This window comes from Collinsella aerofaciens (assembly GCF_005845035.1).
GTDB classification, from domain to species: domain Bacteria; phylum Actinomycetota; class Coriobacteriia; order Coriobacteriales; family Coriobacteriaceae; genus Collinsella; species Collinsella aerofaciens_I.
In genome coordinates this window covers 1-57,671 of sequence record NZ_SPFO01000007.1, presented here as the reverse complement: position 1 = coordinate 57,671, position 57,671 = coordinate 1, and the positions used below count along the sequence as shown (strand labels likewise).

The 57,671-nt window shown below is 61.0% G+C and carries 44 protein-coding genes and 2 tRNA genes (1 of these 46 running past the window's edge); 8 read left to right on the top strand and 38 right to left on the bottom strand.

Annotated features, from left to right (window positions below; genetic code table 11):
• The 10 genes from FGQ67_RS05025 to FGQ67_RS04980 all read right to left on the bottom strand — a co-directional run.
• Nucleotides 1–721 carry the 5' portion of an ATP-binding cassette domain-containing protein gene (locus tag FGQ67_RS05025; RefSeq protein ID WP_171025204.1) on the bottom strand. The gene continues 626 nt to the left of window position 1, outside the view, so the window shows 721 of its 1,347 coding nt (coding positions 1–721); its start codon is at nucleotides 719–721; its stop codon lies beyond the left edge, outside the window.
• A 36-nt stretch (nucleotides 722–757) separates the two neighbouring features.
• Nucleotides 758–1,813 carry an ABC transporter substrate-binding protein gene (locus FGQ67_RS05020; protein ID WP_138340428.1) on the bottom strand — a complete coding sequence of 352 codons (1,056 nt, stop codon included), beginning with the start codon at nucleotides 1,811–1,813 and terminating at the stop codon, nucleotides 758–760.
• A gap of 2 nt (nucleotides 1,814–1,815) precedes the next feature.
• Entirely contained in the window at nucleotides 1,816–3,612 is a 1,797-nt protein-coding gene (locus FGQ67_RS05015; protein ID WP_138340427.1) for an NADH-dependent [FeFe] hydrogenase, group A6, read from the bottom strand.
• On the bottom strand, nucleotides 3,606–5,438 hold the full coding sequence (locus tag FGQ67_RS05010; protein ID WP_138340426.1) for an NAD(P)-binding protein: 1,833 nt from the start codon (nucleotides 5,436–5,438) through the stop codon (nucleotides 3,606–3,608). Before FGQ67_RS05010 ends, FGQ67_RS05015 begins: the two co-directional genes overlap by 7 nt.
• 256 nt (nucleotides 5,439–5,694) lie before the next feature.
• Nucleotides 5,695–7,077: a 6-phospho-alpha-glucosidase gene (locus FGQ67_RS05005; protein WP_055252559.1), complete on the bottom strand. Its 1,383-nt coding sequence runs from the start codon at nucleotides 7,075–7,077 to the stop codon at nucleotides 5,695–5,697.
• 3 nt (nucleotides 7,078–7,080) lie between these two features.
• Nucleotides 7,081–8,697 (bottom strand): PTS transporter subunit EIIC, encoded by a 1,617-nt coding sequence (locus FGQ67_RS05000; RefSeq protein WP_138340425.1) that lies wholly within the window; start codon nucleotides 8,695–8,697, stop codon nucleotides 7,081–7,083.
• Between the two features lie 99 nt (nucleotides 8,698–8,796).
• Nucleotides 8,797–9,651, bottom strand: a complete 855-nt coding sequence (locus FGQ67_RS04995) for a PRD domain-containing protein (RefSeq protein ID WP_138340424.1) — start codon at nucleotides 9,649–9,651, stop codon at nucleotides 8,797–8,799.
• 18 nt (nucleotides 9,652–9,669) lie between these two features.
• Nucleotides 9,670–10,182 (bottom strand): PTS sugar transporter subunit IIA, encoded by a 513-nt coding sequence (locus FGQ67_RS04990; protein WP_171025203.1) that lies wholly within the window; start codon nucleotides 10,180–10,182, stop codon nucleotides 9,670–9,672.
• A gap of 280 nt (nucleotides 10,183–10,462) precedes the next feature.
• Entirely contained in the window at nucleotides 10,463–11,224 is a 762-nt protein-coding gene (locus FGQ67_RS04985; protein ID WP_138340422.1) for an EFR1 family ferrodoxin, read from the bottom strand.
• 621 nt (nucleotides 11,225–11,845) lie between these two features.
• A complete protein-coding gene (locus FGQ67_RS04980; RefSeq protein ID WP_138340421.1) occupies nucleotides 11,846–14,107 on the bottom strand; it encodes a DEAD/DEAH box helicase in 2,262 nt (753 codons plus the stop codon).
• Between the two features lie 507 nt (nucleotides 14,108–14,614).
• Here FGQ67_RS04980 and FGQ67_RS04975 point away from each other — a divergent pair.
• From FGQ67_RS04975 to FGQ67_RS04950, 6 genes are all read left to right on the top strand, one after another.
• Nucleotides 14,615–15,577 (top strand): FHA domain-containing protein, encoded by a 963-nt coding sequence (locus tag FGQ67_RS04975; RefSeq protein ID WP_138340420.1) that lies wholly within the window; start codon nucleotides 14,615–14,617, stop codon nucleotides 15,575–15,577.
• Nucleotides 15,578–15,748: 171 nt separating this feature from the next.
• Nucleotides 15,749–17,833, top strand: a complete 2,085-nt coding sequence (locus FGQ67_RS04970) for a protein kinase domain-containing protein (protein WP_138340419.1) — start codon at nucleotides 15,749–15,751, stop codon at nucleotides 17,831–17,833.
• Between the two features lie 331 nt (nucleotides 17,834–18,164).
• Entirely contained in the window at nucleotides 18,165–20,504 is a 2,340-nt protein-coding gene (locus tag FGQ67_RS04965; RefSeq protein WP_138340418.1) for a heavy metal translocating P-type ATPase, read from the top strand.
• Nucleotides 20,505–20,651: 147 nt separating this feature from the next.
• Complete coding sequence (locus FGQ67_RS04960; RefSeq protein ID WP_055251893.1) at nucleotides 20,652–20,873, top strand: heavy-metal-associated domain-containing protein; 222 nt, start codon at nucleotides 20,652–20,654, stop codon at nucleotides 20,871–20,873.
• Between the two features lie 134 nt (nucleotides 20,874–21,007).
• Nucleotides 21,008–21,280: a metal-sensing transcriptional repressor gene (locus FGQ67_RS04955; RefSeq protein WP_138340417.1), complete on the top strand. Its 273-nt coding sequence runs from the start codon at nucleotides 21,008–21,010 to the stop codon at nucleotides 21,278–21,280.
• Between the two features lie 146 nt (nucleotides 21,281–21,426).
• Complete coding sequence (locus FGQ67_RS04950) at nucleotides 21,427–21,900, top strand: hypothetical protein (RefSeq protein ID WP_055310332.1); 474 nt, start codon at nucleotides 21,427–21,429, stop codon at nucleotides 21,898–21,900.
• A gap of 107 nt (nucleotides 21,901–22,007) precedes the next feature.
• On the opposite strand, the gene FGQ67_RS04945 is transcribed toward FGQ67_RS04950, so the two are convergent.
• The 5 genes from FGQ67_RS04945 to gltB form a co-directional block, all read right to left on the bottom strand.
• Nucleotides 22,008–23,378 carry an amidohydrolase family protein gene (locus tag FGQ67_RS04945; protein WP_249934393.1) on the bottom strand — a complete coding sequence of 457 codons (1,371 nt, stop codon included), beginning with the start codon at nucleotides 23,376–23,378 and terminating at the stop codon, nucleotides 22,008–22,010.
• A gap of 491 nt (nucleotides 23,379–23,869) precedes the next feature.
• Entirely contained in the window at nucleotides 23,870–24,931 is a 1,062-nt protein-coding gene (locus FGQ67_RS04940) for a hypothetical protein (RefSeq protein WP_138340415.1), read from the bottom strand.
• A gap of 372 nt (nucleotides 24,932–25,303) precedes the next feature.
• Nucleotides 25,304–26,011, bottom strand: coding sequence for a hypothetical protein (locus FGQ67_RS04935; protein ID WP_138340414.1), 708 nt, complete (start codon nucleotides 26,009–26,011; stop codon nucleotides 25,304–25,306).
• 353 nt (nucleotides 26,012–26,364) lie between these two features.
• Nucleotides 26,365–27,846 (bottom strand): glutamate synthase subunit beta, encoded by a 1,482-nt coding sequence (locus tag FGQ67_RS04930; RefSeq protein WP_138340413.1) that lies wholly within the window; start codon nucleotides 27,844–27,846, stop codon nucleotides 26,365–26,367.
• Between the two features lie 5 nt (nucleotides 27,847–27,851).
• Nucleotides 27,852–32,558, bottom strand: coding sequence for a glutamate synthase large subunit (gene gltB / locus FGQ67_RS04925; RefSeq protein WP_138340412.1), 4,707 nt, complete (start codon nucleotides 32,556–32,558; stop codon nucleotides 27,852–27,854).
• Between the two features lie 361 nt (nucleotides 32,559–32,919).
• Between gltB and FGQ67_RS04920 the strand changes: the two genes are divergently transcribed.
• On the top strand, nucleotides 32,920–34,176 hold the full coding sequence (locus FGQ67_RS04920) for an Nramp family divalent metal transporter (RefSeq protein WP_117769471.1): 1,257 nt from the start codon (nucleotides 32,920–32,922) through the stop codon (nucleotides 34,174–34,176).
• 153 nt (nucleotides 34,177–34,329) lie between these two features.
• Here FGQ67_RS04920 and FGQ67_RS04915 read toward each other — a convergent pair whose 3' ends face one another.
• The 6 genes from FGQ67_RS04915 to FGQ67_RS04890 all read right to left on the bottom strand — a co-directional run bounded on the left by FGQ67_RS04915 (nucleotide 34,330) and on the right by FGQ67_RS04890 (nucleotide 36,910).
• Entirely contained in the window at nucleotides 34,330–34,473 is a 144-nt protein-coding gene (locus tag FGQ67_RS04915; RefSeq protein ID WP_006235327.1) for a rubredoxin-like domain-containing protein, read from the bottom strand.
• Nucleotides 34,474–34,561: 88 nt separating this feature from the next.
• On the bottom strand, nucleotides 34,562–35,065 hold the full coding sequence (locus FGQ67_RS04910) for a flavin reductase family protein (protein WP_117769469.1): 504 nt from the start codon (nucleotides 35,063–35,065) through the stop codon (nucleotides 34,562–34,564).
• A gap of 205 nt (nucleotides 35,066–35,270) precedes the next feature.
• Complete coding sequence (gene smpB / locus FGQ67_RS04905; protein ID WP_006235325.1) at nucleotides 35,271–35,741, bottom strand: SsrA-binding protein SmpB; 471 nt, start codon at nucleotides 35,739–35,741, stop codon at nucleotides 35,271–35,273.
• A complete protein-coding gene (locus tag FGQ67_RS04900) occupies nucleotides 35,731–36,648 on the bottom strand; it encodes a tetratricopeptide repeat protein (RefSeq protein ID WP_117769467.1) in 918 nt (305 codons plus the stop codon). Before FGQ67_RS04900 ends, smpB begins: the two co-directional genes overlap by 11 nt.
• A gap of 94 nt (nucleotides 36,649–36,742) precedes the next feature.
• Nucleotides 36,743–36,819 (bottom strand) — tRNA-Glu (locus FGQ67_RS04895).
• 17 nt (nucleotides 36,820–36,836) lie between these two features.
• Nucleotides 36,837–36,910: transfer RNA gene (locus FGQ67_RS04890), tRNA-Gln, on the bottom strand.
• A gap of 276 nt (nucleotides 36,911–37,186) precedes the next feature.
• Between FGQ67_RS04890 and FGQ67_RS04885 the strand changes: the two genes are divergently transcribed.
• Nucleotides 37,187–37,597, top strand: coding sequence for a hypothetical protein (locus tag FGQ67_RS04885; protein WP_138340411.1), 411 nt, complete (start codon nucleotides 37,187–37,189; stop codon nucleotides 37,595–37,597).
• 196 nt (nucleotides 37,598–37,793) lie between these two features.
• Here FGQ67_RS04885 and FGQ67_RS04880 read toward each other — a convergent pair whose 3' ends face one another.
• The 17 genes from FGQ67_RS04880 to FGQ67_RS04800 all read right to left on the bottom strand — a co-directional run bounded on the left by FGQ67_RS04880 (nucleotide 37,794) and on the right by FGQ67_RS04800 (nucleotide 57,598).
• Entirely contained in the window at nucleotides 37,794–38,153 is a 360-nt protein-coding gene (locus tag FGQ67_RS04880; RefSeq protein WP_138340410.1) for an arsenate reductase family protein, read from the bottom strand.
• A gap of 92 nt (nucleotides 38,154–38,245) precedes the next feature.
• Nucleotides 38,246–39,298, bottom strand: a complete 1,053-nt coding sequence (locus tag FGQ67_RS04875; RefSeq protein ID WP_138340409.1) for a MupG family TIM beta-alpha barrel fold protein — start codon at nucleotides 39,296–39,298, stop codon at nucleotides 38,246–38,248.
• A gap of 117 nt (nucleotides 39,299–39,415) precedes the next feature.
• Nucleotides 39,416–40,846 (bottom strand): PTS transporter subunit EIIC, encoded by a 1,431-nt coding sequence (locus FGQ67_RS04870; RefSeq protein ID WP_117757888.1) that lies wholly within the window; start codon nucleotides 40,844–40,846, stop codon nucleotides 39,416–39,418.
• A 57-nt stretch (nucleotides 40,847–40,903) separates the two neighbouring features.
• A complete protein-coding gene (gene murQ / locus FGQ67_RS04865; RefSeq protein WP_138340408.1) occupies nucleotides 40,904–41,827 on the bottom strand; it encodes an N-acetylmuramic acid 6-phosphate etherase in 924 nt (307 codons plus the stop codon).
• A 10-nt stretch (nucleotides 41,828–41,837) separates the two neighbouring features.
• Nucleotides 41,838–42,689: a MurR/RpiR family transcriptional regulator gene (locus tag FGQ67_RS04860; protein ID WP_138340407.1), complete on the bottom strand. Its 852-nt coding sequence runs from the start codon at nucleotides 42,687–42,689 to the stop codon at nucleotides 41,838–41,840.
• Nucleotides 42,690–42,893: 204 nt separating this feature from the next.
• Entirely contained in the window at nucleotides 42,894–43,475 is a 582-nt protein-coding gene (locus tag FGQ67_RS04855; RefSeq protein ID WP_171025202.1) for a VanZ family protein, read from the bottom strand.
• A 104-nt stretch (nucleotides 43,476–43,579) separates the two neighbouring features.
• Nucleotides 43,580–44,185, bottom strand: coding sequence for a recombinase family protein (locus FGQ67_RS04850; protein ID WP_138340470.1), 606 nt, complete (start codon nucleotides 44,183–44,185; stop codon nucleotides 43,580–43,582).
• Nucleotides 44,186–44,361: 176 nt separating this feature from the next.
• Nucleotides 44,362–46,497: a ribonuclease R family protein gene (locus tag FGQ67_RS04845; protein WP_138340405.1), complete on the bottom strand. Its 2,136-nt coding sequence runs from the start codon at nucleotides 46,495–46,497 to the stop codon at nucleotides 44,362–44,364.
• Nucleotides 46,498–46,632: 135 nt separating this feature from the next.
• Entirely contained in the window at nucleotides 46,633–47,553 is a 921-nt protein-coding gene (gene ftsX / locus FGQ67_RS04840) for a permease-like cell division protein FtsX (protein ID WP_138340404.1), read from the bottom strand.
• Nucleotides 47,540–48,760, bottom strand: coding sequence for a cell division ATP-binding protein FtsE (gene ftsE / locus FGQ67_RS04835; protein WP_022094244.1), 1,221 nt, complete (start codon nucleotides 48,758–48,760; stop codon nucleotides 47,540–47,542). The genes ftsX and ftsE overlap by 14 nt, the downstream gene beginning before the upstream one ends.
• Nucleotides 48,761–49,207: 447 nt before the next feature.
• Entirely contained in the window at nucleotides 49,208–50,149 is a 942-nt protein-coding gene (locus tag FGQ67_RS04830; protein ID WP_138340403.1) for a transketolase family protein, read from the bottom strand.
• 1 nt (nucleotide 50,150) lies between these two features.
• A complete protein-coding gene (locus tag FGQ67_RS04825) occupies nucleotides 50,151–50,981 on the bottom strand; it encodes a transketolase (RefSeq protein ID WP_006235308.1) in 831 nt (276 codons plus the stop codon).
• A gap of 208 nt (nucleotides 50,982–51,189) precedes the next feature.
• A complete protein-coding gene (locus tag FGQ67_RS04820) occupies nucleotides 51,190–52,080 on the bottom strand; it encodes a YitT family protein (protein WP_138340402.1) in 891 nt (296 codons plus the stop codon).
• Nucleotides 52,081–52,248: 168 nt separating this feature from the next.
• A complete protein-coding gene (gene prfB, locus FGQ67_RS04815; RefSeq protein WP_055285661.1) occupies nucleotides 52,249–53,397 on the bottom strand; it encodes a peptide chain release factor 2 in 1,149 nt (382 codons plus the stop codon).
• A complete protein-coding gene (gene secA, locus FGQ67_RS04810; RefSeq protein WP_138340401.1) occupies nucleotides 53,397–56,204 on the bottom strand; it encodes a preprotein translocase subunit SecA in 2,808 nt (935 codons plus the stop codon). Before secA ends, prfB begins: the two co-directional genes overlap by 1 nt.
• Before the next feature lie 256 nt (nucleotides 56,205–56,460).
• On the bottom strand, nucleotides 56,461–56,886 hold the full coding sequence (gene rpmE, locus FGQ67_RS04805; RefSeq protein WP_006235303.1) for a 50S ribosomal protein L31: 426 nt from the start codon (nucleotides 56,884–56,886) through the stop codon (nucleotides 56,461–56,463).
• Between the two features lie 490 nt (nucleotides 56,887–57,376).
• On the bottom strand, nucleotides 57,377–57,598 hold the full coding sequence (locus FGQ67_RS04800; protein WP_138340400.1) for a hypothetical protein: 222 nt from the start codon (nucleotides 57,596–57,598) through the stop codon (nucleotides 57,377–57,379).
• Nucleotides 57,599–57,671: the final 73 nt, after the last annotated feature.

The window sequence follows — 57,671 nt, the reverse complement described above, 5'->3', positions numbered from 1 at the left end:
AAACCCGCAGCAGCCACACCAGCACGCGCTCACACGCCCACGAGGCGGCAACGACCAGCACGGTCCACGCCAGCAAATCAGCCGTCTCAATCAAAAGCTTTGCCTGATAGATGCGCTCACCCACGGTGCCCACCGCCATGCCGATCAGCTCGGCTGCCACGCCGGCCTTCCAGCTCATGCCGATCACGGCCCGGGCACACGAAAGCACAAACGGCAGCACCTCGCGCCAGGTATGGGCGCAAAACAGTCGCCAGCCGCGCACGCCATGCAGACGGAACATCTGCTCCAGCGGCTTATCCACTTGTGCCAAGCCCTCGAACAGCGAGAAATATACGCCCGGCAGCGCCATCAAAAAGACCGCCGCGATGCTCACGCGCTCCGATCCCAGCCAAATGAGCAGCAGGACCACCACGCAGGCGACCGGTGTCGCCTTTACAAACGACAGCACCGGAGCCACCAGGTGCGCGAACGCCCGCGACCGTGATGAAATCCCGGCAAGCGCGCCACCACACACCGCGGCAAGCGCCAGCCCGCCCAGTATCCGCGCGCCCGAGCCCACCAAAATCGCCCAGGTACCGCCATCGCACACCAGGCGCAGCAGCGCCAAGGCAACAGCACCCGGCCCCGGCAAGATCAGCGGCTGCGCCACCAGCGCCGCCGCGAAGACCCACGCGGCAAGCCAAAAGGCGGCAACGGCACCTGCTGCCGCCACCGCCTTCATACGCTCTATCATTTGTCGAGCAAACGCACGCACGGGCTACTCCATGTAGTAGAAATCGTTAGCCGGGAGCTTGCCGCCCACGGCGCTCGGGTCCGCATCGGCCAGCACCTGCAGGTACCCACCGAGCGCGGCCTTCATATCCTTCCCCGTCTGACACACGAGCATGCACCCGGGAATCGCCTTTTCGGCAATCGTGGCGTTATCCACGATGCCTGCATCGACCACGGCCTGAGCCCAGTCCGCCGGCGCCGCATTGACGGCCTTCACGCTCGCCGCATGGCAGCTCAAGAACTCCGCCACGGCCTCGGGATGTTCCTCGGCAAACGCGCGGCGCACCACGGTCACGCCCGTCAGCAGGCGCGAACCCGTGTCACCCGCCAGCTCGTCCCACACATCGGTCAGACTTACCGGCGCTGACAGCTTGCCTTCGCTCTTGGCGATGGCAGCGGTCTTGAACGGCTCGGGTAGCACGCCCACGGCAGTCGGGTCGGCAAGCAGGGCCGACAGCACCTCGGTGGGCTCGCTCTTAAACTCGAGCGTCACCTGGCCGGTCAGGCCCGCGCGCTCCAGCAGGAAGTTCATGACGTACTCTGGCGTGGTGCCCTTGCCCGTCATGTAGACGGTGCGACCCGCCAGATCGCCAAACGAGGCCACATTCGCGTCGCCCGTCACAACGTTCAGCACACCCAGCGTGTTGATGTCGATGACCTGCACCGCGCCCTCGGTCTTGTTGTAGAGCACGCTCGCCACGTTGGCGGGCACCAGGGCGATATCGATATCGCCCTGAATCACCTTGGGCACGATCTCGTCGGCAGCGGCGCTGATCGCAAAGTCGAACTCGTTGTCCGTGGCACCTTCGGCCGCCTGGTCCATAAACTGCACCAGACCGATCGATGTCGGGCCCTTGAGCGAGGCGACGTGCACCTCGACCGGCTCCGCAGCAGCACCGGCGCCGTCCGTGGCAGCCGAGCCCGCGGCGGACCCGGCACCGGCAGCTCCGTCGCCACAGCCAGCCAGTGCGAGCGACAACGCGCCCGCGGCGAGCGCCGAGGCAAACCCCCGGCGCGACATCTCAACATCAAATGCGCGCATCGCTAGCACGTCCTTTCGTTGGGCATCGTCCATGCGTGATGGTCGGTATGCAGCAGCTCCTCGGCCAGCGGCGAGAGCGGCGCACCCAAGAACTCGCGGTAGCAAGCCTGGACATCGGGGTTCTCGTGCGAGAACCGAATGTCCGCCTTCGCATCCAGGCCCCACAGCACCTGGCCGCGCTCGGCCGCCAGCTCGCAGCCGTCGTGGATGGGCTGACCGCCGCCACCGACGCAGCCGCCCGGGCAAGCCATGACCTCGACGAAGTCATAGCTCACACGGCCGTCGCGAATCGCGTCGAGCAGGCGGGCGGCGTTGCCCAGCCCGTGCGCCACGGCGACGCGCACCTTGGTGCCATCGATATCGGCGACGGTTTCCTTCCAGCCGTCCAGGCCACGCACGTCGGTAAAGAAATCGGCATCCGGGTTCTTACCCGTCACCAGGTAATATGCCGAGCGCACGGCGGCCTCCATCACGCCGCCCGTGGCGCCAAAGATCACACCCGCGCCCGTGCCGAAGCCCAGCGGCGTATCGAGCGGCTCCTCGGTAAGCGTGTCCACGCTCACGTGGCTCGCGCGGATCATACGCACCATCTCGCGCACCGTCAGCGCAACGTCTACGTCGGGCACGCCGCCCTCGCCCACCATACTCGGCAGCGCGCACTCGGCCTTCTTGGCCGTGCACGGCATCACGGACACCACGAACAGGCGCTCGGGCTCCACACCCAGCACCTTGGCGTAGTACGTCTTGGCAATAGCGCCGAACATCTGCTGCGGCGACTTGGACGTGGACAGGCTGTCGACAAACTCGGGGTAACGCGCCTTCACAAAGCGCACCCAACCCGGGCAGCAGCTCGTGAACATGGGCCAGCCGCGGCTGTCGCCCTTGCCCAGGCGCTCGATCAGCTCGGAGCCCTCCTCCATAATGGTGAGGTCGGCCGAGAAGTCGGTGTCGAACACGTACTCAAAGCCCACACGACGCAGTGCGCAGGCAAGGCGCTCGACGGTAGCTTCCTCGCGCGAAATGCCGAGCTCCTCGCCCCAGGCGCTGCGCACGGCCGGCGCGATCTGCACCAGAACGATCTTGTCGGAATCGGCGATGGCGTCAAACACGGTCTCGGTATCGTCGCGCTCGCGCAGCGCGCCCGTCGGGCAATGCGTGATGCACTGACCGCACGCCACGCAATCGGTCTTGCCGATCGGCGCGCGCCCGCGGGTGCCCACGGCGGTATGCGTGGCGCGGTTGGTCAGGTCCCAAATACCGAGTCCCTGCACGCTTTCGCACACCTTGATGCAGCGCATGCACTTGATGCACTTGTCGTTGTCGCGGATGATGGGGAAATCGAAGTCCCAGCCCTCGCGCGCCAGATGCTGCTTGTACGGCAGATAGAAGATGCCCAGGTCGTTGGCAATGGTCTGCAGGTTGCAGTTGCCGCTGCGCACACAGCTCGTGCAGCGCGAATCGTGCTGCGACAGCAGCAGCTGCACGTTGGTGCGGCGCGCCTCGCGGGCCTTGGGGCTGTTGGTGTGGACCACCATGCCGTCGAGCACGTAGTTGTTGCAGGCGGCAACCAGCTGGTCGCAGCCCTCAACCTCGACCACGCACACGCGGCAGCCGCCGATCTCGTTCAGGTCGCGCAGGTAGCACAGGGTGGGAATCTGGATGCCGGCAGACTTAGCCGCGTCCAGGATCGTGGTGTGCTCGGGTACCACGACTTCGCAATTATCGATCGTGAGCTTGACCATGTTGAGTGCTCCGCTTTCGGTGTTGTCGCTGACAGTGGGGTTGTTGAGCTCTACCATTCCAGGTTCCTCCCTCCGCGGAACGCGCCAAAGCCAAAGTGGTCGCAACGCAGGCAGCGGCTTGCCTCCTGGCGTGCCTCCTCCTCGGTAAGACCTTGCTCGACCAGGTTCCAATCGTGAATGCGCTCGCCGGCCTCGCGCTCGCCCAGCTCGCAGCGGCCGCACTCGTGCTTGCCCTTAAACTGCACGGTCGGCAGCTCCACATCGAGCTTGATCTTGTGGTCGAAGCCCAGGTAGCGGTCGATATTTGCCGAAGCAACGCGGCCGGCGTTGATGGCGCGGATGACGGTGGCGGGGCCAGTCTGGCAGTCGCCGCCGCTAAAGAGACCGTCGAAGTTGGGCACGGCACCGTCCGAATCGGTGACCACGCAGCCCCACTTGCAGGCGATGCCCATATCCTCAAAGGGCTTGGAATCGATGTCCTGACCAATGGCCACAAACACGCGCTCACAGGGGATGACGCGCTCGGGCGTGGCGGCGGCACGCGGGGCCGGACGCCCGCGACGGGGTTCGCCGATAATCTGCGGCTGCACGCGCAGGCCGCTCACGCGACCATCCTCGCCCGTCTCGATGGCGAGCGGGGCCGTCAACTCCAGCACCTCGCAGCCCTCGGCCTGGGCACCGGCAATCTCGGCATCCTGGGCCGTCATATCGCAGATGCGACGGCGGTAGACGATGCTCACCTTTTCGGCACCGCAGCGCACGGCGGAGCGCGCCACGTCCATGGCCACGTTGCCGCCGCCGATGACGCACACGCGCTGGCCGCTCAGGTCGGGCAGTTCGTCATCGCCGATGGCGCGCAGCATCTTGACGGCCGACTCCACGCCGGGCGCCTCTTCGCCCGGAAGGCCGAGCTTCTTGTCACTGTGGGCACCGATGGCCAGGTAGACGGCATCGAACTCGTCGCGCAGGCGGGCGAGCTCCTCGCCGCTCACGGAGTGGTCGAGCTCCACGTCGATGCCGGCGCTCAAGATCCAGTCGATCTCGGCCTGCAGGCGCTCGCGCGGCAGGCGGTAGCTGGGGATGCCGTAGCGCAGCATGCCGCCCAAGTGGTGACGCTGCTCAAAGATGGTCACCTTGTGGCCCATCACGGCTAGGTAGTAGGCACAGGAAAGGCCGGCCGGGCCGCCGCCGATCACGGCGACGCGCTTACCGGTGTTGTCCACTACATGCGGCTTGTGGTCGTTGAGGTCACTGTGCTCAACGGCAAAACGCTTGAGGGCGAGAATGTTCATGGGGTCATCGACCATGCCGCGGCGGCAGTGCATCTCGCAGGGATGCTCGCACACCAGGCCGCAGACGAGCGGCAGCGGGTTGTTCTTGCGGATGACCTTGACGGCGTCGGCATAGCGGCCGGCCTCGACGAGCGAAATGTACCCGGGAATGTCGACGTGCGCCGGGCAGCCCGAGACGCACGGGACGCGGGCCTCGCGGTCAAAGCCACAGGAGTGCTCGCGGATGTGGTGCTCAAAATCGTCGCGGAAACCGCGGATAGCTGTAAGCGCCATAGCGCCGGCCTCGTAACCGATGGCGCAGTCGCTCGAAAGATAGATGGTGCGGGCGGTGCGCTCGATCAAGTTGAGTGTGGACTCGTCGGCGCGGCCCTCGAGCACATCGGTGAGCAGATCGCTCAGCGCGCTCAGGCCCACACGGCAGGGCGTGCACTTGCCGCAGCTCTGGGTGGAGCACAGGTTGACGAGCGCTGCCGTAAACTCAACGGGACACGGGGCGAGCGAACTCACCGCCAGACGGCGTCCAAGCGCATCGTGCAGATCGTCCATGACGGCCTGAGCGTGGCTGCGTTCCATTACGTGCAGTCGTGCCATAAGATCCCCTCTCACATGGCAGCCCGGAGGCGAGGCCGGGCAAAAATGCTTCACGCACAACACTGACCTAAAAAGTTGTTAGGTCTCCACGCAGTTCGGCAGGCGGTATGAAAAGTCACCCTCGGCGGTGAAATAGAACATTACCGCAGATAAATGCCATATTTGATAAAACGCGTTACCAAATGACAATGCCCCGCCCACGCAATCACGTGGACGGGGCATTGCTCCAGGCATGCGGTCAGCGACCCTGTTGCTTTTACTTAAGCTCGGGCCAGTAGCCCTTGTTGGCCTCGATCATGTCGTCGAGAACCTCCTTGGCGACCTTCATCGACGGCACGGTCTTGTTCAGCGTAAAGGCCTTGAGCGCCTTCTCGTACGAACCCTCGATCGTAGCCTCGACCACGAGCTTCTCGGAGTTCAGCTGCTGCATCATGAGGCCCTGCTGGAACAGAGGAATGTTGTCACGGCTGATGACCTCGGGGCCGTTCTTGCCAATATAGGCAGGCAGCTCGACCATAGCGTCGTAGGGCATGTTGGGGATAGCGCCCTTGTTCTCGCAAATGACCAGGAAGCGCTGCTTGGTGTCGTTCTTCAGAGCGATAGCCAGGTCGGCAATCCAGTCGCCGTGGCTGCCCGCATAGAACGTGCTCTCGTCGATCTCGCCCGTCTTCTCGTAGTGGTCGATGCCGTCGAAGAGGTTCTTCTCGCGCGTCTCCTCAACCTCATTCGCACGGGTGCGCTCGGGGTTGGAATGCTCGACGAACTCCTTCTGCTGCAGGTAGTAGTTCAGATACGTGTTAGGCAGGTACTCCGGGAAGCACTCCATGATCTCGTACTCGCCCTTCCAGACGTAGTACCAGCTGCCCTTGGTGTGGCGGTTCTGCTCGGGGTGCTCGTCAGTGGCCTCCTCGGGCTTCTTTGCCATGAGCGAGCCCATGCCCTTGAGGTAGGAGTCGGGCAGCAGGATCTGGTGCTCCTTGATGTACTCGCGCAGCTGCGGGAGCACCTCCTCGCCCTTGTGGCGGATCGAGGTGAACCAACCAAAGTGGTTGAGGCCAAAGTAATCGTACTCGACATCCTTCTTGTCGATATCGAGCGCGGCGCAAACCACGTCGATGATCGCGATCGGCATGTCGCAGATGTTGATGATGCGAGCGTTGGGACGCAGCACACGGCAGCCCTCGGAGACGATGGCGGCAGGGTTGGAGTAGTTGAGAATCCAGTAGTCCTTCTTGGCGTACTTCTCAACGTCATCGATCAGCTCGACCATGGGGAAGATGGTGCGCATGCCGTAGGCAAGGCCGCCGCAACCGCAAGTCTCCTGACCCACGCAGCCGTGACGCAGCGGAATCTTCTCGTCCTGCTCGCGCATGGCATAGCCGCCCACGCGCATCTGGGCAAACACGAAGCTGGCATCCGTAAAGGCAGTCTCCTTGTCGGTGGTCACCGTGAGCTTGATGTCCAGGCCGAGGTCCTCGTGCAAAATCCAGTCCACGAGCACGCCGATCTTGCGCTGGCGCTCCTCGTTGATGTCGTACAGACGAATCTCGTCAACATCGAGCTCGTCCTTGCGCAGGGCGATGGACTTGACGATGCCGGGGGTAAAGGTGGATCCGCCACCACACAGAGTAATGATCATTGTTTACTGCTCCTTCTCAATTGCGTTTTCGACCTTGTCGCGCATCTCGGCGACCTTCATGCCAAAGATGATCTGGATATTGTTGCCGTTGCGGTTGATGCCGCTGTTGGGCACGTGGTTGATGAGGTCCTCATTGATGAGGTCCGGGTTCTTAACGTTCACGCGGAGACGCGTAAAGCAGTTCTCGAGCTCCTCGATGTTGTCCTTTCCACCAAGACCTGCAACCAGGTCGGCAACGCCCGCATCGACGCCCTCTGCGGGAGCCGCGGCAACAGCGCCCTGCTTCACCGCGACAGACGCGGCGGCCTCGCCCTCGGCAACGGACTCGGCGAGCTCGGACTCCTCCTCGCGACCAGGCGTGTGGAGGTTGAGCTTCTTAATAAGGAAGGTGAAGAGGAAGAAGTACAGAGCGGCGTTGACGACTCCAAGCACCAGCATAACCGGCCAGTTGGTCTTGTCGACACCAAGAACCAGGTTGGAAACCACGATGTTGATGATGCCGCCTGCAGTCGAAGCGGGCACGGAGAGAACCTTAAGCAGGACCAGGAAGATGCCGGAAAGAACCGAGTGAACGACAAAGAGCACGGGAGCGGCAAAGACAAAGAGGAAGTCCATGGGCTCGGTCACGCAGGAGAGCACGGCGGTGATGATCAGCGGGATAATGACAGCCTTGGTCTTGTCCTTGTTCCCCTTGTAAGCAGTGAAGATAAAGGCGAGACCGATACCGATGTAGGGCCACAGGTTGTTGAAGGTGTAGCTGTTGAAGTAGGTGCTATCGGAGAAGGGCTGGCCCGTCATTGCCATCTCGGCAACACGGATGGGATAGGCGCCGGCGATAACCTGATCACCCAGCGTAAGGGTGCCGCCCACATCGGAGAACTGGAACGGGGTGTAGATGAGGTGGTGCAGACCGGTGGGAACGAGCAGCTTGTTGAGCATGCCGTAGATAAAGAGGCCGATGTTGCCCGACTCCTTAATGATGCCGGCAACGGAGGAGATGGCACCCTGAACCGGAGGCCAAACGATGCAGAAGCCAGCGCCCATGATCCAGGAAATGATGATCATGATCAGGAACGGAAAGCGAACGCCCGAGAACATCGAAAGGGCAATGGGGAACTGCTTGTTCGAGTACTTGTTGAACACGGCACCGGTGATGCAACCAAGGATGATGCCGCCAAACACGCCGGTATCGAGCACCTGAATGCCCATAACGGTGGCCTGGCCGGTTCCGGTAAGGCCGAGCATACCACTCGCATCGGCAAGAGAGCCGATGGCGTTGAGCACGATGTTGTTAGCCTGCAGGAACAGGAAGAACGACATCAGGGCGATCAGCGAAGCATGGCCCTTGTTCTTCTTTGCCATGGCGCCGGCGATGCCCACGCAGAACAGAATCGAGAGGTTGTTGATGATAAACATCAGCGACTGATAGACAACGGCGCCCACAAGCTGGAACGGACCGGAGCCCAGTACGGGGACCAAAGCGCAGATGGTCTTGTTGGTCAGAATGATGCCCACGATGAGCAGGATGCCGGCAACCGAGAGATACATCATCGGCTGGACGATTGACTTCGCGAACACCTCCAACGGCGCTTTGAAATTGAACTTCTTTTTTGCGGTCATAACGGTACTCCCCTTCCTTTTCCGCAAATTAAGACAGATGTGCCCTGGGCAAGACCGTAAGCCCTGCCTTATATCAATCGATGTGTGGGCACGTTATGCCTAGAGACCAGGTTCTCCAAGCAGGTTAACAATGTGATATGCGAGATAACTCTTCTCGGCATTGGTAACGACAACGTTATAGGTAGACGACAAGTGGGCGGCTATGGCGTCCGCGCACGAGAATGCACGCGGATACGCCGTTTCATCGATTCGGAACAGCGCGTCTCCGTTGATTTGCCCGGCCGTAGGATCGAGCGCTCGCTGTGCGAAAAATTGCAGGTGACGAACGAAACGTTCGTAAGGCAGCGAGGTGTCGTCGAGGGTCGTGGCATAGCGCTCGGAAACAATCGCAAGCACGTCGCGAACAAGCTGGACCGAAACAATCAGACGGTCAGAGCGTTGCGGCATGGTGGCGTTGACGATATGCAAGGTAATGAAACCCTGCTCCTCCTCGCTCATCTCAATGCCCATATACTCCTTGATAATCTGCAGCGCACGGCCCGCAAGCGCATACTCCTTGCGATAGAACTGCTGGATCTCGAGCAGCAGCGGGTTCTCGCAGGGAACGCCCTTGCGCTCGCGATCGAGGGCGAGGCTGATATGGTCTGCGAGAGCGATAAGAATCTTGTCATTGATATCGACATTGAGCTCTCGACGAAGCATCTGAACGATGTCCTCGGAAATCACGAGGTTGACGGTGGGGATGGACTCCAAAAGATGTGCCAAGCGGTCAATCGTACGCGAATCCTGAGAAGTTCCCTCCTGCAACGCGTAGGTCTTTTCGACCGACGTCTCATCGATGGCATCGCCGGCATGGCGACCAAAGCAGAGGCCTCGACCGATGACGATGAGCTCGGAGCCATCGTCCGAAGTGACCATTGCGACGTTGTTGTTAAAAACTCGCTTGATAACCACGGTACCCACCACAAGAATTTACTCGGAAAGCCAGACGACAGGCTCTTTAACAGCAACAGGGCCGGAAGCATGCTCACGAAGAGTCGAGTTCTCCGAACGCTCGCACACGATAACGAAGACCGTGGGATCGAAGCCGGCAGCGCGAACCGCGTCGAAATCGACCTCGACGAGGGGCTGGCCCGCGTCGACATGGTCACCCTGGGCAACAAGCGCATGGAAGCCCTTGCCCTCAAGCTTAACAGTGTCGATTCCGATGTGCAGCATCACCTGAGCAGAGCTGTCGTCGGACATGATGCCCAGCGCGTGCTCAGTCGGAAACAGCGCCGCAACGGTACCGGAAACAGGAGCGCACACCGTTCCCTCTTGGGGAACCACGGCAACGCCATCGCCCACTGCACGACTGCTAAAAGCGGGGTCATTGGTATTTTCTAGATTAACAAGCTCGCCGGAAACAGGGGCGAGAATCTCGAACTCGGAAGTCGCAGTCGCCTGCTTGTCCGAGCCACCCATAAGGCGAGAGAAGAAACCCATGGTGGCATGTCCCTTCATAAATATAGCCCAACCAAAATCAACCGAATGCATCCATAGAGACACATCCGATCAAAGACTTTGGTTAGGCCCACGTCCGAGGGACTCGGTAACCTTCCGCATTTCTTTTTACGGGGCACATTGTAGACAAGCCCAAAGCCGGAACAATCATTATGACCGATGAACGGTATTTTTTCTTCGATAAACGGTATTTAGGCGGCACTTAGGGACGTTCCTTTCCCGCCGGCACCCAGGGGCACTCCTTGCAGCAATTTCGTATGCGCTAGATGAAGAGCTCGCATTCCTTCCGCACGACGCAAACCTTGCTCAGCATCTGGGAAACAGCGGATAGCTTGTTGGGATCAAGCTTGCGAGCGCCTCGCGGACATACGGCGATGCAGCGCATGCAGGAGATGCACGCCTCGCCAGCTGTTCGCTTGGGGTCGCCCTTTTCGATAGCACAAACGGGGCACGCCGCGGCGCATGCACCGCAGGAGACGCAATCCTCTGTTGCCTCGGGTGCCATACGGTGACTTCCAGCTTGTTTATAAGGACGATTGCCGGGAATAGAAGGCTCGGACGCATCCTCAGCCAACAGCTTTTGCTGAATTTGCTGCGCAAACTCTGCGAGCTGCGCCGCATCCTGCGCATCCGGTCGCCCAGCAGCAAACTGACGAGCAACGGAATGCTCAGCAATAGCAGAAACCGCTGCAACCACCCTAAATCCGGCGCGCTTCGCAACGTCCTCCAGCTCTACGAGCGTGTCCTCAAACGCGCGGTTTCCGTATACACAAACCAAAACAGTCCGAGCCCCGTTGCCGCGCACCATGCCCAACCGGTCAGCCACCACAGCCGGGATTCTACCGGCATACGCCGGCACAGAGATTACGGCCACGTCGTCCTCAGTCATCGAGACAGCGCTGAAATCTAGCCCGCTATCGGTCAAATCGACGGTAACGGTATTCTTGTCCAGTGCCCCGGCCACAAGGCCAGACACCTTCCGCGTTCCGCCCGTCGGACTAAACACAATTTCGAATACGCTCATCGAGGCACCCTCCCCCTACGCCTGGCAACGCGTCAAGCTGTTTTCACATTCAGACAGAGTATACGGCGCATGGGAGAGCTCCCCGTTTTGGTGCGCCAGGCACCCCAATGCACCCACCCTACGCTGTCTGTCTCTTCATTTGTATAAATTACGGTACAGATTGTATATATTTACGGGATACCGCCGCGTTCTCCTGAGGTACCCCATCCTGGCCCGTGAAAAAAACGGAGTATTCTGCAACGTGACCGCGCCAGCACCGCCGCGGGTGGGCAAAACTGTAGGGCACCGTATCATTCTAAGTCCCGACATGGCGAGAATGACGCGCCCCTGCTCCGGAAAACGGCGAAATCTGACTCGGAACGCTCGCTAGGGATATCCGAAGGCCACCGTTGGCGACGTCGAATCATATGCAGACAACTCGAACTGCAGAATACTCCAAAAAATGCACGGCGCGCCCCATAGGACCCATTGCTGCATGGCAGAAAATAGGTCCTCAGCATCCCCCAGATGCATTCCCGAGAAAATCACGTTTGAATTAGCGATGGACACGGCAAACAAAAGGGCCCGAGCGTTGTTTGCTCGGGCCCTTAGCTTGTCTCACGCTAGCGCGCGATGCGCATCTTACTTGCGCTTGCCGCCGCCGTCGCCGGGGCGACGGGAGCTGCCACCGCGCTTGCCGCCACGGCTGTTGCCGTAGCTGCCACGGTTATCGCGACCGCCGGCACGGCCGCCACGGGAGCCGGCCTGGTTGCCGCCACGCCCGCCACGATAGCCGCCACGACGCTCCTCGCGGGTATCGTCGTAGTTGCGCCAGTCATCGCGACGATCGCGGCTGGCACGCGGGTCACGACGATCGCGCGACTCGTTAGAACGGCCAGCGCCGCCGCGGCCGCCATTGCCGCGAGCGCCCTCGCGACGCTCGCCGCCGCGGCTAACGCGCTCTTCAAAGCGCTTGCCGCCACGGGACTCACCGCCACGGGCACCTCGCTCACCGCGACCCTCGCCGCCGCGACGCTCATCACGGCCACTGCGCTCGTCATCACGACCGGAACGACGGCGGTCGCCCGCACCGCGCTTGCCACCACGCTTGCCACCGCGCGAACCGCGGCCCTCGTCCTCGCACTCGACACGACGACGGCCGCCACGGTCCTCGTCCTCACGACGACGGCGGTGTGCCTCGCCCTGGAACTGCTTGGCACGACGCTCGGCACGGTTGCCGCGCGCAGGCTGCTCAGCGGCACCAGCACCAGCGCGCTCCTCGGCAGCCACCTCGCGGGCCACGCTCTCCACAGCCTCGTCCACGCGAGCCTGAACGCCCTCGCGCACGCGGGTCTTGCCACCGCGCTTGGGACGGCTCGGACGCTCGCCATCGCCACGGCGCTCGTCGCGACCGCGGTTGGAACGACCGGCAACATCGCCGTAATCATCGCCGTTGCGCTTGCCGTCGCGACGCGCCTGCTCGAGCTTCTTCTTGCTCTTGGACTTGCCGCGCTTGGTCTTCTTCTTCACCTTAAAGGCCGCAGGGTCGCGCTCGGGATCAACCGCAGGCGGGTTGGGACCCACATGCAGGTCGCCGGCCTCGTAGATGTCGGCGGTCTTGTCCATGAGCTTCTCGATCTCGTAAAACTCGTCGACATCCTGCTCGGTCACAAACGTGATGGCCCAGCCCAGCTCGCCGGCGCGGCCCGTGCGGCCGATGCGGTGGATGTAGTCGGTTGGCTCGGCCGGCACGTCAAAGTTCACGACGTAGCGCACGTCGCTAATGTCGATGCCGCGGGCGAGAACATCGGTTGCCACCAGCACGTCGACGGTGCCGTCGCGGAAGGCAGAAAGCGCGCGCTCGCGCTGGGCCTGGCTACGGTTGCCGTGAATCGCGGCGGCCTTGATGCCCTTACGCTCCAGACGACGGCAGCAGCTGTCGGCGCGATGCTTGGTGCGCATAAAGACGATGGTGCGCTCCGGGCCCTCCTTCTTGAGGAACTCGGGCAACAGGTTATTCTTGGCCTCGATGGACACCGGGAACACAAACTGATCGACGGTATCGGCGGTCGACGTGGCGGGTGCGATCTCCACGCGAGCCGGATCGCTCACCAGGTCGGTGATCTCGCCCACGGCCTCCTCGTCGAGGGTCGCCGAGAACAGCAGTGTCTGACGCTCGGCCGGCGTCTCGCGCACAATGCGGCGGACGGCGGGCAAAAAGCCCATGTCGAGCATACGATCGGCCTCGTCGAGCACCAGGACCTTAACCTCGTCCAGATGGCAGGCACCCTGCTCGATCAGATCGACCAGACGGCCCGGCGTTGCGACCAGGATGTCGCAGCCGTACTTGAGGGCAGCGGTCTGCGGCTTGTAGCTCACGCCGCCCACGACAGTCACGGCGACATGGCCGGTGACGTCGGCGATTTTGCTTGCGACCTCGTCGATTTGCTGGGCAAGTTCGCGCGTAGGGGTGATGACGAGCATCACGGGGCCGCGGCCGTTGCCCTCGGGCTTCTTGGCGCCGCGACGGCGGTTGCGACCGCCACGCTCGCGCACGGGCTTGGGCGGAGCGATGTGCTCCAAGTTGTTCATGGTCGGCAGCAAGAAGGCAGCCGTCTTGCCGGTGCCGGTCTGAGCGGCGGCAAGCAGGTCGCGGCCCTCGAGCACCACGGGGATGGAGCCGGCCTGAACAGGCGTCGGCGCCGTGTAGCCCAGGTTCTCGATAGCACGAAGCATCTCGTCGGAAAGCCCCAGCTCGTCAAAGGCAGGCAGGCTCTCGGTGGCGGACTCGACGGCCTGGGCGGCATTGGCCTCATCGGCGGCATCGAAGGCAGCCTGGGTCATGGCCTCGCGGGCCTCGTCCAGGATCTCGGCGTCCGTGACGTCGGATACAGAATTACGCATATGTTGTTGTTCCTTATCTGCACGCGCGATGGGCACGGCATGCGGCCGCGCGGGCGTGCTTGGTAGTGCGCTAATACATACAAAAACGGGTGCGCACAGAGAGGACGTTGCTCAGCACGCTGGCGATCGCTTTGGCAGCCCTATCACGCGCCGTCCAGACGCAGCAGCTCTAAGCGATGGAGCAGATTCGCCGCGGGTTAGTATACCCGCGCTTCGCATGCCCCCACGTAAACCACAGATGACGAGGCGGACGAGGTGGGCCTGGCCGATTGTCTCAATCTGTAACAATTACCGAGTAAAATCGGTCCTAATTGTTATAGATCAAGACAGAGGGGGATTTCCGTCCAGTCCAAACCAAATCTCTCAGTCTTCCTGCAATTTCGAACATGTGGCCTATAATGTTGCTTTGGTTACGCTATATATTGCGCAGCCATTTAATACGTCGCCCACCGGGGGCCATTAATTCCTATCGCCATATTGGCTAGGAAGCAATCAAGGGAGGTATCCGTGGCAGCAGAGACGCCTTGCTCGGTCCTCTATAACGATATTCGCTCGTTCGGCGGTCTTAAACATCTCGAGATCGCCCGAATGCTCATCAATGGAAACTCTTATCTCGGCAGTACCCTGCTCGAGAAATGCTCTTCCAACCGCTCGTATCTCACCCGTTACATCGTCCATCGCAAGCCTGACCAGTGCGCGCCCGCCATCTACAGCGACTTTATCGTCACCACGCTCAACCTTTCCGCGGCAATCTGCAGCAAGCTCGGCGGCGGCGAGTCCGCCTATCGGGCAATCGCCGAGCACTATCGCGGTCCGGCCGCCAACGAAATGATGTCGGCTCTCGCCAGCTACAAACTGGACAGCCGCCTATATGCAAATGCCCTCAATCGCATCGACAACTTTGACGGCAATGCCGTGCGCGAGAAAAGCACGCTTTACCTTATGCTCTTTGTGGCAACGGGGGCGCTCGCCGATCCCGTTCAGGGCGTGGCCAACGTCGAGCGCTTTTGCGACAGCAAGACGGGCGGGCACTTTGGCACCACCGAAACTACCGTCGGACGTGGCTTTATGAGCAGCCTGGAGCAGCCGCGCACCGTCGCCCCCAACCTCGGTCTGCTCAGAACCCATGCCGACAACTGCGCCGACATGCAAATCCATCCCCTCACACGCAATCCGCGCGGCACCGTGATTGGTTCTTTGCCCAAAACCTCGCCCAGCATCACCGATGTGGGCGCCGACGCCTCGCGCGAGCATCTTCGCATTTGGCTCGAGGGTAAGCACTGGTACGCCCAGGGCCTTGGATCGACCAACGGCACAGTGCTCGAATCGGGCGCGGGCGACGGCGATATTGTGATTGAGCCGCCGCGCGACCAACGCGAGCCAGGCAAAGTCTATCCCCCCGTGGAAATCGCTAACAGCGACAGGCTCCATCTGGGTCTCTACACGACATTCCTTGTCATTGTGGACTAGCGCGGACGGCGATCGAAAGACGGTCATCGCCCGTCTTTCGTCTGCCACCTTCTACGTCGTAAACGACAATGCTCAGCGGCATACGTGAGCAGTGCGGCTATTATGGTACTTTACCGATAACCGCACTGTTCACGTACACGTGCGACAACCCATGCCAGACAAAGGAACGCCATGGATACTACCAACAACGCCTATGGCGACAAACTCATCCGTCTTGACACGTTCGACACCGCCGTGGCGGTCGACCCCAGCGCAGAGGACGACGCCAAGCGTCGGTTTATGACGCTTATTCTCCAGACGACCCACCGCGACAACGGCAACATCGGGCACGTGCTGCGCGCGACCAACACAAGCGGCGAGGTCTTTGCCGTCAAGCTACTCAAAGACAACGCCATCCTTTCCGGCCAAGCCCCCGACCGCTCCGCCGAGCAAGCGGCTGCGCACCTGGCCAACACCGCCGCGCTGTTCGAGGAGTACCGTCATCTGTGCACTGTCTCGCACCTGCGCGGATTTCCGCGCGTCTATGGCTATGGATCGTGCGAGGACGACCCGCTCATCCTCATGGAGTGGGTCGAGGGCACCTCGCTCAAGCAGGCGCTGCCCTTGCTTCCGCACGACACCTCGGGCGGGCTAACCACCCAGATGGTGGCCGCCGTTGGAAACGCCGTGCTTCGTGCGCTCTTGATGACCCAAGGCCTCGTGAATCCGGTCGTCCATCGCGACCTGTCGCCTGCCAATATCATGTTCCGCACCACCAGCCGAACGCTCGAGCAGCAGATTGCCGATTGCTCCTTTGACCCCTGCCTCATCGACATGGGCTCCGCGACCATGGCCCTCGGCGACGACACGATCACCCGGCGCGCCGACATCTGGCGTTTTGCCACGCCTGCATACGCCGCGCCCGAGATGCTCACGCAGGATATCGAAGGCATCGCGGCCCTTCGCCGCTCGCCCGCGGTCGACGTCTATGCGCTTTCGAGCATTCTGTACCAGCTCTACAGCGGTCGCAAACCGTTCGATGTTGAGTCGACGGGCGCCGCGGCAACCGGCTCGTTCTACCTCATAAAGACCAAGACCAAGCCGGCACCGCTCGAGCCGCGATGCGATGACGACGAGGCACTCGTCCAGATCATCATGAAAGGCATCTCAGTCGAGCAGTGCGATCGTCCCACCGAGCAGCAGATGCTCGAGGTGCTCTCGGCATACCTCACCGATGCCGAATCCGAAGGCCGCGAAGGCGCAGGAGACGAGGCCGCAATTGATATCGATTCTGGCACGCACCTTAAGGTCGACGTCGCCGGCGAGCGAGCGCGAGAGATCCTGGAGCAGGCCCGGCACGACGCCATGACCCGCCGCCGCTTTATTATCGGCGGCGTCGTTGCAGTCGTTGCGGGGCTCGGCGTCATTGGCGCGGCGACCCATGGCTTTGGCATCCCCGACTACCTGGACGGCATCCGCGGTTCACTTGACGACTACACCTGGGATCAGCTGCAGGAGATTTCGCTCAAGATTAAGGCTGCCGAGACCCGTAGCGAGGCACGCGAGATTGCCAAGCGCTATCATCTGCTCGATGACAACGGGCATATCCCCTATCCATGCACCAAGCGCGTCACGCTCACCAACGGGCTGCAGGTTGGCGCGCAGCTCGTGGGCATCCGTCACGACGAGCTTCTGGACGGTACGGGCAAGGCCGGACTGACGTTTATGTTCGATGCCGGCGTTGCCGAGCGCGACGCCGCGGCCCAACCGTTGAGCGCCGGCTGGGCAGATTGCGAGCTGCGGGAATGGCTCGATAACGACGGCCTTAAGCTGCTGCCCAACGAGCTGCGCGCACTCATCAAATCTGTCAAAAAGATCTCGAATAACGTTGGCGCCGCCAGAAGCGCATCGTGCCTGAGCGAGTTGCCCGCAACCCTTTGGCTGCCCGCCATGGTCGAGCTGTGCGGTACGCAACCGCCCGAGTCATTTGCCGAGGGCTTTCACTACCTGGCCGACATCTACAACGGCGAGGGCAAGGAGTATCAGCTCTTCCGCGAGCTCAAGGTAAGTCCGTATACCACGAACGAGACGTTGGTTCGCCAGTGGAAAGGCAAGGACACCTGTTGGTGGGAACGAACGGCGAGTCCTGACACATCGGAGAGCGAAGGCACACTCTATATGAACCGCGTGGGACACGACGGCGACGTCTTTACGTACGCAACGCCTGCGGAAAAGCCAAACAAGCGAACCTGCGTGATCCCCGGATTCTGCATCTAGGGAGCGGGCGTCTTGCCGCAACGGGACCCCTCCCCGGCAATTGTCTCGATCTGTAACAGTTAGAACCCAAAAAACCGGTCTAGATGTTACAGATCGAGACGTTAGTTTTCGGCCGAAATGTTTGTCTAAATCTGTAACAGCTATGGTTCAAAAACCGGTCCAGACGTTACAGATTGAGATGTTTGGCAAAGACGACCGCCGATTGAGCAGCCACCCTCATCTGTAATGAAAAGTCATACATTCCAACTACTACTAGACACCCCCAGGGGGTATGGGTGTATAGTATCGGCAGGTTAACAATTCCAATACCGAACCACAGAAAGGAGAAGCCATGGCTCAAGATAAATTCGATGTGGGCGGCATGACGTGCGCCGCCTGCCAGGCGCACGTGGACCGTGCCGTGAGCAAACTCGACGGCGTCCAAAGCGTCGCGGTCAATCTGCTCGCCGGCTCTATGCTGGTGGACTACGACCCTGCGCAGGTCTCCCCCGACGACATCTGCACCGCTGTCGACCGCGCGGGCTACTCGGCCTCGCCCATCAGCACGGGCACCGACGCTGTCCAAAGCGGCAGCACGCAAGCCAGGTCCGGCGCCGCCCATATGGAGTCGCCAACCAAAAAGTTGGAGGCCGCCGCCTCCGCCATGCGCACTCGTCTCATCGTCTCGATTGTATTCCTCATCCCACTGTTCTACATAGGCATGGGGCACATGCTCGGCTGGCCGCTGCCCGGCATCTTCACCGACCACACCCACAGCATGACGCTCGCTCTCACCGAGCTCGCCCTGCTCATCCCCATCGTCTACATCAACGACGCGTACTTTATCAACGGGTTTAAATCGCTCGCGCACGGCGCACCCACCATGGACGCCCTTATTGCCGTGGGCGCCACCGCCTCCATCGCCTGGTCGCTCTACGCCATGTTCATCATGGCCGACCAACTAGCCGCGGGTCAGGTCCACGAGGCCATGATGACGAGCATGGACAATCTGTATTTTGAAAGCGCCGGCACGATCTTGTCGCTCGTCACCGTGGGCAAATACCTCGAGACGCGCAGCAAGTCCAAAACCGGCGGCGCCATCGAGGCGCTCATTGACCTGGCGCCAAAGACCGCGACCGTCGTGGCCGAGGACGGTACCGAGGCCACCGTCGACGTCGATGCTATTCTGCCCGGCCAGGTGCTGCGTGTGCGCCCCGGCGAGTCCATCCCCGTCGATGGCGTGGTGCTCAAGGGCAGCTCGGCCGTGGACGAAAGTGCGATGACCGGCGAATCTATTCCCGTGGAGAAGACCGCCGGCGACACTGTCAACGCGGCCACGGTCAACCGCACGGGCTCGTTTACCTTCCGCGCCACGCGTGTGGGTGCCGACACGTCGCTCGCCAAGATTATCCAGCTCGTCGAGGACGCCAACGCCACCAAGGCGCCCATCGCCCGCATGGCCGACAAGGTCGCCGGCGTGTTCGTGCCCGTGGTGTTTGCAATCTCTGCCGTAACTTTTGTGGCGTGGATGGTGCTGACCGGAAGCGTCAACGAAGCGCTCACCTCCGCCGTCGCCGTACTGGTGATCAGCTGCCCGTGCGCGCTGGGCCTGGCCACGCCCGTCGCCATTATGGTCGGCACCGGCAAGGGCGCCGAGATGGGCATTCTGTTCAAGAGCGCCGAGGCGTTGGAGAACCTGCGCAGCGTGGGCACCGTGGTGCTCGATAAGACGGGCACGGTCACCCGCGGCAAGCCTGCCGTGACCGATATCGTGGTAGCCACGCGCGCTGACGGCTCGCCCGCCATGAGCGAAAAGGCACTGCTCAAGTTGGCCGCCGCGTTGGAGCGCTCGAGCGAGCACCCGCTGGCCGAGGCGATTATGGCCGAGTGCGAGACACGCGGGATCGTCGCGCGCATGGTCGAGGACTTTACTGCCGTGCCCGGGCGAGGCGTTACGGCGCGCGAAGGGCAAAACGCCATTGCAGCCGGCAACGTACGCCTGATGGACGAGCTGGGCGTTACCGTGCCCGCGGGTCTTGCCGAACAATTTGCCGCCGAGGGCAAGACGCCGCTGTTCTTTGCCAAGAACGGCGAGCTTGCTGGCACCATTGCCGTGGCTGACGAGGTCAAGGAGACGAGCGCCGGGGCCATCGCCGCACTGCGCTCACTTGGCGTCGATGTACGCATGCTCACCGGCGACAACCGCGTGACGGCCGAGGCCATCGCCCGACGCGTGGGACTGACCAGCGAGCAGGTCATCGCCGACGTGCTTCCCGCCGACAAGGAGCGCCACGTGCGCGAGCTGCAGGATGCGGGCAGTAAGGTCGCCATGGTGGGCGACGGCATCAACGACTCCCCCGCCCTGGCGCGCGCCGACGTGGGCCTTGCCATCGGCACCGGCGCCGACATCGCCAAAGAAGGGGCAGATGTGGTGCTCATGCGCAGCGACCTCATGGACGTCGCCCGCGCCATCGAGCTTTCGCGCGCCACGATCCGCAACATCAAGCAGGACCTGTTCTGGGCACTGTTCTACAACGGCATCGGCATTCCGCTGGCGGCGGGCGTGTTCTTCCCGCTCACCGGATGGCAGCTTTCGCCGATGTTTGGCGCCGCGGCCATGAGCCTGTCGAGCGTATGTGTCGTAAGCAACGCTCTGCGCCTAAAATCCTTTAAGCCCAAAGTGGCAAAATAGGATCACCATTAAGTCCATTTAGAACGGGTTTTCCAGGTGCCCGAGATTGACCTGAAAGAGGAGCGACGCGTACTCTGGTACGCGAGCGACGGCTTGAAGGTCAAGGTCGGGTGCCTGGGAAAGCCGACACAACAGAGAGGAATACCCATGCGTTTCACAATTAAGACTTCCGGCCTTATGTGCGGCCACTGCGATGCCACCGTCGAGACGGCGTTGCTCAACGTGGCCGGCGTGACCGACGCCGACGCCGATCACGAGACCCAGACCGTCCAGGTGGAGTGCGCCGACACCGTGACCGCCGAGCAGCTCGCCGCCGCCGTCGAGGGCGCCGGCGAGAAATTCCATGCCCTGTCCGTAACCGCCGCGTAGCAGGCGCCACCTGCCCCCTCAGAAGTTGCGGTGAAATACGGACTGTTGAGCCGCCCTAGGCCCTTAAACAGTCCGTATTTCACCGCAACTGACAGGGGGGCATCCGGAAGATCGACCAGAAACGAGGACCCGCCATGATGGCAGACCATAAATCGGTGACCCGCATGCTCAAGACGGCACGCGGTCAGATCGACGGCATCCTGCGGATGGTCGAGGAGGACCGCTACTGCGTCGATATCTCCACGCAGCTCATGGCCATACAGGCGCTCCTCGCGCGCATTAACGCCGACGTGCTCAAGGCGCATATCGAGGGCTGCGTGACTTCGGCAATCGAATCGGGCGACGAAGACCTCAAAGCCGCCAAACTCGCCGAAATCGAACGCGTCGTCGACAAACTCTCCAAGTAATTGGGGCATTGGGGACAGGTACGTTTGCACCGTCTTGGTATTCCGGGGACAGGTATGTTTGCACCACATTGGTGCAGATTAACCTGTCCCCCTTGCTCTAAATCGGGTATAAAGGCGTGCAGCATATCGAACGAAAGGCAATTTGCATGAATGACTTTATGAAGGGTCGCAATGGTGCCGATGAACTCACCATCGTGATGGGTTTTGCCGGCATCGTCATCGCGATGATCGGATCGATAGCCCGCATCCAGTGGCTCAGCTGGATTGCCATCGCCGTAATCGTGATTGGCGTGCTGCGCGGCCTGTCCAAAAATATCGACGCACGTCACAAGGAGAACGAGGCCTTTGTCGCCGCGACTGCAAACGTACCCGGCTTGGGCAAGTTTGTAGCTAGCTTGGGCGGCGGAGCTGCAGCGGCCAACGCCTCGCGCGCAGCCGGTACTAGCAAGGAAGACTTTGAACGTGCCAAGCGCACAGCCAAGAAGATGTGGAAGGGCCGCAAGACCACGGCCTATCTTAAGTGCCCCAACTGCGGCCAGATGCTCTCCGTTCCCAAGGGCAAAGGCAAGATCCGCGTCACCTGCCCCAAGTGCCACGCCAAGATGGAAACGCGCTCCTAGCCGCTACACCATAGGACAAATTAAAAGCCGAGGCCTCGTGTTGAGACCTCGGCTTTTTGCATGGGGCGACATCATTCGATGAAGCTGTCGCCCCGTCGCGCCAGCGCCTAAGCTACGCCATCGCGGGCAAGCTCCTCTGCCAGGGCTTCTACCGGCATGGCCATAATCGCGTCGAGCTCGGTGTCAACCTCGGGGATGCGTTTGACCTTCAGCTTGCGCACCAGGTCACCGCGGCACATCACGTGCATTGGCTCACGCAGAGCGCACAGGTCATCCAGAGGGCTCTCGCGCGTCACCAAAATGTCGGCCGCCTTGCCGCACTCGATCGTACCGGTCTCGCCGCCCAGCTCCAGCAGCTCAGCATTGACCTGCGTGGCCGTGTGCAGTGCAAACGCATTGCTCACGCCCACGTACTTGGCAAAATAGGCCACCTCGCGCCACATGTCGTACTGGGTCACGAACGGGCAGCTCGAATCCGTGCCCAAGCCCACCTTAACGCCGGCTTCCAGCGCCGCACGAGCACTCTCGATAATGCCCGAGCACACGATGTCGCCGTTCTTCTTTTGCGTGTCGGTCGAATGAGTCTTCTCCGGGTCGAGCAACACAAACGGCAGCGCCGGACTGATCGTGCAGGTCACGCTCGGCACGCGTCCCTCGAGCTGTGTTCCCGCGGCGCCGCGGTACAGCTCCAGGATCTCAGGCGTCAACGGAGCGCCGTGCTCGATCGTATCGACGCCGGCCTGAAGCGCGGCCTTCACGCCTTCGGTGCTCTCGACATGGGCCATGACCGGAAGGCCGACCTCGTGCGCTGCCTTGCACGCCGCAGCGGCAACCTCGACCGGCATGCGCAGCACGCCCGGCTCGCCTACTTCGGTCGCATCGAACACGCCACCCGTCACGAACAGCTTGATGACGTCGGCACCGCGCGCATACAAATCACGCACCTGTTCGGCCGCCTCGTCGGGAGTATTGGCCACCTGCGCAAAGAGGCCCGCACCGTGGCCACCCGGCACCGTGACGCCCGTTCCCGGTGCTACCAGACGCGGACCCTGATACTTGCCGGCGTCGATGGCGTTGCGCACGGCCAGATCGGCAAACAGCGGGTCGCCTGCACCGCGCACCGTGGTCACGCCGCTTGCCAGCTGTTGCTGGGCGCTGCCTTTGAGGATATGGCGGACGATGGTGCGGCCCACGGGATTGTCGAGCTTCTTCATCAGCGCGCCGGCATCTCCCGCCGAGACCGGTTTGCCCGAACCGCACAGATGCACGTGCATATTGATGAGACCCGGCATGAGATACGCACCGCCCAGGTCAATGACCTCGGCCCCCGCTGGAGCTTGGGCCACGGCGCTCGGTCCCATCCAGGTGATGATGCCACGCTCGACGGCCACGGCCATATCGGGCTGCGGCTCCATATGCTCCGAGCCATCCAGAACGGTCGCATTGATAAACAACGTGGGACGATCGGCAGTCGCCATATCGAGCTCCTCCCTCACGATTAACTTGAACATTTGTCCATTATTACCCAGTGCGGCGGGATTGCTGCGGACATATCGGTTAACGGAGGGACGAGAGAGATGTGAGGGCAAACGGAGACAGCACGGCAATGCTCCGGCCGTTCCAGCAAAACGTCTCAATCTGTAACAGGTAGACCGTCTTTAACCTTCCAAGTGTTACAGATCGAGATCTTTCGGTCGTGCGTCCAACCTTTGTCTCAATCTGTAACATGTAGACCGGTTTTTGGCCGTTAGATGTTACAGATCGAGATATTCTCCAGCCCTGTCGTCAAACGTCTAAATCTGTAACAAGTAGACAGGTTTTCGGCCTCTAGATGTTACAGATTGAGATCTTTCGCCAGGCGCCAACCTTCTGTCTCGATCCGTAACAGTTACGAGGCCAGACGGCCCCCTGTTGTTACAGATCGAGACCAACTCGGCAGGAACAACCACATCCGCGTCAGTTGCACCCCTCAGCGCCCATACCACTGGCGTCTCCATTCCTCAGCCAGATCGGCCCGCTGTTGAATTCCCGCCAGTCTCATCTTTTCAGCCAGCTTCCCCGGGTTCTTGAGTTCATCAAACGTAAACCGAAGCACCTTGTGCCCGAGCATTGTCAGATGAGATTCCCGCTGACGCTCTGCCACGAATGGATCGACCGACTCCCGATCCCTACCATCCTGCAGGGTATACTTTCCCTTCCCGTCAAGCTCGCCGATGACACATGTCCCGTCCTCGAGCCTCCAGAAATAATCAACCCGAAACACCTGGCTCGAATCGAGCGGATCGCGAAACTCCACCTGCAACTCCGGAACCGGAAAGCCGTATGCAATAAAGAACGCTCGGAACCGAGACTCGCCGCCGTTTTCGGACAGCCCGTCCGCATACGACGCAATCACCTGTGCCCTGCGATACCCTCGCCTGCCCTCGCAATCGGCGCGGAGGCGCTCGCACAAATCCCAACGTGATACGCCTTTCGCCCGCAGTGCAGAATCGGCAATCGCCAACCCGTACGAAAACGGCGCACGCAGCAAGCAATCCTCCACCGTGCGCCAAAACGACGTCACCCGCACGCCATCAACACGCTCGAGCGCACCCGCCATCTGCGGACGCGACAACCTGCACCCGCTGCTCAACGTCACCGAACAACCTGTCTTAACAAGAAAACGCGGCCCGAGCAGATCATTCGGCACCTCCAGACCCCACAAAAGCGCCGCGTCATAGCCCCAAAACGCCCAATCGGGATGAAACTCCGCAAGCCCCTTGATGGTCCGCAATGCCCGCTCCGACGTCGTCAACAAATCCCAATCATGTTGGAAGCAGAACAGGTACGGCTCGGGCTCCGCAATATCGTCTGTGCCCACATGGCGCCGCAGCCACATGAGCTCGGCATTGTCGTGCGTTACAAGCAGCACGCCTTGTTCAGCCGCCTCCGTGAGCCTGGCAAGCATCCTATTCCGCGCCAAGGTGTTACGTGTTGCATGCTTGTGTTTAAAAACGGTATTAGACACTTTCATCACCACCACGTCAGACAAATGGACCATCGCCGCTGTTGCCCCCGCTGGCAAATGTCTTGATCTGTAACAGGAAGACAGTCTTTGAGCCTCTAGTTGTTACAGAACAAGATCTTTCAGCAGCCGCCAACCTTTGTCTCAATCTGTAACAGGTAGGTCGAATTTGGGCCTGTAGATGTTACAGATTGAGACATTCCCCCAGCCAGGTGCCAAACGTCTCGATCTGTAACAGTTAGACGTTCTCCAGGGCCCTAAACGTTACAGATTTAGACAAACCAGCGGCGCCCAAGCATTCGTCTCGATCTGTAACAGGAAGACCGGTTTTTTGTCCCTAAACGTTACAGATCGAGACATAAAAGGCAGAAGGCAAGGCAGGCGACAACTGCCCGTCCCCTACTCCCGCTCCTGCTCGTAGATGTTGAGCGACTTTACGTACCGCCCCTGGGCGCCCATGATGTCGCGGACCAGACGCAAGAAGAAACTGATGCACGAGGTGTCAAAGCCATCCTGCAGGTCCTCCGGATGCACCGCACCCGGCCCATCGACTGCCGTGTCACTCAGGCGCGCGATGTCGTACAGATAGAGCTGTCCCGCCGTCAGCCAGACATCGTCGACACACGCGAGGCGCACCGCAATCGCGCCGTCGCTCCAATGCTCCTTTTGCACGATATGCGGGTCGTAGACATCAAAGCGATGGTCGGTGCGCGTATCCTTCAGCGCGACCATACCAGTCGCAGGATCCTTGTCCAAAATGCCAAAGCGCGAGAAATACTGCGTGTCGCGTACCTGCTCGAGCCGCTTGAGCGAGGCAGGCAAAAGCGATGCCGGCGGCTCGTCAACATACAGCTCGAGCAGCGTCTTGCCATGGCGATAGGGGCGCTCGAAGAGCAGCCAATCGGTAAATGCCATGTTGTAGGCCATGATTTCGTTTTGCGAAGGCTCGGTGCAATAGCTGAGCCACGGGTCGACAATAATCTCGAACTGTTCGCGCGCCGGCTCCAAAAACTGGAACTTCCGCAGCATCCAAAAATGGGCCATGTCGGCAATATCGTTGCCGACGGCTTCGGCTAGCTGCGCTCGGTCTAAAGCGTGGTCAGTCATGGCATCCTCCTCAAACTGATAGACCTCAATTTGAGCTTACGAGGAGGGTGGTCGGCCACGACCAGCGCGGGCAAAATAGGCCTCCGGCTGCAAACCAGATGCTGACCAAACACTTGACGAAAAGCTTGACCGAATGAGCGCACCGCAAAGAAACCGCAGGTAGACATAGACAGCCAACCCGCCCTTTTGAGCCATATGCCCGCAGCCGCCACAGAAACAACAGGTGACCACGGCCCAAGAAGTCGACAAATGAACACCCGTACGTCGGCAAACGAGCAAATCGATCGCAAAGAGTGTCCCCAACGACTAGACAAAAAATGACTAGTCATTGGGGACGTTCTTAAATGACTACTTTACAGCTCCAGCGCATCGGCGACTTCGGCTGCGCAGGCCAGGGCATCGGCCATGGCGTTCACCACGAGCGAGCTGCCGTTGCGAGCATCACCCGCCACATACACCGGCGCGGCATCCGCGGCGACGCCGTCGACACGGGCCGCAAGGTGCGAGCCCTCGGCAGCCATCACCGGCAGCGGACGACCAGCGGTGGCAACAGGCACGCTCACTGCATCGAACACACCGTGCTCCGGGCCCGTAAAACCGCAGGCGATGAGCACCAGCTGGGCCGGCACCTCGTGCTCGGAGCCCGCAATGCGTTCGGGCTTGCCGGCCGACCAATCCAGATCGACCACGCGCAGACCCGCAGCCGCACCTTTCTTGTCCAGCAGCACCTCGAGCGTATCCACACCCCAGGCACGCATCTCGCCGCCCATGGCAGCGATGGCCTCCTGCTGACCGTAGTCGGTCTTCTTAACGTTGGGCCACTGCGGCCAAGGGTTGCTCGCCGCACGCTTATCGGGCGCAGCCGGCAAGAACTCAAACTGGCGCACGCTGCGCGCACCCTGGCGCACCGCGGTACCCACGCAGTCGTTGCCGGTATCGCCACCGCCAATGACCACAACGTCCAGGCCGCGCGCGTTCACCGCGGGCTCATCGCCATCGAGCACCGAGACGGTCGAGGCCGTCAGGTAGTCCACGGCATACACCACGCCCGGGGCATCCACATTCGTAGCCGAAAGACCGCGGGGCGCACGAGCACCGGCAGCCACCACAACGGCGTCAAAGCCATCGAGCTTGGCTGCCACTGCAGGGTCCGTCACATCGGTGCCCAGCTCAAACACAATGCCCAGCTCACGCATGAGCGCCACGCGACGCTCGACCACGGACTTCTCGAGCTTCATGTTGGGAATGCCGTACATGAGCAGACCGCCCGGGCGGTCGTCGCGCTCAAACACCGTCACGCGGGCGCCACGACGCGCAAGCTCCCATGCTGCCACCAGACCAGCGGGACCGGAGCCCACCACGGCAACCGTGGGTGCGCCCTCCCCTGCCGGCTCAAAGCGGTGCGGACCGCCGTTGGCCCACTCATGGTCGCTAATCGCGCGCTCGTTGTCATGGATCGTCGTGGGCTGGCCATCGACCGAGCCCAGATTGCATGCGGCCTCGCACAGCGCCGGGCACACGCGACTCGTGAACTCGGGCATGGGCGAGGTGAGTGACAGGCGCTCGGCAGCCTCGTCCCAACGGCCGCGGTATACCAGCTCGTTCCACTCGGGAATCAGGTTGTGCAGCGGACAGCCGCTCGGACGTGCCTTGCCAAAGCTCGCGCCCATCTGGCAAAACGCCACACCGCACATCATGCAGCGGCTCGCCTGGGCACGGCGCGCGTCGTCGTCGAGCTCCACGTACAGCGGATCGAAATCGCGGCTGCGCTCCTCCACGGGGCGCAGCTCATGGGTCACGCGATCGATATCAAGAAAAGCACCGGGCTTACCCATGGCACTTACGCCTCCTTCTTGGTCGAAGCAACAGAATCGGTAGCGGCCACAGGCGTAACACCCGCGCCCGCAGCACCGCCCGCGACATCAAAGCGAGCGACATCCGCGGCGCTCGCGCGACCGGTCACGATGTCAAACGCCAACTCCTCGGCCTGCGCATGCGTCTTGCCGACGGCCTCGGCCGCAGCGACAATCGCCAGCACGCGCTCGTACTCGATCGGAATGACCTTCACAAAGTGCTTGCTCATCGTCTCAAAGCTGTAGAGCAGCTTAATGCCGCGCGGGCTCTGTGTCGCGTCCACGTGCTCCTGGATGAGCGCACGAATCTGCGCCAGCTCGTCGGCCGTCGGGGCCTTGAGCTCCACGCTCTCGTGGTTCACACGGGCATCGAGCGTGCCGTACTGGTCAAAGACATAGGCCACGCCACCCGTCATGCCGGCGGCGAAGTTCTGCCCGACCTCGCCCAGGATGAGCGCCAGACCACCCGTCATGTACTCGCAGCCATGGTTGCCGCAGCCCTCGACCACCACCGTGGCACCGGAGTTGCGTACGCCAAAGCGCTGGCCTGCCAGGCCGTTAATGAAGCCGCGGCCGCTCGTGGCGCCAAAGAACGCAACGTTGCCCACGATGATGTTCTCATCGAACTTGTAGGTCGCATGCGGGTTGGGGCGCACCGACACCTCGCCGCCCGAAAGGCCCTTGCCAAAGTAGTCGTTGGCGTCGCCGCACACGTTGAGCGTAATGCCGCGCGGCAGGAAGGCGCCAAAGCTCTGACCGGCCGAACCATCGCAATCGATGGTGATGGAGCCGGCGGGCAGGCCCTCGGGATGCGCCTTGGTCACCGCGTTGCCCAAGATGGTGCCCACGCAGCGGTTGACGTTGGCGATATCGGCGCGGAAGCGAATCGGGCGCAGGTGCGCACGGGCATCGGCCGTATAGGGCACAAACAACGTGGAGTCGAGCGTCTTGTCGAGCTCGCTGTCCGCAGCCATCTGGGGCAGGAAGTGACGGCCGTCGGCACCCGGGATGTGGGCACCAAACTCACAGGTCGCGCTCGCCAGCACAGGCGACAGATCCAGCAGGTTAGCCTTGCGGTTGCCCGGGACCTCAATCTGGCGCAAGCACTCGGGATGGCCGACCATCTCGTCGACGGTGCGGAAGCCCAGGCTCGCCATGACCTCGCGCAGCTGCTCGGCAACAAAGAGCATAAAGTGCTCAACGTGCTCGGGCTTGCCGCGGAAGCCGCGACGCAGGCGGCAGTTTTGCGTAGCGATGCCGGCGGGGCAGGTATCCTGCTGGCAGTCGCGCTGCATGAGGCAGCCCATCGAGATGAGCGGCATGGTCGCAAAGCCAAACTCCTCGGCACCCAGCAGGCAGGCGACGGCGACGTCGGTGCCGTCCATGAGCTTGCCATCGGCCTCGAGCACCACGCGTGAGCGCAAACCGTTTTGCAGCAGCGTCTGCTGGGCCTCGGCAAGGCCAAGCTCCAGCGGCAGACCCGCGTGCCAGATAGAGTCGCGCGCAGCGGCACCCGAGCCGCCATTGTGGCCGCTGATCAAAATCTTGTCGGCAGCGCCCTTGGCCACGCCGGTGGCGATGGTGCCGACGCCGGCCTCGCTGACCAGCTTGACCGACACGCGCGCGCCGGGGTTGGCGTTCTTAAGGTCAAAGATCAGCTCTGCCAGGTCCTCGATGGAGTAGATGTCGTGGTGCGGCGGAGGCGAGATCAGGCCGATGCCGGGCGTGGACTGACGGACCTCGGCAATCCAGGGGTAGACCTTCCTGCCGGGCAGGTGACCGCCCTCGCCGGGCTTGGCGCCCTGGGCCATCTTGATCTGAATCTCGAAGGCGCTGCACAGGTAGCGGCTCGTCACGCCAAATCGCGCACTTGCTACCTGCTTGATCGCGGAGTTCTTGGAGTCACCGTTAGCCAGTGGGGTCTCGCGACGCGGATCCTCGCCGCCCTCGCCGGAATTGGAACGGCCGTGCAGGCGGTTCATGGCGATGGCCATGCACTCGTGCGCCTCTTTGCTGATGGAGCCATACGACATGGCGCCGGTGTTAAAGCGGCGGACGATATTGAGCGCAGGTTCCACCTCGTCGAGCGAAACCGGGGTGCGGCCGCTGGCATCAAAGTCGAGCAGGTCGCGCAGGCGCACGGCACGGCCGGTGCGGTGCAGGCGGGCGCTGTACTCCTTAAAGGTGTCGTAGCTGTCCTCACGGCAGGCGGTCTGCAGCAAGTAGACAGTCTGCGGATCGATGAGGTGATCCTCGCCGCCGAGCGGGCGCCACTTAGTCAGACCCAGTGTGGGCAGCTGATCGGGAGCCGGGCTCTTAAGGATGGCGAGCGCGGCGTCGTAGCGTTCGTTCTGCTCGCGCTCGACGTCCTCGACACCCATACCGCCCACACGGCTCACCGTGCCGGCAAAGTACGCGTTGACGAACTCGGGCGTAAAGCCCACGGCCTCGAAGATCTGCGCCGAATGGTAGCTCTGCACCGTGGAGATGCCCATCTTGGACATGATGGAGACGATACCCGCCGTCGCGGCCTTATTGTAGTTGTCGATGCCCTGCTCGGCCGTCACGTCCAGGTCGCCGCGCGCCGCCAGATCGCGGATGCACGCATGTGCGTTGTACGGATAGATGCCACTCGCGGAGTAGCCCACCAGTGCCGCAAAGTCGTGCGGAGACACGGCGTCGCCGCACTCCACCACGATGTCGGCAAAGGTACGCACGCCGGCGCGGATCAGGTGGGTGTGCACGCAGCCCACAGCGAGCAGCGACGGCACGGGCACCTCGCCCGCAGCGGCACGATCGCTCAGCACCACGATGTTCACACCGTCGCGGACCGCAGCCTCAACGTCCTCGGCAAGCTGCTTAAGCGCAGCCTGCAGCGCGCCCTCGCCGGCGTCGCGGCGGTAGACGGCACGGAAGCGACGGATCTTAAAGCCCACGCGGTCGATGGCGCAGATGCGGTCGAACTCCTCCTCGTTGAGCAACGGGCGCTCCAGGCGCACCAGCTGGCAGGCCGTGCGGGAGTCCTCGAGCAGGTTACCGTGGTTGCCCAGGTAGAGCGTGGTCGAGGTTACCATATGCTCGCGCAGGGCATCGATCGGCGGATTCGTGACCTGGGCGAACAGCTGATAGAAGTAATCGAAGAACGAACGCGTCTTCTTGGACAGGCAGGCTAGCGGCGCATCGATACCCATCGAAGCGAGCGGTGCCTTGCCCTGCTGGGCCATGGGGCGCACGACCTCGTCAACATCATCCCAGTGATAGCCGAGCTTGGCCATACGCACGGCGGTAGGCACCTCGTCGTCCTCGGCGGGTGTTGCCGCAACGGGCTCATCGAGCGCGTCGACGGTCAGCGTCTCCTCGGCAATCCAATCACGGTAGGGCTTTTCCTTGGCGTAACGGGCACGCAGCTCGTCGTTGTAGATGACGCGACCGCGGGCAAAGTCGACCTCGAGCATCTGGCCCGGCCCCAGACAGCCGCTCGTCAGGATGTTCTCGGGGCTCACCTCGATGGTGCCCACCTCGCTTGCCAGCATAAAGCGACCGTCGCGCGTCACATAGTAGCGGGCGGGACGCAGGCCGTTGCGGTCGAGGGCAGCACCCAGGGTACGGCCGTCGGTAAAGGCGATGGCGGCCGGGCCGTCCCAGGGCTCCATGAGCATGGACTGGTAGGCGTCGTAGGCGCGGCGCTCCTCGCTCAGGCTGTCGTTGTGGTCCCACGGCTCGGGCAGCAGCATGGACGCGGCACGCGTGAGCGGACGGCCGTTCATGACCAAAAACTCAAGCACATTGTCCAGAATCGCGGAGTCGGAGCCCTCGCGGTTGATGATGGGCATCACGCGCTCAAGATCGTGCTGCAGCACGGGGCTGTACAGGTTGGGTTCGCGGGCGCGAATCCAGTTGACGTTGCCCTTGAGGGTGTTGATCTCGCCGTTGTGGATGATAAAGCGGTTGGGGTGCGCGCGTTCCCAGCTGGGCGTGGTGTTGGTGGAGTAGCGCGAGTGGACGAGCGCCACGGCCGTCTTGACGGCGGCGTCGTTGAGATCGATGAAGAAGCGGCGCATCTGCGTGGCGACCAGCATGCCCTTGTACACGATGGTGCGCGAGCTCATGGAGCATACATAGAAGATTTTGTCGCGCAGGGCAAACTCAGCGTCGGCCTTCTTCTCGATGGTGCGGCGGCACACGTACAGGCGGCGCTCGAAGGCATCGCCGGCGGGCGTGTCGTCCGGACGGCCCAGGAAGGCCTGCAGGATAGTGGGCATACAGGCGCGGGCCGTCTCGCCCAGGTCGTGCGGGTCAACCGGCACCTCGCGCCAAAAGAGCAGCGGCACGCCGGCCTCGGCGCAGCCCTCCTCAAACACGCGGCGGGCATCCTCTACGCCCTTCTCGTCCTGCGGGAAGAACAGCATGGCCACGCCATAGTCGCCCTCTGCCGGCAGAATCTGGCCACACTTTTGAGCCTCTTTACGGAAAAAGTGATGCGGAACCTGGAACAGGATACCAGCGCCGTCGCCGGTGTTCTTCTCGAGTCCGGTGCCACCGCGGTGCTCCAAGTTGACCAGAATGGACAGTGCATCGTCCAGAATCTGGTGATGGCGCTCACCGTTGATATCGGCAAGCGCGCCGATGCCGCATGCATCGTGGTCGAATTCGGGGCGATAAAGGCCCTGCTGCTGAGCGGAATCTGCCTGCATCGCGATCCTCCCCTAGATATTAGACAGTCAGTTGAATAGGCATACTAGGAGCACCGCCGGCCCGTTGTGTTTCCCGCCCGTTTCGAAACAATCGCGTAACGCACACCCTACGAGTGGACACCGCCGACCTCAAGGACGGCAACAAGGGCCCCAAGTTCGACCTGTAAGCTCACCGCTTCAAACATCTCAATCTGTAACAGTAAGACCCAATTTCCATCCCTAGTTGTTACAGATCAAGACATTTCGCAGCCCCCTTTCACCATCCTATTCAAATACAGCAATTTTGTTAGTCTTGATTAACTTTTGAGCCTAAAACGGGTATCCTTTCCGGCGTCAAGCAAACGGCACGCAGGAGCGCACCATGATCAACCATCTCAAACATCATTTTGGCTCCCGACGCACCGGCGGTCACGGAGGACTCGACATCGCACGGCATATCGGCCCCGGATTGCTCGTGACCGTCGGCTTTATCGACCCGGGCAACTGGGCCTCCAATATGGCCGCGGGCTCGCAGTTTGGCTACGCGCTGCTGTGGATCGTCACGCTGTCCACGATTATGCTGATCGTCTTGCAGCACAACGCGGCGCACCTGGGCATCGCCACGGGCGCCTGCCTTGCCGAGGCCACGACCCGCTTTCTCCCCCGCTTCGTTGGGCGCACGGTGCTCGCCAGCGCCTACCTCGCGACCATCGCCACCGCCATGGCCGAAGTCCTGGGCGGTGCGATCGCGCTTCAAATGCTCTTTGGCCTGCCCGTACGCGCCGGCTGCGTCATCGTCGCGGCGGCATCGATTGCCATGCTCATGACAAGCTCCTACAAACGCGCCGAGCGATGGATCATCGCCTTCGTGGGCGTGGTAGGACTTTCGTTTTTGGCCGAGCTTGCACTAGTCAACGTCGACTGGCCGCAAGCCGCCACAAGCTGGATCACACCCCGTATGCCCACCGGCTCGGCCGCGATTATCGTAAGTGTCCTAGGCGCGGTCGTTATGCCCCACAACCTCTTCCTGCACTCCGAGGTCATCCAATCCATGCACTTCGAAGGCCAAGGCGAGCAGGTTATCGAAGAGCGTCTGCGCTATGAGCTCTTCGACACGCTCTTTTCGATGGGCGTGGGCTGGGCGATCAACTCGGCCATGGTCATCCTGGCCGCAACGACCTTCTTTGCGCACGGCATTGTCGTAGACGACCTCGCCGTCGCAGCGGCCACGCTCTCCCCCATCTTGGGCCCGGCGAGCTCGACCATCTTTGCGGTAGCGCTGCTGTTCGCGGGACTATCGAGCAGCGTGACAGCGGGCATGGCGGCGGGAACCATCACCGCGGGCATGTTCGACGAGGAATACGACATCCACGACCGGCACTCATCGATTGGAGTGGCGGTCTGTTTCGTCGGCGCAGTGGCGGCGTGCCTGATCGTCCCGAATCCTTTTGAGGGTCTCATCTGGAGTCAGGCATTGTTGTCGCTTCAGTTGCCGATTACGGTCTTTGTGCTCATACGACTCACCAGTTCGCCCCGCGTTATGGGCAAATACGCCAACTCGCGCCCGCTCAACGCGCTGCTCGTAGGGATCGGCGTCATCGTGACGATTCTCGACATCGTGCTGCTAACGGGGATGTAATTGGGATAGCGTGGCTGTCCAGATATAACGTCTCAATCTGTAACACGTAAGGCCGTTTTAAACCGTCAGATAAATCAAAAGGGTCCCAGCCGGAATATCCAGCCGGGACCCTTGGACAGAGCTCTGTATGGCTAATCGCCGTGTGTCTACGAGTTACTCCTCGACGAGCTCAAACTCATCGGGGCCGACGCCGCACACCGGGCACACGTAATCCTCGGGCAGCTCGGGCGTGTCGACCTCAACCTCGTAACCGCAAACGGTGCACACAAACTTATACGTCTTCTTCTCCTCAGCCATGATGTTCTCCTCTCGAACGTGACTGCTGGTGTACTTACTTATTAGTATATATTCTCAATAGTATAATGCAAGTATTTTTAGAACATTTCTAGCCTTGATACGACGAGGCTTTGGGCGGCGTCTTGCCCTTTAGCACCTTGTGATAGTAGTCGTACGTCAGCGGCGTCTCGTCGCTCAGGCGCTCGGCATCCTCGACCTCGCCAATAAACAGCAGATGCGTTCCCACATCCACAGTGTCGATCAAACGGCAGCTAAACAGGGCCGCCGCGTGCTCGGGCACATAGGGCATGCCCAGAGCCGTCTCGCGGGTCTCGTATTTGGCAAACTTGTCATAATCGCTGCTGGTGCGGAACCCAAAGTTACCGATGTAGAGCATGTCGGCGGTCTGACCGATCACGGTCAGCGCGAACGCTTTGGCCGATGCGATGACGCCCGAGGTGACATTGTCCTTGTTCACGGCAACCGAAATACGCGGCGGCATGGACGTCACCTGCACCGCAGTATTGATGACGCAGCCGGCGCGCAGCCCGTCTGCCGCAGCGCTCACCACGTACAGACCGCTCGGCATGGTAAAGAACGCAGTTTTGTCCATAACGATCACTCCCCTAGCTCGGGTTGGAACCTCATGAATGTATGTACCCACAAAAAAGGCGGCACCCATAACGGACGCCGCCTTTGAGACATATGTGTCAGAACAGTAAGAAAGATGAGACGCCCGCAGTTGCGGTGAAATAGGGACTGAATAGCCCCTCAAACAGGAAAACAGTCCGTATTCCACCGCAACTTATACAGAGTGCCTAGCGGTTGCGTTCCTTAAGGGCGCGGTCGATCTCGCGTTGGACATCACGCTTGGCCATGTCCTCGCGCTTGTCGTAGAGCTTCTTGCCGCGACCCAGACCCAGCAGCAGCTTTACGCGGCCGTCGGTATTAAAGTAGAGCTCCAACGGAACCAGCGCATAACCACGGTTGCGAAGTTTGCCGTCAAGAAAGTCGATCTCCTTGCGGTGCAGCAGCAGACGACGCCGACGGTCAGGATCGCGATTCCACACGCCACCATGGCTATAAGGGTGGATATGCAGGCCGACGAGCCAGCACTCCCCGCCGCGGATCAGCGCGAAGGTATCGGTGATCTGGCAGGCGCGCTCGCGAATCGACTTGACCTCGGTGCCACTCAGCTCAATACCGCACTCAAACGTCTCATCGATAAAGTACTCGTGATGTGCCGAGCGATTCTTGGAAATGAGTTTGCGCTCGCGCTTACTGGGCATCGCCGGCCTCCTTGGCGCCATCGGCGTTTGAGCCCGCAGCCTCGCGCTTTGCCTTGCGCTCGGCATTGAGCTCGGCATCGCTCTCGCGCACCAGTTTGATAATCGCCGCGCAGGCCTCCTCGCCCACCAAGTCGCGAGCACGTACCGTCAGGCGCGTCGCCTCCTGCTTGTCGCCGTCGCTTGCAGCATCGGTCGCGCACATAATCAGGCAGATGGCAATCTCGGCCGAAGGCGAGGTCGGCACGCCTTGCAGGGCCAGTTCACCCATCACGTGGTCGTCGCTCTCATCGGCGGCATCCGGATAGGTGGTATGGATCTTGTTGAGCAGGCGCGTCGTATGCGCATCGTTGGGCGCCAGGCGCAGCGCCAGACGCGCGCAGCCCACGGCAGCCGAAACGTTCTCGGTCTCGGGCTCCAAGAAGTACTGACCTAGATTGGCGTAAGCGCGGGCGGCGCACTTGCCATCGCTTGCACGCTCCAGCACCGAGAACGAGAGCGATGCCCATTCCTGCTTGTCCTCGAGAGCGCGGAACAGCTCGGCCAGATCCAGGCGGCAGTTGCAGTTCATGGGGTCCCAGCGCACGGCCTGCATCAAGGCGTTGCGAGCACTCACATAATCCTGCTGGCGAATGTAGGCAAACGCCATGTCAGAGTACAGGCGGTCAAACGGCACCTCGACCTGCACGAGCTCGCGCGGATCCTTCTCCACGCGGCGATAGGCCAAGCGCTCAAACTTGCTATCGAAGCTAAAGTATTGACGCTTCTCCTCCGTCTTGCACTCAGCGTCGATATACTCCTCGGCGAGCTCCACCAGACGCTCCAGCAGCGGCGTCGCCGTAGCCAGGTCGCCCTGCGCCAGATAGTTCTCGGCATACGTGATGTCTTGCAAGCTGATGGGCAGATCCATGGCTACTCCTCGATCTGAGCGAAACACGGCAGGCGCCGTATATACGGTTAATACACAAAACCCGGGTCTCTTACGAGGCCCGGGCGTTCAATTTTGGTAGCCCGTACCAGATTCGAACTGGTGATCTCCGCCTTGAGAGGGCGGCGTCCTAAACCGCTAGACGAACGGGCCATATGTAGCAAATGCAATGGCTGGGATGGAGGGAGTCGAACCCCCATTGACGGAACCAGAATCCGCTGTCCTGCCATTAGACGACATCCCAATGACTGCATCGCTGCGCTCGGCTGTGCCTTTGCGCAAGAAAGAAATATACGGGAAGTCTCGCCGTGACGCAAGCCCCAATTTTGACTTTTTTGAAATTCAGTCAAATTGGCCTAATTTAGTCCAACCCGTGAAGGACCTGTGAAGCCAACCGCTGTACACGAAGGGCAAAACGCCGCGAGCGGTAGCCGTCAACCGTTGGCAGATTCTACCGCGAAAACGATAGCACCAGGCAACACAATCGAAGTATCAATGATCACGTAGATATCGAGGCGCCATGGACGAAGAGCTTGATTACCTATGGGAGACCCTGGGCCTCGAGATCACTGCCGACCTTTGGCCCGAACGGGACAAAATCCATCCCACACTGCGCCCCGCCATTACTGTGGTGCAGGCAAAATACCGCCGTGCATCCTTTTTGATCATGCGGATGTCATGGCACGCGGGACTCCCCGACCTTAAGCGAATCCAGGCAAGCCTCGTCGAGTTGTCCGGTATGCCGACCGTCATATCCGAGACGCACCTGGAGCAGCGCCAGCGCGAGCGACTGCAACAGCAGCGGATTCCCTTTATCTGCCCCGGCGTTCAGGCATATCTGCCCTTTATGGACGAGGAGTACTGGAGCGGCAAGCCCAACAAACACGTAAAGGTCTACGATCCGCACGAATGGGCACAGCTGGCGGACTGACTGGGGCAGGCCCGCCGGCGGAAAGTGCGTCCCAGATTTCAAGCTCAAACTGGTCCCCACTTTCCCGTCGAGCCCTCAACCGGAAACCGTGTCCCACAATCGAAGCTCAGAATGGGACGTGCTTTCCGCAACCGGCCACTTTGGGAAAGCGCATCCCATTCTGGAAGCGAATTCCGGGTCGCACTTTCCGCAGCCGCTACAGCAACGCCTCGGCCCAAGCCGATTCCCTAAAGCCTGGAATCACAAAGTCGTCGCCCACCAGCAGCGGACGCTTGACCAGCATGCCGTCGGTCGCCAGCAGCTCGTAGCACTCCCGATCCGTCATGCCCGCATCCAGACGCGCCTTCAGGCCCAGCTCTCGATATTTCATGCCCGACGAATTAAAGAAGCGCCGCACCGGCAGCCCCGAACGAGCAATCCAGGTCGCAAGCTCATCAGCCGTGGGATTGTCCAAAACGATATCGCGGTCGATGTACTCTACCCCATGTTCGTCCAGCCATGCCTTGGCCTTCTTACAGGTCGAGCACTTGGAATATTCAACAAACAGTACGGTCATGGGAATCCTCCGAATATAGATCGGCCAACGCAGGCACACGCCACACGAGGCGCCTTCGTATGATGGGCCAATTGTAGCCCGCGGGTCACACGTTAAACGAACCGTACCCCGAATCCGCGTTTGATGAACGGCAGCAGTTCCATTGCCTCGGGCGTGATATGGCCCGCAACGTTCATGCGCTCGTCACCGGGAAGATCGACCCGCGCAATCTCAAGCTCGCCTTCGTAGCGCCCATATCCGCTATTGCTCACAGCGATCGACCCCGCCTTTCGCGGCAGGCCGGCTCCGGCATCCGTCGGCACGGAATCCGGCTTAAGCGTCGTACGTGACTCCTGAGACCTAAAGATGAGGACGCTCGAGTCGGGTCGGTCGTGATGAATCTGCCCGCGCACATAGGCATAACTGAGCTCAAGCTCGCATTGCAGGTCCACGTATCCGGCGGAAACTTGAGCAAACTGCGCCCAGCCCGCATCGGAAAGATCGGGGTCGCCGACCAACACAATGTCGCAATCGGCGCCATGTGCAAGCTCAAGCATATTGAGGGCAACCTTTGACGCGCGACCGCGCTGCGCCTCGACCGTCGGCAGTCCCTCGAATACCGGCCCGCGAACGTTAGCATCACCCGGCACAAAAGCCATGATTTCGAATCCAAGCGCCGCAAGACGAAGATTCACCCGAGCAATGTCCTCCAGAGCTAAACCGGTATAAGGCTTGGGGTAAAAATTGTGGCAGGCGGCAAAACGAGTCACATCGGCACCGGCCTCACGCCACGATGCGATTTCATCAGAACTCACTGTCGATGCATTGACCACAATGCGAAATACACCGGACAGCTCCGCGACCCGCTGGGCGCTAAAGCCATAGTCCAAACGAAGGTATTCCAACCCCAGATCGCGCAAGTCCTCGATGCGCTCAAGCCCGAGCAAATCGCACGTGCGAGGCCCCACATCGGCAATGAGCGCAATGCCGCGGGCGGAAAGCAGCGACAGCACATGACGGACCTTATCGGCATACGCCGCTCCCCCATCCTCGGGAATATGCAGCGAGGTGAACGCATAGCGCGCACCCGCCGCGGCACCACGCTCAATCGTCCGCTCAATATCCTGCAGAGGGCTGGAAAGATAAATCGAAATACCCGTTTTCACGCTTCAACGCTCCTTTAAAAAAGGCCGGCGGAGCAGTTAGCCCCGCCGGCACAACCATAGCATCAAGAAATCTGCCGCGCACCGCGAGCCCCGAGCAACACGGCTCGCGATATCAAACTACTCGCCAAAGAACTCGTTGATCTTCTGCTCGTCGACGCCAAAGAACCACGTCAGGACAAAGCCGGCGGCATAGGCAAGCAGCATAGCGGCAACGTAGCCGAGCTGCTGGCCAGGAACAACGATCAGTAGGCCAAACAGACCGGAAACGCCCTGAGAAACCGTGCCGATGTGAAGCAGCGCCGCGAGCGCGCCGCCAAATCCGGCACCCAGGCAGGCCGTCACAAACGGACGAACGAGCGGCAGCGTAACAGCATACATCAGAGGCTCGCCCACACCCAGGATTCCAACGGGAATGGACTCTGCGACGTACTTCTTGAGCTTGGCGTTCTTGGTCTTAAAGTACAGCGCCAAACCGGCACCGACCTGGCCGCCGCCAGCCATCATAAGGATGGGAAGCAGGTAATTGATACCCTTGGTAGCGCCGTCGGGATCGTTGAGCATAGCGTGGATCGGCGTGAGCGCCTGATGCAGGCCGACGGACACCAGCGGCAAGAAGCCTGCCGACAGGATATAGCCGCCCAGGACGCCCAGTTTCTCGAAGATAAAGGTCAAAACGCTAAAGATGGCAGTCGTCAGCCATGCGCCAACCGGCTGGATGACGAGCATCAGAGCAAAGGCGCCGATGATGAGCACCAGCAGCGGGGACAAGAACGTGTCGAGTGCGTTGGGCATAACCTTGCGAATCTGACGCTCCATCCAGGCAAAAAATGCACCAGCGATGAGAGCCGCGATCATGCCACCCGCCGCGGGGTTGTACTGCGCACTGGTGAGCGGCAGCAGAATGGCAGTGGCAGGATCAGCCGCGCCAGGCGCAAGCAGGGGCATGGCACTGTTGGCGATACACATCATGCCGGCGATGCCGCCCAGCGCAGCGGAGCCACCAAACTCACGTGCCGCGTTATAGCCCACCAAGATGGGCAGATAGGCAAACAGAGCCCAGCCCATGGAACGAATGCCCTGGTACCACCACTCGCCTGCAAGCGCGCCTGCCGTCGAGACGTTAATGACGTTACAGATACCGTTGATGAGGCCAGCCGCAATGATGCCGGGAAGCAGGGCGACGAAGACATTGGAAATCTTCTTGAGGAAGGCCTGAACCGGCTTGGACTCGTACTTGGCTTTCTGCGCGGCCTTGTTTGTGGCCGCAGCGTCAACCACGCTCTCGTCGGCAACGCCTTTCGCAAGGCCGGTGAGCTTGGAGAACTCCTCGAGCACCTTATTCACCTTGCCCGGACCCAGCACGATCTGCATCGTGTCGTCCTCGACCAGGCCCATCACGCCGTCGAGCGCCTTAATACCCTCCGTGTCGACGTTGCCCGTGTCTTTGACGGTCACGCGCAGGCGCGTCATGCACGCCGCGTTTGCGAGCACGTTGTCTTTACCGCCCAAAAGGTCCAGCAGCTTTTGAGCCAGCTCTTTGTTCGTCATAACTCCTCCTTGTATTGGGTATCTCGTCTAGATGTCATATCAGCTCACGCCGTGCACCTATTGGACATCGGCATTGCTCTTCTCATGGCCACTCACCGCAGTACGGACATGGCCGTGCGCCCGTTCAAGAGCTACCGCAGCCTGCTCGGCATCGCAGTCCAACAGCACCGAGACAATAGCGGTTTTTACGTGGCCGCCGGCATCCGCAAGCGCCTGAACAGCGCGCTCGCGCGTGCAGCCGGTCGCCTCCATCACGATGTTCTGGCCGCGCACCACCAACTTCTCGTTCGTCTGCTGCACATCGACCATCAGGTTTTGGTATACCTTGCCGATCTTGACCATGGCACCGGTCGAAATCATGTTGAGAATGAGCTTTTGAACCGTTCCCGCCTTGAGCCTCGTTGAGCCGGTCAGCACCTCGGGACCGGGCACGGGCTCAATGGCAAGATCTGCGCTCTCCCCGATCTTCGACCCTTGGTTGCAGGCAATTGCAATGGTCTTGCACCCAGTTGCCTTGGCGTACGCAAGGCCGCCCACCACATAAGGAGTACGGCCGCTTGCCGCCAGGCCAACGACAAGATCCTTGTCCGAGAGTCCACGCTCCCGCAGGTCGCTCGCGCCAAGCTCCTCGCTGTCTTCGGCACCTTCGACAGCCTTGATAAACGCCGTCTCGCCTCCGGCAATGAGCCCGACAATCAGATCGGGTGACACGCCAAACGTGGGCGGACACTCCGAAGCGTCGAGTACGCCCAGACGACCGCTGGTGCCTGCGCCCATGTAAAAGACGCGCCCGCCGCGCTCGAGTGTCTCAGCAGCCCAGTCGATTGCCATGGCAACCTGGGGCAACACTTTCGTGACCGACTGGACGGCACGAAGATCCTCATCGTTCATCGTCGTGACGATTTGCAGCGATGTCATCGTATCGAGGTCCATTGACCTTTGATTACGCTGTTCGGTCGTGAATTTTGTTAAATCGAGCATTTCATTCACCTCATCTTTCCTGTTTCTCGATGTAGTTTTGCTTTATGACATGCGTCGCCCGTTCGTAGTCGCTGGCAACGTAAGCAGCGTACAGGGCATCGACAACCATAAGCTGGGCCATACGCGAAGCCATGGCACCGCTGCGGACCAAGGGTTCACTCGCAGCGACGCCGAGCACGGCATCGGCCATGGTGGCAAGCTTGGATGATCCATCTACTTTGGTAACGGCCACAACGGGACAGTTGTGACGTTGAGCCTCGGCGGTGCAGTCCAGCACCTCTTGCGTCAAGCCCGAGTAGCTAAAGGCGATTGCCATATCGCCCTCATGCATGTTCTTGGCACATAAGAGCTGATCATGCCAGTCGTCGTACAGATGGCACTCTTTGTCGACACGCATGAGCTTTTGCGCCAGGTCGTGCGCGACCAAACGAGAGGCACCAATACCGAACAGATTGACCGCGCGTGCCCGCTTAAGACGGGCCGCGCATCGCTCCAAGACGGTGTAATCGAGCGTTCGCGCCGTCGCCTCGATTGTGCGCACGTTGCTTTTCATCACCTTCCCCACGATACGTTCGACGCTGTCATCCATGGAGATGTCCTCGAGGGCTATGTCTTTCTTGTCACCTAAGAGCGCCAGCTCGGCAATCAGTTCGCGCTGGAACTCCTTGTAGCCCGCAAAACCCAAACGCTTGCAAAAGCGCAAAATGCTCGAGGGCGAGGAGAACGTGACATCGGCAAGACCGCGGACGGACAGCCCGACCACCTCGTGCGGATGAGCGCTTACATATGCGATGACATTGCGTTCCGCCGGGCTCGCGCTGAGCTCACGCTCGCGAAGCCGCAAAAGCAATCCGTTTGCCATCTCAAACACCTCCGTTGAGAAGAATTAAAGACCAACGAACGATTCGTACCGGATACAAACAGCTTTTGCGGTACATTGTGCCGCATCGTGGCGCACAAAGGGCGAGCGTTCTACCGCTCGCCCCTCAAATCCGACCGCTCGGAAATACGCGCGACACAAAATAATTCAACAAGGTCGCATTATCAGAAACGGGTTTGTTACCGGCTAGCGCCTCGCATGGGCGCCGATCGGCCGAGTCGCATGGCGCACTAACGCCGCCGCCAGCAATACCAACAGCATGGCGGTGACATAGCCCGCAGCATCGAATCCTAAATCGATAACGTCGAAATGCCTGCCGGGAACAAAGATCTTATGTACCTGATCGCCAACGGAGCAGGCGGCGCAAAAGAGCAATACAGGCACGCAACGGGAGCATACGCTCCACGGACGCCTGGAAAAGCAAACCACGACCACCGAGGCGAACAATCCGACGAAGAAAAACTCTACGGTATGGGCAACGCGACGGACGTTTGTGCCCACCCACATGCGAATGGAAGCAAGTCGGCCAGACCGGACATTCGAGGCAGCCGAATCGGCGCCCCCGGTCATTCCGTTCTCTGTCTGGGCTTCACCCGTGGCATCGGCAGCCTGAACGCCCGTAGCCTGACCCTCCACCACACGCGCGGTGGACTCGCTCAGCAACGACGTCTCCACCGCATTTTGCTCCGTCAGCACCCAGATGCCCGCCAGCGTTGCAACGAACAGAACGATCGCGGTCCATCCGATTATTTGTTTTACGCGCGCCAAGGGCCAACCTCCTTTTTTGAATATCAGCGAGTGTAGCCCCAAATGGCATCGTCACCGTATCAAAATTTGAATCGCAACAGGAAGCGACAAAGCGACGCAAACCCCTACCCCGCCTCGCGCATCCAGCGATCGAACGTCCCCACGCACACGCCCAGGCACTTTGCTGCCTGGCTGCGGGTAATATCGCCTGCCTCATAGCTATCGCGCACCAGCTCAAACTGAGGAGGGCACGGCTTGCGAGGTCGACCGAAACGAACCCCTCGCGCCCGCGCCGCTGCAATTCCCTCCGCCTGGCGCCGATGGATATTCTCGCGCTCCACCTGCGCCACGTAGCTCAGCAGTTGCAGCACAATATCGGCAATCAGGGTGTTGGTCACATCCGGCGCGCCGCTGGCCCTAGCGCGCGTGTCAAGCAATGGCATGTCCAACACCACAATGGCAACCCCGAGCTCCTTGGTGATGCGTCGCCATTCCTCAAGAATCTCGGAGTAATTACGACCAAGTCGGTCGATAGAAAGCACCACCAGCACGTCCCCGTCTCCCAGGACGTGCAGCAGCTCGCGATAATGCGGTCGATCGAAGTCCTTGCCGCTCGCATGGTCGGCATAAATATTCGCTGAGCCCACGCCATAGGCGCCCAGCGCATCCAGCTGCCGATTCAGATTCTGATCGCGCGAACTCACCCGCGCATACCCGTACACCGTCGCCATCTCATCCCCGCTTTCTTGTAAACCTGCCAAAAGGGACAGGTTTATTTTGGTAGGTTTTACCTCCCAAATAGCAGGAAAGCGGGCGGCCGAGCAGACGGCAAGGTAGCCACGATTCAAATGCGAAGGGCGGTCCCGAAAGGCCGCCCTCCGCTCCCCCACCATGAGTCGGGATTTGGCTAATGGATAAGCTTAAAGTCCAAGTGCCCACGCGTGGTATTGACGCGCGAGACCTCGATAATCACGCGCTGCCCCAGCTCGTAACGGGTGCCCGTGTCGGCACCTGTGAGCGTGAGCGCGTCCTCGTCGAACTCGAACCACTCGTTGCCCAGACTCTTGATCGAAACCAAGCCTTCGACCTGCGTTAGGTCCAAGCGCACAAAAAGGCCCATGCTGCTAACCCACGAGACGGTTCCGGCATAGCGCTCGCCCAGACGGTCCTCATAGTACTGGGCAATCTTGATCTTTTGCGTCGCATGGCTGGCGGCATCTGCCGCGCGCTCGGCATCGCTGCATGCGCGGCAGATCTGCGGCAGAATGCGCGGCAGCGACTCGCGCCCCTTGCCGATCAGCCGCGGCGTACGGACCAAGGCGTCCTTGCCGCCGAGCCGCTCATAGGCCAACTGCAGTTTGAGCACGCGGTGCACCACCAGATCGGGGTAGCGACGGATGGGACTCGTAAAGTGACAGTAGCACGGCGCGGCGAGCGCAAAGTGGCCCTCGTTGCGCGGCTTGTACAGCGCGCGCTGCATGCTGCGCAGAAGCAGCGTGTTAACGAGCGGTGCGTTGGCCGTACCGGCGGCAGCATCGACTGCAGCCTGCAGCTCATCGGGGCTCCCCAGGGCAATACCGGCAGCACGGCGATCGTCGATGATGCCTAGCTGCGCCAGCGCAACGGCGGCACCGTGCAGGCTATCGGGGCTCGGATCCTCATGCACGCGATAGCAGGCCTCGATATCACGGTCTGCCAGCCACTCTGCAACGCACTCGTTGGCGAGCAGCATAGCTTCCTCGATAAGCGACGTGGCACACGAACGCTCACGCGCCACAATCTGCACGGGCACTCCGTCCTCATCCAACAGAGCACGAATCTCGGCCGTGTCAAAATCGACCGAGCCGCGGGCGCGACGGATACGACGGCGGAGTTCGGCGAGTTCGTTAGCGGCGACAAGGAAATCGCCGAGGTCGACGTTGTAGCCGCGGGCGGCCTCCTCGCACGCAAGACCGCGCTCAAGCGCTTCCTCGCGCGAGGTCTCGGCAGCCGCAACATCCTCGGCTGCACCCTCCAGCACCGAATACTCAACCGCGCCGGCACGCACCAGCAGAGCCTCGGCGCCGTCATAGTCCATACGCACACGCGAGCGAATCACGCTGGGGTACGGATCGTAATGCCGCACGCGACCATGCGCATCGAGCTCGATATCGACGGTAAACGCAAGACGGTCCTCGTCAGGGCGAAGCGAGCACAGGTCACAGGACAGGCGTTCGGGCAGCATGGGAAGCACGCGATCGGCCAGATACACCGATGTCGTACGATGGCGAGCCTCAAGATCGATATGCCCGTCCCAAGCCACATAGTGTGAAACGTCGGCGATATGCACACCCAGCTTGTAGCCACCCTCGGGCGTGCGCTCCAGCGAAATGGCATCGTCAAAGTCGCGCGCGTCGACCGGGTCGATCGTGATGACAAAGCGGTCGCGCAGATCGCGGCGGAGCGGGTCCTTAAGCGCCGCGGACACATCGAGCGAAAGCCCCTCGGCCTCGTCTAGCGCGGTCTCGGGATAGCTATCGGTATAGCCGTAACGCGCCATCACATATTGAACGCCCAAATCGGGCGCGTCATCTCCGCCAATGCGGCGTTCGATCGTCACGGTGCCCGATTCCAGGCGCGTCGGGTAGGTCAAAATGCGCGCGACAACGGCATCACCCGGGTGGACACCCAGACGATCCGCCGAGGTATCCTCGGGCAAAATGAAGAAGTCGGCCTTCAAGCGCGAATCGAGCGGCTCGATCACACCGAGCGGACCGGCGGTCTGGTACGTACCCACCACGCTTATGGCTGCGCGCTCAACTACGCCCTCGATCACGGCGCGACGCTCGCCATGCGGGCTATTCTTAATGCTCACGGCAACGGTATCGCCGTCCATGATCTCACGCTTGCCGCGACCCATGACCTTGTAGTCGCCATTCTCGGTTATGACATAGGCACTGTGCTCATGGAGCTGCACGCGCCCGGTCAGGCTCGGACGGCGTTCGCTGCGCACCGGCCCGCGCTTATTGCGAGCTCCACGCTTATGCTTGTTATTGCGCCCCATGGCGCCTCCTAACTATCGATTGCGAACTCCAAAGAGTCTACCCAAATGATTCGCTTTCCTGCCGTCCCCTAGGGATCAAAAAACGGGCCGCCCCATAAGAGACGACCCGTTGGAAGGGATGAATTCCAGGCATGCCTACACGCGCAGGTAGCGACGCATGGCGATGGCAGAACCAAAGAGGCCGATAATCACGCCGACCAGAATCAGCGCAGCATAGGTCACCAGGTAGTACTGCATCGGCAGGGCAAACGACATCCAGCCGATGCTCTCCTGCAAACGCGGAATCATCAGATTGCGCAGCAGCTCCAGAACGCCGATGGAAAGCAGCGAGCCCAAAATGGCCTGCAGTACGCCCTCGGTGATAAACGGGCCACGAATGAAGCCGTTGCTGGCGCCGACCAGACGCATAATCGCAATCTCACGACGACGCGCCGTAATGGACAGGCGAATCGTGTTGTTGATGAAGATGAATGCGATAAAGGTCAGAAGGCCAACGAGCACCACGGCGGCGATGCGGATGTAGTTGGTCACCTGGAACAGGCGGCTCACTTCCTCCTGGCCGTACAGCACGCTCGCGTTGACGTCGCCGTCATCCGCGATCTTCTGGAAATCGGCATCCTTCTTGAGCTTCTTGGCCGTGCTCTCGACCTGAGACGGATCGTCCATCTCAATCGCAAACGAGGCGGGCAGCGGGTTCTGGCCGTCGAGCGCGCTCATGGTGGCGTCGGCGTTACCCGACATCTTGCTCGTGTACTCGGCCAGCGCGTCGTCCTTATCCTTATAGGTCACGGACTTGACGTTGCTCCACGTCTTGAGCTCGGCCTCAAAGGCCTGGATGTCTGCCTGATCGGCGTCATCGCTAATAAAGGCATTAATGACAACCTGATCCTCGACGGTACCGATCACGGAGTTCAGCATCGCGGAACCCATAATGAACAGGCCGATGATAAACAGCGAAAGGAAGATCGTGATGACGGCGCCGAGCGAGGTAGTCCAGTTACGGAAGAAGTGGCTGATTGCCTCTTTGAAGGAGTAGCCCACGTTAGTTGGTGCCATAGTTGCCGTAACCTCCCCTCTCCTGGTCGCGAATAACGTGGCCGCCCTCGAGGGCGATCACGCGACGGTGCATGCTATCGACCATCTCGCGGTCGTGCGTGGCGACGATCACGGTGGTGCCGGTGCGGTTAATACGCTCGAGCAGCTTCATGATGCCCAGCGAGATCGCCGGGTCGAGGTTGCCCGTCGGCTCGTCGCAGATCAGCAGCGGCGGACGGTTGACCATAGCGCGGGCGACGGCAACGCGCTGCTGCTCGCCACCGGAAAGCTGGTCGGGCAGCGAGTCCATCTGATCGGCCAGGCCGACCAGACGCAGCACCTCGGGCACCTGGCTGCGAATGACGCCCTTGGGCTTGCCGATGCACTGCAGGGCAAACGCCACGTTTTCGTAGGCGGTCTTTTGCGGCAGAAGCTTAAAGTCCTGGAACACGGCGCCAATCTGGCGGCGCAGGAACGGAACCTTGCGGTTCTTGATCTTCATGAGGTCCTGACCGGCAACCAGGATGCGGCCGCTCGTCGGCTTGACGTCACGGTTGAGCGTCGACAGCAGCGTGGTCTTACCCGAGCCGGAGTGACCGACCAGGAAGACGAACTCGCCCGGATAGATCTCGATGTTGATGTCGTCGAGTGCAGGCTTGTTGGGCTGTGCCGGATAGATCTTGGTGACATGCTCCATAAGGATGACGGGCTCGACACCGGCCTGCTTGGCCATCTTCTTGCGGCTGGCCTGCGGATCGATGGGCGCAAACACCGACGTAAAATCGGGGTTGTTGAGCGCGTTATCGAGGCTTGCGACCTCGGCTGCCTGATCGCTCTCGACCACCGGGGCAGCAGGCTGCGTGGGGTCGGGAATAGCGGCAAAGAGACCGGACTGCGCAGGCTGAGGAGCCGGCGTCGCAGGGGCCAAGGGGTCGGGAATGCCGGCCATGGTAGGCTGCGGCGTGGCGGCACCAGCCTGAGGCTGCTCAACGCGAGCGGTCACGGCCTGAACGGGCTCAAAACCCGCCGTGCCGGAAAGCGCGACATCGCTGGTTGGATTGTAGGCAAAGGGATCGGATGCCGGCTGTGCCTGATCTGCCGGCTGAGCGGGGGCCTGAGCAACAGGCTGGCCCTCTGAATCCGGAGTGGCGAAACGACTGCCCTGGACGCCTGCCTGCGTCTTGGGGGCATCATCGCCCGCACCGGAGGTACGGAAGTGGTTACCCACTGGTGCTCCTTATCGTCGTGCGTTTAAACTACATGAGCGCTTTGTATTTTAGCAGCATTAGCTTTACTGCACATAAGAAGCATGGCGTGCTTAGGGATCCCGTCGGCCGGGTACAGGGTTACTCTCCAAATCGTCCTCGGACATGTCGGAGCCCCCGCTGCGCGCTTCGCGCGGCGGGGGCTCCTCCGTCCTGCGGAAAGATTTGGAGAGTAACCCTGTACCCGGCCTGCGGTAACTAAGGGGTCGCTGCGTTTTATTTGGGTGCAGCAGTGCTATGCTTGGGGGCTGAATTGCACTTGGCTGGGATGGGCCCGTTTCCCGGAGGAAGCCCTTGCTTGGTGCGGGCCTGTTTTGTTTGTTGCCGAAAAAACAGGGGCGCCCTCTTTGGGGACGCCCCTGTTCTGGCTTGTATGTGGTTGTTGAGGCGATACTTTGCCTCGTCTTGTCCTAGGCCAAGAACTCCTTGGTGGTCGCCACGATGTTGGCGGCGTCCAGGCCATACTTGTGCAAGAGCTCGGCACCCGGGCCAGACTCACCGAAGGTGTCGTTGACGCCGATCTTCTTGAGCGACGTCGGGCACTGCTCGCACAGGACGTCGGCAACGGCGCTGCCCAGGCCACCGATCACAGAGTGCTCCTCGACGGTCACGACGTGACCGGTCTTGGTGGCGCTCTTGACGATCAGGTCGGCATCGATGGGCTTGATGGTGTGCATGTTGATGACCTCGGCGTCGATGCCCTCGGCAGCGAGCTGCTCGGCGGCCTCGAGAGCCTCGCCGACCATCAGGCCGCAGGCAATGATGGTCACATCGGCGCCCTCGCGCATGACAATGCCCTTACCCAACTCGAACTTGTAGGTCTCGGGGTCGTTGATAACCGGCGAGGCCAAACGAGCGAAGCGCATGTACACCGGACCGTCGCACTCGTAGGCGGCGCGCGTCACGGCGCGGGCCTCGACGTCGTCGGCAGGAACGATCACAGTCATGCCAGGGATGACGCGCATCAGGGCGATATCCTCGCAGCACTGGTGTGTGGCGCCGTCCTCGCCCACCGAGATACCGGCGTGCGTGGCGCCAATCTTAACGTTGAGATGCGGGTAGCCGATGGAGTTACGGACCTGCTCAAAGGCGCGGCCGGCGGCAAACATGGCAAAGGTGCTCGCGAAGGCAACGCGGCCGGTGGTCGCGATACCGGCGGCGACGCCCATCAGGTTGCTCTCGGCAATGCCCACATCGAAGAAACGATCGGGGCAGGCGGCCTTGAACTTGCCGGTCTGCGTGGCGGCGGCCAGGTCGGCGTCGAGAACCACAAAGTCATCGTGCTCGTTGGCGAGCTCGACGAGGGCCTCGCCGTAGCTTACGCGCGTGGCGATTTTTTTGACGTCTGCCATCCTAGAGCTCCTCTCCGGCGGCCGTGAGCTCTGCCATGGCCTGCTCAAACTGTTCATCGTTGGGGGCCTTGCCGTGCCAACCAACCTGGTTCTCCATAAAGGAAACGCCCTTGCCCTTCATGGTCTCGGCGATGATGGCGGTCGGCTGACCCTTGGTGGCGCGGGCCTCGGCAAAGGCGGCGCGGATCTGATCGAAATCGTTGCCGTCGGCAAGCTCCACCACGTGGAACTTAAAGGCGCGGAACTTGTCGGCGAGCGGCATGGGGTCGTTGACCTCCTCGACGGGGCCGTCGATCTGCAGGCCGTTGTGGTCGACGATCACGCAGAGGTTATCGAGCTGCTGGTTGCCGGCAAACATGGCTGCCTCCCAGACCTGGCCCTCCTCGCTCTCGCCATCACCCAGCAGGGCGTACGTGCGGTAAGTATCGCCCCAGTGCTTGGCGGCAACCGCCATGCCCACGGCGGCGGAGATGCCCTGGCCGAGCGAGCCGGTGGACATATCGACGCCCGGGGTGTCGTTCATGTTGGGATGACCTTGCAGGTGGCTGCCGATATGGCGCAGCGTCTCGAGATCCTCCTTGGGGAAGAACCCACGCTCGGCGAGCACGGCGTACAGGCCCGGAGCGCAATGGCCCTTGGAGAGCACAAAACGGTCGCGATCGGCCTTGCGGGGATCGGCCGGGTCGACGTTCATTTCCTCAAAGTACAGATAGGTCATGATGTCGGCAGCGCCGAGCGAACCGCCCGGATGGCCGGACTTGGCAGCGTGCACGCCGGTGACGATGCCCTTCCTTACCTCGTTGGCAACCTTTTTGAGCTCTTCGTCGCTCATTGTGCCTTCCTTTCATCCTCATTAGACAAAATGCGCACGGCACGGAAAGGTAATCCCAACACAGCCGCAATGCACGTACGTCATTCATTATGCTGGAAACTGATGGCTTTACCAGAGTTTTTATCATTATTTGAACAATTTAGCAGGCAGAACCGCTGATGAAACGGTTTATCAATGTGAACGTCTTTTGGATGGAACGCGATCGACCCTACGCGCTAATGTCCTTGAATCCCTCGCCGAAGGCTTCCGTAACGTCAGCGACCGTCACAATGGCGCGAGGATCGCGCTCGCGCACAATCGTCTTGAGGGTATTGAGCTCTCGACGGCTCACGATGACCATAATCACCGGCTTCTCGGCACCCGAATACATGCCAGTCGCCTTAAACTTGGTACAACCACGACCCAGGCCATACATGATATCGGCAGCGATATCAGGGAACTTGTCCGAGATGATGAGTACCATACGGCGTTTGTTGCCACCATCGACCACGGCATCGATCACGTAGCCGCTAATGACCATCGAAAGGCCTGCATATAGTGCGTTTTCGATTGAAAAGACCGGAGCCGACAGCGCACACACGGCAACGTCGATTGCCATGACGATCGAGCCCACCGGCAGCGAGGTATTACGCGAGATGATTTGGCCAATCGTGTCCGAGCCGCCGGTGTTGGCGCCGGCGCGCAACACCATGCCGTAACCGATGCCCGTAATAATGCCGCCCCACATGGCGGGAAGCATCAGGTCCGCATCCGCCAGAGGTGCTACAAACGGGGCGAACAGATCGGTAAAGAAGCCCAGCAGCACAAAGCCCGTCGCGGTCTGCACCACGTAGAACATGCCACCTTCGCGCATAACGACCAGCAACAGCAAGGCGTTCATCACGATCGTCTGAATACCAACGGGAAGCGATAGGCCGCGCGATGCACCGACCGCCTGGATAATGGTGGCAAGGCCCGTAACGCCACCGGCGGCAAGGCCGTTGGGAATCAAAAACAGGTCGGTCGCAATAGCGGCCAGAGCGCACCCCAACATAATCTGGGGCAGGTCATGAAAGAAGTTCATCGAAAGAATGCGCTTGATGTCCAGACGGTATGCCATGCTGCCTCCCTCAAAAAAGCGCACCCCATCGGATGCGCTTTGAACTTCTTCTTGTATTCGATTCTACCGATTCGCCGGACAAAAACCACCCCTGCGCAGGGTTTGCTCTGGATACAAAACCACACCGCTCGGAGGGTTTTAATCCATTTCCACATAAACCCGGGCGGTTTAAGCAGACGGGGTCTCCGCATCGGCGTTGCCGGTTGCCCAACGATGGTAGCCGATCACAAACGGATCCAGGTCACCATCGTCAAGAACTGCCTCGACGTTGCTGGTCTCAACGCCCGTGCGTAGGTCCTTAACCATCTGATACGGGTAGAGCACGTAGCTGCGAATCTGGTTGCCAAAACCAATCGTGGTCTTGGGTCCGCGAATCTCATCCAGGGCCTCGGCACGCTTCTCGAGCTCGATCTCGTACAGACGGGCCTTGAGAATCTGCATGCACGCGGCCTTGTTCTGAATCTGGCTGCGCTCGTTTTGGCAAGTGACAACGATGCCGCTGGGAAAATGCGTCACGCGTACGGCGGAGTCGGTGGTGTTGACGCCCTGGCCGCCCGGGCCACTCGCGTGATACACGTCCACGCGGATATCGTCGGGACTGATCTCGATGTCGATATCGTCAGGCAGCACGGGGATGACCTCGACGCCGGCAAACGTGGTCTGGCGGCGCTTCTTGTCGTCGGTAGGGCTAATGCGCACCAAGCGGTGGACGCCGGCCTCGGCGCGCAACATGCCAAATGCGTCCTTGCCCTCGACGGTAAATGTCGCGCGGTCGATGCCGATGACCTCGGCCGCGGGACAGTCGTTGATGGTGACCTTCCAGCCGCGACGCTGGCAGTACTTCATGTACATCTTAAAGAGCATGAAGGTCCAGTCCTGAGCCTCCAGACCACCCTGTCCGGGCTTGATGGTCACAATGGCATCGCCGTGATCGAACTCACCGGTAAACCAGCTCGAAAGCTCAAGCTCATCGATGGCACGGGCCAGGCGCTCAGCCGTGGCTGCAGCCTCCTCGCGAAGGGCGGCGGCGTCGGGGTCATCCCCCATCTCCTCGGCAAGCTCCAGCGCGGCGCGGGCATCGGAAAGCTCGCCGCGCGCGGTGTCCACGGCAGCGATATCTTCCTTGGTGCGCGCGATCTCCTCCATGGTGGCACGGGCGGCGTCGGCGTCATCCCAAAAGCCAGGGGCAACACTTTTGGCCTCGAGCTCGAACACGCGGGTACGCTTCTCGTCCAGGTGGAGATACGACTCGACCTCACCGAGCCGGTCCGCAAACGCGTCCAGCTCGGCGGGCGTTACCTCTAAAGCCTCAGCCATTAACGATTCCTGCCGTGGCAGTACTTAAACTTCTTGCCGCTACCGCAGGGGCACGGGTCGTTGCGGCCCACGTTGACGTACGGATCGTCGCTCTCGGACTTGCGATAGGTGGTCACCTTGCCACCGTTGTTGACGGCAGCCGGACCACCCTGGACAGCCATGCGGGCCTGCACCTGCGCCTGCTTGCGCAGCACCGAGCCGCCGTTGTCACCATCGACCTCGGCAGGACCGGAGAAGTGCGCACCCTCGAGCGCGGGCTCCTCCTTGTGCTCCACGGCACGCGGGGCAGCCTTGATCTCGATGCGCAGAACCGTGCGCAGGTAATCCTCATACATGGTATCGACGAGTATCTGGAACGCGCCGTAGGCCTCGGTCTTGTACTCAACCAGCGGGTCGCGCTGGCCAAAGCCGCGCAGGCCGATGCCGGTCTTGAGGTAGTCCATCTCCTGCAGGTAGTTCATCCAGCGGGTATCGATGACGCGCAGCATGACCTGGGTGTTGAGCTCGCGCATCAGGTCCTCGCCCAAGCGCTCGGCCTTCATGTTGTAGCACTTCTCTACGTAAGCCAGGACATCGGCAGCCAGGGCCTCATAATCCTCGTCGGGGAACTTCGGCGTATCGATGTGGCCGGTGAGCTCCACAACCCACTTGCGCAGGCCCTCCAGGTCGCGCTCGCCATCGTGACTGTCCTTGGTGCAGAACTCCTGCACGCAGCGGTACACGGTGTCGTGCATGACCTCGGTGATGTGGTCGGTCAGGTCCTTGCCGTCCAGAATCTTATTGCGCTCGGCGTAGATGACCTGGCGCTGCTTGTTCATGACGTCGTCGTACTCAAGGACGCTCTTACGCATGGAGAAGTTGATGCTCTCGACCTTGTGCTGGGCGCTCTCGACGGCCTTGGAGATGATCTTGTGCTGGATGGGCATGTCGTCGCCCATGTCGGCCGTGACCATCATCTTGGAGACGCGGTCCATCTTGTCGCCGCCGAACAGGCGCATGAGGTCGTCCTCGAGCGACAGGTAGAACTGGGTCTCGCCCGGATCGCCCTGACGACCGGAGCGGCCGCGCAGCTGGTTGTCGATACGACGGGACTCGTGGCGCTCGGTTCCGATAACGGTCAGGCCGCCGGCGGCAAGCACGCGCTCGCGCTCGGCCTTGCAGGTCTCCTTGGCCTCGGCGTTAAACTGCTCGAGCTGCTCGGGCGTCACGTCCTCCATGGTCAGGCCCTCGTACTCCAAGCGCTCGCGCACCAGCTCGTCGGGGTTGCCGCCCAGCAGGATGTCGGTACCACGACCGGCCATGTTAGTAGCGATGGTCACGGCGCCGTAGCGTCCGGCCTGGGCAACGATATGAGCCTCGCGCTCGTGATGCTTGGCGTTGAGGACCTCGTGCGCGATGCCGCGCTTGGTAAGGGCGGCGGACAGCTTCTCGGAGCTCTCGATGGAGACGGTGCCCACCAGGACCGGTTGGCCCTTGGCGTGACGACGCTCAACGTCGTCGGCAACGGCGTTGTATTTAGCCTGAATGGTGCGGTACACCAGGTCCTCGTGGTCCACGCGCTGCACGGGCTTGTTGGAGGGGATGACCTCGACGGGCAGCTTGTAGATCTCGCGGAACTCAGCATCCTCGGTAAGTGCCGTGCCGGTCATGCCGGAGAGCTTGTCATACAGACGGAAGTAGTTCTGCAGGGTGATGGTGGCCAGGGTCTGGTTCTCCTCGCGTACGAGCACGCCCTCTTTGGCCTCAATGGCCTGGTGCAGGCCCTCGGAGTAACGGCGGCCTTCCATAATGCGGCCGGTGAACTCGTCGACGATCTTGACCTCGCCGTTGGTGACCACGTACTGCTTATCACGGTGGAACATGTACTGGGCCTTCAGCGCCTGCTGCAGGTGGTTGACCAGCTGGCCGGAGAGATCGGCATAGATGTCATCGATACCCAGGCGGCGCTCGATCTTCTTAAGACCGCGCTCGGTGGCGGCGATGGTGTGCTTGGCCTCGTCCATGACGTAGTCGCCCGTGGGTTCAACGTCCTCGGTGGCGGTGAGCATGTCGTGCGACACGTCCTCACCGCGCTCCAGGCCGCGCACGGCGCGCGCGAAGTCCTTGTAGGTGCTGGCGGACTTAGTGCCGGCGCCCGAGATAATGAGCGGCGTCCTGGCCTCATCGATCAGGATGGAGTCGACCTCGTCGACGATGGCGTAGTTGTGACCGCGCTGCACGCGCTGCTCGGGACGGGTGACCATGTTGTCGCGCAGGTAGTCGAAACCGAACTCGGAGTTGGTGCCGTAAGTGACGTCTGCCTGGTAGGCCGGGCGCTTGAGCTCGAGCGGCATGTTGTTCTGGAGCAGACCGACGGTCATGCCCAGGTACTTGTAGATGCGGCCCATCCACTCGGAGTCGCGCTTTGCCAGGTAATCGTTGACGGTAACGACATGCACGCCCTTGCCGGCGATAGCGTTGAGGTAGCCGGCCAAGGTGGAGACGAGCGTCTTGCCCTCGCCGGTCTTCATCTCGGCGATGTGGCCCTCGTGCAGTGCCATGGCGCCAATGAGCTGCACGTCAAAGTGGCGCATACCCATGGTGCGCTTGGAAGCCTCACGCACGGTGGCAAAGGCCTCGGGGAGCATGTCGTCGAGCGACTCGCCGTTGGCGTAACGCTCGCGGAACTTGTCGGTCTGGCCGCGGAGCTCCTCCTCGGTCATCTTCTCAAACTGGGGCTCAAGACCGTTGATCTGGTCAACGATCTTGTAGTAGCGCTTGAGGTCCTTATCGGATCCAAAGGACAGCAGCTTTGACATGAATCCCATATGGTTTTCCTTTTTGGCCATCGCCCGCGCCGTGCGGTTTAGGGCGAGTTAAACACAGTTGAGTTTACTTTAGCCAAACGGCGCACAGCCTATACGGACGACAGCCCAAACCACGTAATAACTACGACCGACCTGCCAAAAAGGGACAGGTATGTTTTGGCAGGTTGTTGGCTTGTATCAACAAGAAAAGGGCCACGCACCCAAAAGGATGCGCGGCCCTCATGCCATGAATGCGAGTGTGTCCTCGGCGAGCTATTTACTCAGCAGCCTCGGTGGTCTCGGCCTCGGCAGCGGCCTCCTCGACGGGAGCCTCTGCGGGAGCCTCGGCGGCCTGCTTGGCAGCCTCCTCGGCAAACTTAGCAGCACGCTTAGCCTTCTCGGCAGCCTTAGCCTCAGCGGCGGCCTTGCGAGCAGCCTCGGCCTCAGCAGCCTTGGCGGCCTTGGCAGCCTTGGCCTCCTCGGCCTTCTTGAGCTGGGCGGCAGCGGCGCCACCGAACTTGTCGGCGAAGCGCTGGACGCGTCCACCGGTGTCGACGAACTTCTGCTGGCCGGTGTAGAACGGGTGGCACTCGTTGCAAAGCTCAACCTTCATCTCGGACACGGTAGCGTGCGTCTTGAAGGTGTTGCCGCAGGAGCACGTCACCGTGCACTCGACATACTGGGGATGGATACCCTGCTTCATGGTAGGACTCCTTATTGGTCAGGCGCTGGTTACCGATCAGCGCATAAGGCGTCTTGGTTTCCGACCAAGACAACAAACTCGGCTATGGTACCACGGCGCCGCGTGTCCCACAAAAGGTTCACGGTCTTTTCGAAACGACACGAATCTGACCCATCGAAACACATCTCCACCGTTCCTTCAACTGGGAAAATGCCGTCCCCGGGGCCTGAGAAGGGCCCCGGGGACGTTCGACTGACTGCGGGAACGGCCTTTCCGCTCAATGTGTTCGGCTGAGATCGGAAATCAACCAAACTGAACTAGGTTCAGTTGACATGGTTAAAAACGAGGGGCGACGCTTTTGCGTCACCCCTCGTCCCGGCCGGTTGCTTTAGTTGTACACACGGTAGTTACACTTGAACTGGGTTATGTGTCCATAGTTGGAGCGGTACCAACCCGACGTATAGCTGATTGCCCCTGCGCCTAGATAGTCGTAGCCCTTGTTGTAGCGAAGCTAACGGTAGGTCGTGTCGTACTCTGCTACGTAAAACGTGTCTCCAGAGAAGGCTTTGTACCGGTCCTTAACCGTCGAAGCCATGTACGCGGGTTCGACATCGCCTTTCTCCCCGTTGAGCGCATAGACGGGTGCCGAGATTCCGCACAAAGCCGTTGCCACGAGGATGGCGTAGACAGCCATGCGCGACGCATTGGACTTCAGCTGTTCAAATAGTTTCATGTCATTCACCTCCCTCGTATGTATCGAGGTATTCCTGCTTGAGCGTCTGCGAGGACGACTTGATCTTTTCCAC

Coding starts and splice junctions, on each gene's coding strand:
- FGQ67_RS04970 (WP_138340419.1), top strand. CDS start 15,749: ATGGATACTACCAACAACGCCTATGGCGACAAACTCATCCGTCTTGAC.
- FGQ67_RS04965 (WP_138340418.1), top strand. CDS start 18,165: ATGGCTCAAGATAAATTCGATGTGGGCGGCATGACGTGCGCCGCCTGC.
- FGQ67_RS04920 (WP_117769471.1), top strand. CDS start 32,920: ATGATCAACCATCTCAAACATCATTTTGGCTCCCGACGCACCGGCGGT.
- FGQ67_RS04820 (WP_138340402.1), bottom strand. CDS start 52,080: ATGGCATACCGTCTGGACATCAAGCGCATTCTTTCGATGAACTTCTTT.
- murQ (WP_138340408.1), bottom strand. CDS start 41,827: ATGCTCGATTTAACAAAATTCACGACCGAACAGCGTAATCAAAGGTCA.
- rpmE (WP_006235303.1), bottom strand. CDS start 56,886: ATGAAGCAGGGTATCCATCCCCAGTATGTCGAGTGCACGGTGACGTGC.
- secA (WP_138340401.1), bottom strand. CDS start 56,204: ATGGGATTCATGTCAAAGCTGCTGTCCTTTGGATCCGATAAGGACCTC.
- FGQ67_RS05010 (WP_138340426.1), bottom strand. CDS start 5,438: ATGGCACGACTGCACGTAATGGAACGCAGCCACGCTCAGGCCGTCATG.
- FGQ67_RS04960 (WP_055251893.1), top strand. CDS start 20,652: ATGCGTTTCACAATTAAGACTTCCGGCCTTATGTGCGGCCACTGCGAT.
- FGQ67_RS04900 (WP_117769467.1), bottom strand. CDS start 36,648: ATGGATCTGCCCATCAGCTTGCAAGACATCACGTATGCCGAGAACTAT.
- FGQ67_RS04945 (WP_249934393.1), bottom strand. CDS start 23,378: ATGGCGACTGCCGATCGTCCCACGTTGTTTATCAATGCGACCGTTCTG.
- FGQ67_RS04825 (WP_006235308.1), bottom strand. CDS start 50,981: ATGAGCGACGAAGAGCTCAAAAAGGTTGCCAACGAGGTAAGGAAGGGC.
- FGQ67_RS04800 (WP_138340400.1), bottom strand. CDS start 57,598: ATGAAACTATTTGAACAGCTGAAGTCCAATGCGTCGCGCATGGCTGTC.
- FGQ67_RS04915 (WP_006235327.1), bottom strand. CDS start 34,473: ATGGCTGAGGAGAAGAAGACGTATAAGTTTGTGTGCACCGTTTGCGGT.
- gltB (WP_138340412.1), bottom strand. CDS start 32,558: ATGCAGGCAGATTCCGCTCAGCAGCAGGGCCTTTATCGCCCCGAATTC.
- FGQ67_RS05005 (WP_055252559.1), bottom strand. CDS start 7,077: ATGATCATTACTCTGTGTGGTGGCGGATCCACCTTTACCCCCGGCATC.
- FGQ67_RS04880 (WP_138340410.1), bottom strand. CDS start 38,153: ATGACCGTACTGTTTGTTGAATATTCCAAGTGCTCGACCTGTAAGAAG.
- FGQ67_RS04950 (WP_055310332.1), top strand. CDS start 21,427: ATGAATGACTTTATGAAGGGTCGCAATGGTGCCGATGAACTCACCATC.
- ftsX (WP_138340404.1), bottom strand. CDS start 47,553: ATGGCACCAACTAACGTGGGCTACTCCTTCAAAGAGGCAATCAGCCAC.
- FGQ67_RS04935 (WP_138340414.1), bottom strand. CDS start 26,011: ATGACTGACCACGCTTTAGACCGAGCGCAGCTAGCCGAAGCCGTCGGC.
- prfB (WP_055285661.1), bottom strand. CDS start 53,397: ATGGCTGAGGCTTTAGAGGTAACGCCCGCCGAGCTGGACGCGTTTGCG.
- FGQ67_RS05000 (WP_138340425.1), bottom strand. CDS start 8,697: ATGACCGCAAAAAAGAAGTTCAATTTCAAAGCGCCGTTGGAGGTGTTC.
- FGQ67_RS04910 (WP_117769469.1), bottom strand. CDS start 35,065: ATGGACAAAACTGCGTTCTTTACCATGCCGAGCGGTCTGTACGTGGTG.
- FGQ67_RS04930 (WP_138340413.1), bottom strand. CDS start 27,846: ATGGGTAAGCCCGGTGCTTTTCTTGATATCGATCGCGTGACCCATGAG.
- FGQ67_RS04980 (WP_138340421.1), bottom strand. CDS start 14,107: ATGCGTAATTCTGTATCCGACGTCACGGACGCCGAGATCCTGGACGAG.
- FGQ67_RS05020 (WP_138340428.1), bottom strand. CDS start 1,813: ATGCGCGCATTTGATGTTGAGATGTCGCGCCGGGGGTTTGCCTCGGCG.
- FGQ67_RS05015 (WP_138340427.1), bottom strand. CDS start 3,612: ATGGTAGAGCTCAACAACCCCACTGTCAGCGACAACACCGAAAGCGGA.
- smpB (WP_006235325.1), bottom strand. CDS start 35,741: ATGCCCAGTAAGCGCGAGCGCAAACTCATTTCCAAGAATCGCTCGGCA.
- FGQ67_RS04850 (WP_138340470.1), bottom strand. CDS start 44,185: ATGGCGACGGTGTACGGGTATGCGCGGGTGAGTTCGCGCGATCAGAAT.
- FGQ67_RS04985 (WP_138340422.1), bottom strand. CDS start 11,224: ATGAGCGTATTCGAAATTGTGTTTAGTCCGACGGGCGGAACGCGGAAG.
- FGQ67_RS04830 (WP_138340403.1), bottom strand. CDS start 50,149: ATGGCAGACGTCAAAAAAATCGCCACGCGCGTAAGCTACGGCGAGGCC.
- FGQ67_RS04870 (WP_117757888.1), bottom strand. CDS start 40,846: ATGACGAACAAAGAGCTGGCTCAAAAGCTGCTGGACCTTTTGGGCGGT.
- FGQ67_RS04860 (WP_138340407.1), bottom strand. CDS start 42,689: ATGGCAAACGGATTGCTTTTGCGGCTTCGCGAGCGTGAGCTCAGCGCG.
- FGQ67_RS04955 (WP_138340417.1), top strand. CDS start 21,008: ATGATGGCAGACCATAAATCGGTGACCCGCATGCTCAAGACGGCACGC.
- FGQ67_RS04845 (WP_138340405.1), bottom strand. CDS start 46,497: ATGGGGCGCAATAACAAGCATAAGCGTGGAGCTCGCAATAAGCGCGGG.
- FGQ67_RS04885 (WP_138340411.1), top strand. CDS start 37,187: ATGGACGAAGAGCTTGATTACCTATGGGAGACCCTGGGCCTCGAGATC.
- FGQ67_RS04990 (WP_171025203.1), bottom strand. CDS start 10,182: ATGGGTTTCTTCTCTCGCCTTATGGGTGGCTCGGACAAGCAGGCGACT.